General features: G+C 67.3%; 11 protein-coding genes and 1 pseudogene (1 of these 12 running past the window's edge). 1 reads left to right on the top strand and 11 read right to left on the bottom strand.

Translation table 11 applies throughout. The features are described from left to right. The 11 genes and pseudogenes from ACFW0G_RS14330 to eccD all read right to left on the bottom strand — a co-directional run. Window positions 1–43,038: pseudogene (locus tag ACFW0G_RS14330) on the bottom strand (hypothetical protein); its annotated part reaches 6,721 nt to the left of the window's first position; the annotation flags it as partial. 119 nt (window positions 43,039–43,157) lie between these two features. Next, window positions 43,158–43,484 carry a hypothetical protein gene (locus ACFW0G_RS14325; RefSeq protein WP_378325596.1) on the bottom strand — a complete coding sequence of 109 codons (327 nt, stop codon included), beginning with the start codon at window positions 43,482–43,484 and terminating at the stop codon, window positions 43,158–43,160. After that, window positions 43,477–43,950, bottom strand: coding sequence for a YbaB/EbfC family nucleoid-associated protein (locus ACFW0G_RS14320; protein ID WP_378325595.1), 474 nt, complete (start codon window positions 43,948–43,950; stop codon window positions 43,477–43,479). The genes ACFW0G_RS14325 and ACFW0G_RS14320 overlap by 8 nt, the downstream gene beginning before the upstream one ends. A gap of 2 nt (window positions 43,951–43,952) precedes the next feature. Continuing rightward, window positions 43,953–45,854, bottom strand: coding sequence for a hypothetical protein (locus ACFW0G_RS14315; RefSeq protein WP_378325594.1), 1,902 nt, complete (start codon window positions 45,852–45,854; stop codon window positions 43,953–43,955). Window positions 45,855–45,857: 3 nt separating this feature from the next. Continuing rightward, window positions 45,858–48,683: a hypothetical protein gene (locus ACFW0G_RS14310; protein ID WP_378325593.1), complete on the bottom strand. Its 2,826-nt coding sequence runs from the start codon at window positions 48,681–48,683 to the stop codon at window positions 45,858–45,860. 265 nt (window positions 48,684–48,948) lie between these two features. Beyond that, entirely contained in the window at window positions 48,949–49,413 is a 465-nt protein-coding gene (locus ACFW0G_RS14305; protein ID WP_378325591.1) for a hypothetical protein, read from the bottom strand. Between the two features lie 10 nt (window positions 49,414–49,423). Further along, window positions 49,424–49,771 carry a hypothetical protein gene (locus tag ACFW0G_RS14300; RefSeq protein ID WP_378325590.1) on the bottom strand — a complete coding sequence of 116 codons (348 nt, stop codon included), beginning with the start codon at window positions 49,769–49,771 and terminating at the stop codon, window positions 49,424–49,426. Between the two features lie 107 nt (window positions 49,772–49,878). Continuing rightward, window positions 49,879–50,163: a WXG100 family type VII secretion target gene (locus tag ACFW0G_RS14295; protein ID WP_378325589.1), complete on the bottom strand. Its 285-nt coding sequence runs from the start codon at window positions 50,161–50,163 to the stop codon at window positions 49,879–49,881. A gap of 48 nt (window positions 50,164–50,211) precedes the next feature. Then, a complete protein-coding gene (locus ACFW0G_RS14290) occupies window positions 50,212–50,544 on the bottom strand; it encodes a hypothetical protein (protein ID WP_378325588.1) in 333 nt (110 codons plus the stop codon). Between the two features lie 127 nt (window positions 50,545–50,671). Then, window positions 50,672–52,090 (bottom strand): type VII secretion protein EccB, encoded by a 1,419-nt coding sequence (gene eccB, locus ACFW0G_RS14285; RefSeq protein WP_378325587.1) that lies wholly within the window; start codon window positions 52,088–52,090, stop codon window positions 50,672–50,674. After that, the gene (gene eccD / locus ACFW0G_RS14280) at window positions 52,090–53,487 is read right to left on the bottom strand and encodes a type VII secretion integral membrane protein EccD (RefSeq protein ID WP_378325586.1); all 1,398 of its coding nucleotides are present in this window, start codon (window positions 53,485–53,487) and stop codon (window positions 52,090–52,092) included. Before eccD ends, eccB begins: the two co-directional genes overlap by 1 nt. 146 nt (window positions 53,488–53,633) lie before the next feature. Here eccD and eccCa point away from each other — a divergent pair, with 146 nt between their 5' ends. Continuing rightward, on the top strand, window positions 53,634–57,611 hold the full coding sequence (gene eccCa, locus ACFW0G_RS14275; RefSeq protein ID WP_378325728.1) for a type VII secretion protein EccCa: 3,978 nt from the start codon (window positions 53,634–53,636) through the stop codon (window positions 57,609–57,611). Window positions 57,612–57,671 lie beyond the last annotated feature (60 nt).

The raw sequence follows: 57,671 nt of genomic DNA, 5'->3' as shown, positions 1-57,671 counted from the left end.
TACGGCATGGACAAATTCCGCCATGTTGGTCCCACCGCTGGGCTCGGCACGGAACAAGGTTCCCGGATTATTACGCATATTGGCCGACTGAATTGTGACGGGACTACAGTTATAGCCTCGACCCAGGATTTGCAGTGCCGACTCATGCACGCCGGCTTCCGGCTGGTTCACAAACTTCAAGTCGCCATAGTTTTCGGCGAAGAATCGCTTGTTGTCCGCTGGGGCGGCAAAGCTGTTGCCTGTGATCATGCGACCGTGCTGATAGTCGTCCGCGAACCGCGACTCCCCGGCACCGACCGAGACCGGGCTCCACGCATCGGTTCCGCCGTCGAAGTCGACCGGCCGTGATTCCGGATCCCGGTAGTAGGCGTCGACCAGTTCATCGGGGTCGGAGATCCGCTCCCGGTTGGCGAGGTCCACAAGCTCCGCCGGCTGCAGCCCCAGGTCACGCGATGCCTGCAACAACCCCTGCGGGGTCAGGGTATCCGGGCGCAGTCGCTTCGCCGCGCCGATAACGTCGGGGACCGTCTCCAGGCTTTCACTCAGCCCCAGAAGATTCTCGGCGTGTTCGCGGCCCAGCTCGTCCCGCTGGCGATTGTACTTCGCCTGGTCGAACCAGTCCTCCTTCGCCAATTCCCGCTCCCAGGCCCAGCGACGCGCCTCCTCGGTCACTGTGCGCAGGCCGCGCTCGGTCAGCTGTTCGCGCGACGGTCCGAATTCGCCCAAGAACCGGTATACCGCATCATCGTCCGGGGCGTGCATCATGTCGGACAGTTCCCTGACCGTGCGCGAGATTCGGTAGGCCACCCGCTCGACACCTCTGTCCGGATCATCGAGTTCGTGGAGCAGTGGCCGGAATCCGCGAAGCTGCTCGAGGGTGGCGTGCCGGTCGACCGCCAAACCGTACAGCTTCCGCGCGTCACGTACCCCGAACTTCCGCGCGAACTCCGGCGCCTCCGCCAGCTGGTCGATCGGCTGACGGTAGTCACGCAGCTTCGGGTACTCGGTCTTGGGGTCGAGGCCGACCTTGTTCGACACCAGCACTGTCTGGGCCAGGAGGCCGGGCCGGTCCCGCAGGTCGGCACGGACGTCGTCCGGGCTCACGCCCGTCTGGCCGGCCCACCAATCGTTCAGCCACAGGTTCGCTTCGCGCGCGCGTTGTTCGGCCGAAACGACCGATCGGCTGTGCGCCCAGAACAGCCAGTCACGCATCCACGCGTGATCACCGCTGTAGCGCTCGATGTAATCAGGCAAGTGCCCGATGAGTTCGGACGGCGTCGGCCTCTCTTCGCCCTCCCTCTGCGACGAGGCCAGCAGAGCGAACGCATCGGACAACCAGGTCGTGCGGCGCGGATCCACGTTGAAGTCGCGGAACATCTCGAACAACTGGCGCGGTGTGTACAGGTCGGCGATTCCCAGTTGGTGCGCGCGCTGCAGGAGATCGGTCGGCAGCCGGTCGATCTTCTCGCTGAACTCCACCAGCTCCGCAGGCGTCACGTCCAGCCGATCAGCCAGCTTGGTGACCGCGTCCACGTCGAACCACGGGGTCCTGAGCAGCACGGTGGTGAAGTAGTCCGGCCTGACGTCGAACTTCCTGGCCAGTTTGGCGGATTCCTTGCCGTCGTAGTCCCTGCGCGGCATCAGTGCGCGGATCTCGTCGCCGGGCCGTGCCACGAACGTCGGCTGGTCCGAATGCTCACTCTGTCCCGCGTTGGGGTCCCCCTCAGCGTACGTGGGCGGCTGGTCCGATGACGTCCACTGCAGGGCCTCCCGCACCAGTGCCCGGCCATCCCCGACGCGGACAGCACTGGCCAGCGGCACAATCTGGTCATAGGCCGCGGCCAGCCGCTGCGCCGCGGCAAGGCGACGGATCCGATCGAAGGAAGCGATCTCCGCGGCGATTTCGACGTTCTGCGCGAGTCCATCGAGATCCTCGGCGCCCCGGCCCCCGACCTCGTCCGCCAACTGGCGTTCGATGGCGTGGATCTGCTCGAAGCCGACGTCGCCCATGGCACCGAACTCGAGCATGGCGCGCTCGGCGTCATCGGTGGGCAGCCCCTCGGCCAAATCCTCGATCGACACGTGGTCACGGAGGTGAGCGGTCACCCGCTCGTCCACCGGCGACTCGGGGCGCTGTTCGAGGAACTCCGCGACCAACCGGGTGGTGTGCTTGGAATACCACCGGGAATCGGCAGGGAGCAGCGCGAAGAGGTCCAACGCCGGGAAGCCCAGCCTGCTGCTCAACGCGGTGTAACGCGGCGGTGAGATATCGGCACCGTCCAACCGCCGGTTGAACTCCCGCACGATGGTGTCGGCGTCGAGGCCACCGCGGCTGATCTCCCACAGGTCTTCCTTGAAGATCGCCAGGTCCGCCAGCGACCCCAGCCCGAGGCCTTCGGCCACCGCCCGCATCACGGCAGGCTGCGGCGGCAGCCCGACGAGGTCTGCAAGAGCGCGGGCGTCACGGTTCTTCTCGGCATTTACGGCAACCCGTAGCCGGTTCAGCCTGGAAGCGAGGTAGTCCGCAGGCAGCTCGTGCAGCAGCTCGAGAGGTACCATCCCGTCGGCCCTCGACGTCAGGTGCTTCAGGTCGGCCGGTCCCCACTTCAGCCGGTGGGTCAGGCCGAGAAGGTAGCCGATGTCGTCGTTGGTGCGCACACCGTACGGACGCAGCTCGGGCCGCAGCTTCTCGACCAGCGCGGCACCGCTCAGCGATCCGGCCTCCGGGTCGCGAGCCAGCGTGGCCAGGTGCTCACGCAGTACCGGAAGGTGGCTCGCGTCGACGCCCAGCGTTCGCACCAGGCGGTACAGCGGTTTGGCGTTGGGCAGGCCGACCTTCTCGGCGAGTTTCGGCAGTGCGCGCAGCCCGTCCAGCGCCTGGCGCGGGTCGTCCGCGGCCAGCACCAGCCGGACCAGCGGTTTCGCTTTAGGATCGCCGAACTGCTTGGCCAGCTCGTCCAGCTTCCCTGGCGCGGCGGCCAGCCCGGCCTTCTCCAGCTGACGGAACTCATGCTCGCTGATGTCGAGTTTGCGCGAGTGCCGCTTCACCTCCTCCTTGGAGTACGCGGCTTCGTAACGCGGCGCCTGCGCACCGGAGCGGATCGGCAACCGGCTCGGTCGCGACGACTTGCTGCTCGATCCGTGCCGTCCGTCCGACCCGGATCCGGCGTGCGGTTCCTTCGCGAACTGGGCTTCGTGGTAGGAATCCTCACCCCGATTCCACGCCGCGAGCTTGTCCTTCAGCCCACCGAACTTGCTGCGACTGCCCGGCGGCGAATAGGTCTTGCCGGACTCGAACGGCGCGAACCACAGGTCCGCGGCCTGGGCGTTCGACATGTCGACGACGACGGGCTTGGTGGAGGCATTCCCCTCGCTCCTGGCCGAGGCATCGATGTAACGAACCCCGCTGTCGGGGAGCCGCACGGCGAGAAGCGGGTGCCGATACTCGTTACCGGGGAACCGAGCCGACACGAACGCCATCGGCGTTACGGCACTATTGCCCTGCTTGGCCGCGTCCCTGGACAACGCCCGATCGAGGTGCTCGGTGAAATCACCGAAGAAACTCGGGTACGGGCCCCGGAGACGTCGCTGCATCGCCCGCACGACATCGGCACCCGTCACCGGACCACCCGGCTCCGCCCGATGCAAACGGCCCGTCCGGAGCGTGTTCGCCGCCTGGATGTTCACCGCGACGCAGTTCGTCAACCGACCGTCCGGGGCACCCCGCTCACCCGGAACCGGCTCGTTCACCTTCTCGATCGCGGCGAGAATCGGCGCGAGATCCTCTTGCGCGTGCCCGGCGCGACCCAAGTCGCTCACCACAGGAGTGAACTCCCGAGCCGTAATGCGCGGGTCCACCTCCGCGAAGCCGGCCAGCTCCGGGAAGTGCCGAGTACGCGCGGTCTCGGGCATCCTGCGTTCTGTCCGACGTTCCGGAGCCTTCGCGCGTTCCGGCGTCGGCGTGCTTTCGGTTCCTGTCCTCCTGTCGACGGCCGGGCCGGACGACGTGTCCGTGCCGGGCAAAAGGCCACGGAAGTCCGACGGCTGGTGGTGCTTCATGAACGACGACAGCGAACGCGCATTATGCGGTTCGATCGGGAGGAATCGAAGATCGGAGAAGTTCGACAGGTCGACCATGTCCCGGGTGGACAAATCCGCGTAACGAACCACATCGCCGGAAGGCCGTTCACCACGGGCACGCCGGTCGGCGAGGAACACCCGCCACTGCCCGTCATCGGAACGACCGAGCACCAGCACCTCTTCCGGCTGTCCCGCCCCGCGGAAGCCGGCCTCGAGATTCTCGTTGAGGTGAGACGCCCCGAGCCGCATCCTCGCGCTGTGGGCCACCTGCCGCGCCACCCGGTCCCTGGCCTCAGCGCCCATCGGCTCGATCGAGCGCTCGCGGTCCCCGAAATTCTCCTGGTAGTACCGCTTCGATTCCTCCGGAGCACGGAACGCACGCGCCGTCACCGGAGAGCCACGGCGCGGCACATACCCGTCCTTGAACCCGTCGAAGACACGGGCCGAATCACTCGGTCCGGTCCCGGCGTGCATTTCCCGCAGGAACGGGTCATCATCCGCGGCGAACTGATCGGTTCGCCGCGCCCCAGCGGCCTCGGCTTCGCCCGCCCACGGTGGCTCGTACGTCGATCGGCGATCGAACGGCGCGAACCGAAGATCCTCGACCCCGGACAGGTCCCGGATATGGATGCGACCGGTCTCATCCGCGTCCACATAGACCATCGCCCCGCCGGCCAGCTTGACAGCGGTGTAGGTGTGCCGCCACCCAGGCCGCACCCGGCCCGACACCAGAGCCACCCCCTCGGCGGGCAACTCCCGCTCGACGGCCGCGTTGAACTCGTCGAAGCCCCGGAAACGCCGGTGGAGGTGCTCCCCTCCCATGATCTCCACGACCCGGGCACCGCTCACCGGGCCAACCGGCTCCGCCCGATGCAACCTGCCCGACAGACGGGTGTTCGCCATCTGGACAGTCACCGCGACACAGTCCTCCGAGCGCCCGGCGCCGGCCCACTCACCCGGTATCGGCCTGTTCACCCCCTGGAGATCACCGAGGAACCGGCCGACGAACCGCTGCTCGTCCTGCGGAGTACGGAAACTCCCCTGTCCCACCGGCCGGTCCGGACCCGGCTCGTACCCGGACCGGAACCCATCGAACGCGGATGCGGCGCCGTGTCCGGCCGGGCGCGGGGTGCCGGACGGCTCCGGCCAGGCCTCACCTCGCGCGGCGGACAGCACGTCCTGATCGGGCAGCTGGTCCAGATCGGGGAAACTCCGGCCCGCTTTCCGCAGGTTCCTGTCCACGGTCCACAGCTGGAGGCCTTCCTCCGCGGTCCACAGCCGGAAACGCGCCCTCGGCTTCAGCCGCTTCTGCTGGAACGCCTTCCACTGGGGCAGCAGGTCCCGCGCCACGTCGTACAGCTCGGCCTTCCGGTCCGCCAGCCCCCAGGGCCCTCGGTGCGTCCGCGCGTAGTTCTCGACAAAGACGCGGACCTCGCGCGGATCGCTGTTCGTCTCGAGGGCCAGGCGCAGGAGTTCGGCTGTGGGAAGTAGCCGCGACAACCGGGAATCGTGCAGCTGCCGAAGCTTGGGCACCCGTTGTTGTTGCTCGCTCACCCGCAGGATCAGCCCGGCGTGCTCCGAGCCGAGGTGGTCCCGAAGGGTGTGGTAATCGCGCTCGTTGAACCATCCCTCGTTCCACACCTGAGCAAGCAGGCGCAGAGCCTCGGCTTGCGCGGGGCCGACGTTCTCCTCTTCCCAGCGGCGGGCCTCCCTGGTCAGCCATTCGCTGTCGTTCAGTTCTTCGGGTTTGGGCTGGCGCACGGCCAGGAAGTTGTAGACATCCCGTTTGCCGGTGCTCTCCGGCACCCAGTTCAGTTCCTGCCGAATCTCCTCCACGCGGTCGTCGATGTTCCGGCGGACATTGTCGGCGTCCTGCCCGAACCCGAGCGTGTTCACCAAGGGGCGGAACGAAGGCAGCACGAGCGGATGCGCCGGCAGGCTCTCGGCCAGTTCCAGCAGAACCCTCGATTCATCCTCCATGCCGAGCTGCTTCGCCACCTGCTCGACGCCGTCGATCGCCACGCCGGCCTCCAGGCTCGCCCGGTAGATCTCCTGGAACCGGGTGCGGTACTCGTCCGCGTCGTAGTGGTCGCGAACCAGCTTGGCGATCGCCTCGGGGTCGACGTGCGGGAACCCGGCCATGCCCATCGAGAACCCGAGGCCCACCCGGTCGCTCATGCCGAGTTCGTCGGCCCACCAGTGGGCAAGCCACAGATCGCCTTCCCGCGGGTGCCCTGGCGATCGTCCCTGATCGACGCGGCTGAGCGTCCACAACAGCCGCTCCGTGGTCAGGTGCTCTTCGAGCTCGTCGAGACGACGCGAATGAACTTGGCCATTCAGACGGTTGACCAGTACACGGGTGGCCGCGGCCGCGCGGTTGTGGACCGCGGTGGCCAGCTCCGCCGTTCCCAGGGCGTCATCGACCGGCCGCAGGCCCAGCCGGTCGAACACGGGGCGCAGAATCACCAGATCCCGCGGGTCGACACCGGAACGACCGGTCCCGAGAGCCACCTCGACGAGCTCGCGCGCGGGGACACCGAGCCGGTGCGCGATCTGCGGCAGGTCAACGGGAATCCGGCCGATCGCCGCGCTCAGCCCGATCAGCTCGGGCACGGGAACACCGGTCTTCCCGGACAGCCGGACCAACGCATCCGGGTCGAACCACGACTGCTGGTTGTACTTGACGAATTCCGATCGGGAGATACCCAGCCGGGCGGCCGGCTTGTCAGCCTCGCGCGGAGCGTAGTCATTGCGCGGAAGCTCGGCCAGGATTCCCCGGCCGGGACGCGGAGCAAACGGCTTGAGCTCCTCACCGTACGACGGCAGCTTCGGCAGCTCGGCGGAAAAGACGTCCTCAACGGTGTCACCGAAGAAATCGTTGTCCAGCAGATACGGGCCGGTCCGCGGGAAGTTGTCCAGCGCGCTGCGCCGTTCCTGCGCACTGCGCGACGTGAGGTAGTCGCGGAACATCCGGGCATGGGCGCCGCTCGTGGAATTGGCGAGCCCGTCCCCGGTCAACCTCTTCGTGAACTGACCGATCAGCCGGCCGAAGTGCCGCGATTGCAGTGCGGCAAGGTCCTCGAACCGCAGGCCGAGCCGGGTACTCAGCCGCACCAAGGCATCGCTGTCGATGTCCCGATCGGCCAGCCGGGCCCTCAGCTCGTCGACGATCCGCGCCGCCCGCTCCTCGGGACGCGCGGCCACGTCCTGCTCGTGACCAGCCGCGAAGTCATCGTGGATGGCGGCGAAGTCATCGTGCAGAGCGACCAGATCAGGCACGTTCCTGACGTTCAGCTTCGCCGCGACAGCCTCGAGCACCTTGCCGTCGGGCAGACCCGCCAGGCGCGCCAGTTCGTCGCGAACCGCCGCCTTGCCGGCATCGGACCGCCGCTCTTCGAACTCGGCAGCGAGACGCTCGGCGTCACGCAGCCGGGTAAGGCCGTTCTTCACGAATTCGGTAGGCAGGTCGTGCAGCAGGTCCAGCGGAACATCGCGTCTGGTGAGGTACGAGCCGATCCAGGGAATCCCTTCACTGCCCCAGCCCAGCACGTCGGACAGCGCGATCAGCTGGTTCAGCTCGTTTTCACCGTGCAAGCCCAGGTCACGCAGGCGATCACGCAGGCCCTGCTCCAGCTCCGCACCGGTCACCCGATCCGCGGCCGCCGCGTCCGGGACCAGTTCACGAAGGTGGTCCGCCAGGAATTCCAGCCGCTCCGGACTTTCCGCGATCCGATCGGCAAGCCGGAGCACCGGCATTTCGCTGGGCAACCCCATGGCCTCGGCGGATTCCCTGGCCTGTTCGAAGATGGCGCCGGGCGGCCGCTCGAGCAAAGTGGACAGCCGGACGAAAAGACCGGCAGGAACCCCCACCGCCCCGGCAAGCGCGAAGACTTCCTTCGGACTGGTGCCCAAGCCGAGGTCGGTGAACCTCTTGAACTCCTCCTCACGCACGCCCAGTTCGGCGGCGTGCCGGGCGATCTCCTCCTTGGAGTAGGTCTTGGTGGAACCCGACTGCGAGCGATCGCCACTCATGTCCTGCTGGACACGCTCCACCTGGTCGCGACCGCTGTCGCTGTCAGGGCCGCCTCGGGTGCGGCGAACACCGTATATCTCGGCCAGTTCACGCGCCAGCTTGCCGGCCGCGGGTTCGCCCCCGACAGCCAGGCGGTGCAGTACGACGTCGTGAATCTCGCGCAGCAGCGTGTTCAACCTGGCCCCCGGCCCCGAGGCCGAGTGCCGCGGGTTCAGCGGCGGCCGGATTTCGGCACTGAGGATCGCACGCGCGGACCGCATTTGCTCGTCGGTCGCCTTACCGCGGTCGGCCCACCTCGTCGCGGCTTCGACCAGCTGCGCCCAGTGCCGCTCCCAAGCCCGGTCCTGCGGCACGAACAACTCCTCCGAACTCGGCCCGGTTCCGGCGTGCATCTCCCGCGGGAACGGGTCATCCGCGGCGAACTGATCGTCTCGACCCGCCCCGACGGCCGCATCGTCGCCCGCCCGCGGCGGCACATACGTCGATCGGGAATCGAACGGTGCGAACCGCAGATCCCGAACCCCGGAAAAGTCGGCGATGTCCTTGCCATGCACGTCCGCGTAGACCGCCGCGCCACCGTCCGACTTGACGGCGAGGTAGGCGTGCCGCCGCCCATTCGCCAATCGACCCGACACCAGAGCCATCCCCCGAGAGCCCAACTCCCGCTCGACAGCCTCGTTGAACTCGCCGAAGCCAGGGAAACGCTGCCCGAGGTGATCCGCTCCCATCGTCTGCACGACCCGGGCACCACTCACCGGACCACCCGGCTCCGCCCGATGCAGCACACCCGACAAACGGGTATTCGCCGCCTGAACAGTCACATCGACACAGTTCTCCAACCGCCCACCAGAGCCACCCCGCTCACCCAGCACCGGCTCGTTCACCCGCGCCAAGTCACCGAACTGCTCGTCGTAGAACCGCGCCCGATCCTCCGGAGTCACGAAACTCCCGGACACCACCGGCCGCCCCGGACCCGGCTCGTGCCCAGGCCGGAACCCCGTGGACTCGGAGACCGCGCGGACCGGTTGCGGGAATTCGCCGGTCCGCGCGGCGGAGATCGCATCCTGATCGGACAGCTGATCCAGATCGGGGAACCGGCGGCCCGCTTCCCGCAAGCTGTCGTGCACTTCCCACAGCGGGAGCCCGTCGAGCTCCAGCCGTTCCTTCTGGTACGCCAGCCACTGTGGCAACCTCTCCCGCACCGCCTCGTACGCCGAGCGCTTCTGGTCCACCAGGCCCCAGGGCTCTCGGTGCGCCACCGCGTAATCCTCGACGTATACGCGGGCCTCGCGCGGATCACTGTTCGTTTCGGCCGCCACGCGCAGGAGTTCTACTGTGGACAGCAGCCGGGGCTGGTACACCTCGTGGAGTTTCGGCACCCGGCGTTGCTGCTCGCTCACCCGCAGGATCAACGCATCATGCTCCGGGCCGAGGCGCTCCGTAATGGTTTGGTAGTCGTTCTTGTCGAACCACCCCTCGTTCCCGATCCGGGCGTACCGGCGCCGGGCCTCGGTTCGTTCGGGGCCGAACTTCTCCTCTTCCCAGCGGCTGGCCTCCCTGGTCAGCCAGTTGTCGTCGGCAAGCTGTTCGGGCGTGGGCCGGCGGTCGGCGATGAAGTCGTAGACATCCTTCTTACCGGCGGTCGCCGGGACCCAGTTGAGCTTCCGCCGGTAATCCTCCATGCGGCTGTCGATGTCCTGAAGAACATCGAAGGGGTCCCAGTTGAACTTCAGCTTGCTCACCAGATGGCGGAACGAAGGCAGTACCTGCGGATGAGCCGGGAGGTTTTCGGCCAGTTCCAGCAGAACGGTCTGCTTGTCCTCCATGCCGAGCTGCTTCGCCACCTCCTCGACGCCGTCGATCGTCCGGTCGGCCACCATGCTCGCCGACCAGATGTCCTGGAACCGGGTGAGGTACTTGGCCTCGTCGTAGTGGTCGTGGACCAGCTTGGCGATCGCACCCGGGTCGATGTGCGGGACCGCGACCAGGCCCTTCTTGAACGTGGCGGCCCACCGCCTGTCCATTTCGAGTTCTTTGGTCCACCAGTCGGCGAGCCACAGATCGCCCTCTCGCGGGGTCCGGTGCGATCGTCCCTTGTCGACGCGACTGAGCGTCCACAACAGCCGCTCCGCGTTCAGCTGGGTCTCGCGCATCTGGTCGGCGAGCACGTCGAGCGCTTGCAGATCATCAGGATGCAGTCGAGCGCTCAGCCGCTCGATGAGTGGAGTGGTGACCGCCGCTACGCGCAGATTGACCGCCTCGGCCAGCTTTGCCGTGTCCAGCGAGTCATCGTTCGGCCGCAGGCCCAGCCGATCGAACACGGGGCGCAGGACCACCAGATCCCGCGGGTCGACACCGTCGCGACCGATCCGACGGGCCACCTCGGCGACTTCGCGCGGATGGCGTCCGATCCGATGCGCCACCTGCGGCAGGTCGACGGGCACCCGCCCGATCTTCGCGCTCAGCTCGATCAGCCGGCGCCGGGGAACACCGTCCTTCTCCGACAACCGGATCAGCGCGTCCGGATCGAACCACGACTGCCGGGTGTACTCGTCGAACTCCGACCGGGAAATACCCAGCCGGGCGGTCAGCTCATCGACCTCACCCGGAGCGTGGTCATTACGCGGAAGCCCGGCCAGCATCTTCACGCCGGGACGCGGGCGGGGCCGCGAGGCTTCCCCTGCATACGTCGGCGGCTTCTGCAACGCGGAAGAAGAGGTGCGCTCAACGTGGTCTCCGAAGAGACCGTCGTCCGGCAGTTCATGGGCGGACTGCGCGAAGCTGTCCAGCACGCGGCGTCGTTCGCCTTCATCACGCGACGCGAGATGGTCGCGGAACATCCGGGCGTAATCGCCGGTGCCGGACTCGGCGAGCCGATCCCCGGTCAACCCTTGCGTGAACTGACCGACCAACCGTGAGAAGTACCGCGAAGAGTGCAATACGGCAAGGTCCTCGAACCGCAAGCCGAGCCGGGTACTCAGCCGCACCGCGGCACCGGGGTCGATGTCACGGTTGCTCAGCCGGGCCCTCAGCTCGTCGACGATCCGCTGCGACCGATCATCGGCGCCCCCCGCCGCGTGCTGCTCGTGATCAGCCGCGAAGTCCTCTTCGATGGCGGCGAAGTCATCGTGCAGTGCGACCAGCTCAGGCAGCTTGCTGACCCTCAGCTTCGCCGCGACAGCCTCGAGTACCTCACCATCGGGCAGACCGGCTAGGCGCGCCAGTTCGTCGCGGACTGCCGCCTTCTCGGCGTCGGATCGCTGTCCCTCGATCTCGGCACCGAGACGCTCGGCATCGCGCAGCCGGGTGAGGCCCTCCTGAACGAACCCCTCAGGCAGGTCACGCAGCAGATCCAACGGAACACTGCGCTCGCTGAGATACGAGCCAAGCCACTGGATCCCGTCGCTGCCCCAGCCCAGTACGTCGGACAGTGCGATCACGTGGTTGAGATCGTTCTCGCCGTGCAGCCCCAGATCACGCAAACGATCACGCAGGCCCTGCTCCAGCTCCGCACCCGTCAACCGATCCGCGGCCGCCGCATCCGGGACCAGTTCACGAAGATACTCAGCCAGGGATTCCAGCCGCTCCGGACTTTCCGCCACCCGGTCAGCGAGCCGGACCAACGGCTTCTCGCTGGGCAACCCCATGATCTCGGCGGAGTTCCTGGCCTGCTCGAGGATGGCGCCGGGCAACCGGTCAAGCAAAGTGGACAACCGGACGAAAGCGCCGGGATCGGGCTCACCCGCGGACTTGGCCAGCATGACGAGCTCGCTCAGGCTGGTGTCCAGGCCGAGCTTGATGAACCTCCCGAACTCCCACTCACGCACACCCAATTCAGCAGCGTGCTTGGCGACTGCGTCCTTGGAATAGTCCATGGTGTACCCCGGCAACCGCTGGCCACCGAACAGCCCACGATCACGCATCCGCTGGCGGACGGACTTGACCTTGTCCTTCAGCTGACCGGCGTGCATTTCCTCCAGGAACGGGTCATCCGCGGCGAACTGGTCGTTTCGACCCGCCCCAACGGCCGCCTCGTCGCCCGCCCGCGGTGGCACATACGTCGCTCGGGAATCAAACGGCGCGAACCGCAGATCCTCGACCCCGGAAAAGTCGGCGATGGTCTTGCCCGCCACATCCGCGTAGATCACCGCGTCACCGCCCGACTTGACGGCGAGGTAGCCGTGCCGCCGCCCGTCCGCCACCCGGCCCGACACCAGAGCCATCCCCCGAGAGCCCAGCCCCCGCTCAACAGCCGCGTTGAACTCATCGAAATTCGGGAAACGCCGACGCAGGTGATCTGCCCCCATGGTCTGCACAACCCGCGCACCACTCACCGGACCACCCGGTTCCGCCCGATGCGGATTGCCCGACAAGCGGATATTCGCCGCCTGGACAGTCACATCGATGCAGTTCTCCAACCGCCCATCAGAGCCACCCCGCTCACCCGGAACCGGCTCGTTCACCCGCGCCAAGTCACCGAAGTGCACGTCGTAGAACCGCGCCCGATCCTCCGGAGTCACGAAACTCCCGGACACCACCGGCTGTCCCGGGCCCGGCTCGTACCCAGGCCGGAACCCATCGAGCGCGGCCTCGGCGCGGACCGGCTCCGGGAATCCGAGACCCCGAGCAGCACCGATCGCATCCTGATCGGACAGTTTGTCCAGATCGGGGAAACGGCGGCCCGCTTCCTGAAGGCTGTCGCGCACTTCCCATAGCGGCAGCCCGTCGAGCTGCAGCCGTTCTTTCTGGTACGCCAGCCACTGCGGCAGCCTCTCGCGCACCGCCTCATACGCCGAGCGCTTCTGATCCACCAGGCCCCAGGGCTCTCGGTGCGCCAACGCATAGTCCTCGACGTATACGCGGGCCTCGCGCGGATCGCTGTTCGTCTCGAAGGCCAGGCGCAGAAGGTCGGCCGTGGACAGCAATCGGGGCTGGTACACCTCGTGGAGTTTCGGCACCCGGCGTTGTTGCTCACTCAGCCGCAGGATCAACGCATCGTGATCCTGGCCGAGGCGCTCCCGAATGGTTTGGTAATCGTGCCGGTTGAACCACTCCTCATTCCTGTACCGAGCGAACAGTCGCCGGGCCTCGGCTCGTTCGGGGCCGAACTTCTCCTCTTCCCAGCGGTGAGCCTCCCTGGTCAGCCATTCGCTGTCATGCAGTTCTCCTGGTGCGGGCCGGCGGTCGGCAAGGAAGTCGTAGACGTCCTGTTTTCCGACGTTCTCCGGCACCCAGTTCAGTTTCTGCCGGTAACCCTCCACGAGGTCGTCGATGGTCCGGCGAGCGTTGTCGACGTGAAAGCCGAACTTGACCGTGCTCACCAAGGGACGGAACGAAGGCAGCACCCACGGATGAGCCGGTAGCTTCTCGGCCAGTTCCAGCAGAACAGTCGGCTTACCCTCGAAGCCGAGCTGCTTCGCCACCTCCTCGACGCCGTCGATCGTCCGGCCGGCCACCTTGCTCGCCGAGTAGATCTCTTCGAAGCGCTTGGCGTACAGGCCGATGCCGTAGTGGTCGTGGACCAGCTTGGCGATCGCACCCGGGTCGACCTGCGGGACCTCGATCAGGTCCTGCTTGAACCCGGAGGTCCGCCGCTCGTTCATTTCGAGCTCGTCTGCCCACCAGTCGGCGAGCCACAAGTCGCCCTCCCGCGGGGTGCTGGGCGATCGTCCCTTCTCGACACGGCTGAGCGTCCACAACAGCCGCTCCGCACTCAGCTGGGTCTCGCCCAACCGCTCGCTGAGCACCTCGAGCGCTCGCCGACCAGGATCCAGCCGAGCGCGCAGCCGCTCCATGAGTGCGTTGGTGACCGCGGTCGCGCGCTTGTCGACCGCGCCTGCCAGGTCTGCGGTGCCCAGCGAGTCATTGTCCGGCCGCAGGCCCAGCCGATCGAACACGGAGCGCAGGACCACCAGATCCCGCGGATCGACGCCGTAATAGCCGATCCTGCGGGCCACCTCGGCGACTTCGCGCGGATGCCGCCCGATCCGATGCGCTATCTGCGGCAGGTCGGCGGGCACCCGGCCGATCTTCGCGCTCAGCTCGACCAGCTGGCGCACGGGAGTGCCGGTCTTGTCGGACAGCCGGATCAGCGCATCCGGATCAAACCACGACCGCCGGTTGTACTCGTCGAAATCCGACCGGGAAATACCCAGCCGACCGGCCAGCTTATCGGCCTCATGCCCGGCATAGTCATTACGCGGAAGCTCAGCCAGCATCTTCGCGCCGGGACGCGGACGGGGCTGCGGGACCGCCTCGCCATACGTCGGCAGCGTCTGAAGCGCGGCAGAAAACTTGTGCTCGACGTGACGGCCGAAGAGCCCATCGTCCGGCAGTTCCCGAACGGACTGCGCGAAGCTGTCCAGCACGCGGCGCTGTTCGCTTTCATCGCGCGACGTGAGGTAGTCACGGAACATTCGAGCGTAGTCGCCGGTCTCGGATTCGGCGAGCCGCTCCCCGGTCAGGTTCTGGGTGAACTGGCCGACCAGCCGGGCGGAATGCCGCGAAGAGTGCAGCGCGGCAAGGTCCTCGAACCGCAAACCGAGCCGAGTACTCAGCCGCACCAAAGCATCGCTGTCGATGTCCCGGCCGTCCAGCCGAGCCTTCAGCTCGTCGACAATCCGCCGCGCCCGCTCATCAGGACGCGCAGCCGCGTGCTGCTCGTGGATGGCGGCGAAGTCGTCGTGCAGAGCGACCAGATCAGGCAGCTTCGTGACGTTCAGCTTGTCCGCGACGGCTTGGAGCACCTCACCATCGGGCAGGCCCGCCAAGCGAGCCAATTCGTCCCGAACCGCCGCCTTACCGACGTCAGACTGCTGCTGTTCGAGCTTGACACCGAGACGCTCGGCATCGCGCAGCCGGGTAAGGCCCTCCTTCACGAACCCGCTGGGCAGATCGTGCAGCAGCTCCAACGGAACGTTGCGGTTGCCGAGGTACGAGCCGAGCCACTGGAGCCCCTCACTGCCCCAGCCCAGTACCTCGGACAGCGCGATCAGGTGATTGAGGTCGTTCTCGCCGTACAGCCCCAGCTCGCGCAGCCGATCGCGCAGGCCCTGCTCCAGCTCCGCGCCGGTCAGCCGATCCGCGGCCGCCACGTCCGGAACCAGTTCACGAAGGTACCCGCCCAGTACTTCGAGTCGTTCCGGGCTTTCCGCCACCCGATCGGCGAGCCGGATCACCGGTTTCTCGTTGGGCAAGCCCATGATCTCGGCAGAATTCCTGGCCTGATCGAGAATGCCGGTGGGCAACCCATCGAGCAAGGTGGACAGCCGGACGAGGACACCGGCGGGCACACCCGCGGTCCCGGCCAGCGCGAGGATTTCCTTCGGGCTGGTGTCCAGACCGAGTTCGGTGAACCGTTCGAACTCCCGCTCGCTCACGCCCAGCTCGGCAGCGTGCTTGACGACCTCGGCCTTGGTGTAGGTCGAGGTGTAACCCGGCAGCCGAGGCGTGCCACCCAACCTCTGCTGGACGCGCTCTATCCGGCTCCGGCTGCTCTCACCGACACGTTCGCTGATGCGCTTCACCGTCTTGCCCAGCGGACCGCCGGCAGGTCCGCCCCGGGTCCGGCGAATGCCGTACCGCTCGGCCAGTTCTTGAGCCAGCTCACGAGCCGCGGCTTCGTTCTCGACAACCAGACGGTGCAACACCACGTCGTGAATCCCGGCAAGCAGCTCGTCCAACCGAGCTTCCGGACCCGAAGTCGGCCGCTGGAGCCTCTGCGGAAGCTGGATCGCGACACTGACGATCGTGCCCGCGGTCTGCTTGTGCGAGAAGGTCGCCTTACCGCGCTCGATCCACTTCCGCGCGGCGTCGACCTGCTGCGCCCAGTGCTCCTCCCACGCCTGGTCCTGACGCGCGAACAACTCGCGGCCGATGCGGTATCGCTCCGCCAGTTCACGGGCCAGCTCGCGAGCCGCGGATTCGTTCTCGGCGACAAAGCGCTGCAACACCACGTCGTGAATCCCGGCGAGCCGCCTGTCCAGCTCCACTTGCTGCCCCGGGGCCGGTCGCCGCAGCTCCAGCGGTAGCTGGATTTCCTCACTGACGATCGCGCCCGCGAACTTCCTGTGCCGGTCACTCGCCTTGCTGGTGTCGATCCAATCCCGGGCGGCGGCGACCTGCTGCTCCCATTGCTCTTCCCAAGCCCGATCCTGCGGCCGGAACAGCTCCTCGGCGGCCTCGCTCCGCGACGGGCTGTCGGTGCCCTTGTCACTGTGCGAGCTGTGGGACGCCGAGTCGGACGCGGCCGACCGGCCCACCGAGGGTGCCGGAGAGTGCTCTGCGGGCTTTCCCTTGAAGTCGCTGAGATTCATCGACGACTTCGGCGACGGGGCAGGCTTGGGCCCCGAGGACAGCGGCGGTTTCTGGATCTCCAGCGTCGTGGGCAGCTTGATCGACGGTACCGCGCCTCGCTCGATCTCCGGACTCGACTCCGGCGTCGAATTCGGCGACGACTCCCCTTCCCGCACCGCGGCGGGGTCATCGTTCTCCGGTGCCCGATCCCGGGAGGTCTCGTCCGCGCCCCCGTGCTCCGGCTCGCGCAGGCCGAGTTCCGTCAGGCCCTGACGATCCACCTCGAGCATGATCGGTTCGTCCCTGCCGATGCGGAACGTCCTGTTCCAGCCGAGCCACTGGGCTTTCTTGGCCCGGTAGGTCGGGGTGATCGACCACCGCGGGGTGACCCTGACCAGGTAACGGTCCTCGGACGAACTGCCGCCGGGCCTGCCCAGCTCGCGTTCGGTCGACACGACGTTCTGGTGCTGGCCGCTGTAGTCCAGCATCGGCCGCACGTACTCGATGAGCGAGGCGCCGGGGCGGCTGGCCGCCCCGTTGATCGGCTCGCCCCGGATGTCGCTGGCCTCCACAGCCTCCAGCACGGCCCGGCGCGCCACCCCGGACGCCACCGTCTCCTTCTCCACACCGGTCCGGGTCAACGAGCCGTCGAGCCTGTCGACCAGCTCGGCGTTGGTGAACTTGCCCTCGATCTTCAGCTGCTTCAGGGGACCTTCGTGGAAGGTGGTCACGTCACCCTGCTGGGACAGCGCCCGGTGCAGATGAACCTGACGCAGGTTGAGCCCGGTCGTGGTGAAGATCTTGGCCGCGGTCCGCGCGGGCAGCAGTGGCCGGTTGGGGATTTCCGGCACCGTGCCGTTCGCGTCCGGTGCCCGGCCCTTGACCAGGTTTCGCAGCGCCTCGTCGCGTTGGGGCGCGTTGAACGGCCGGATGTGGACGTCGGCGATGGTGCGGCCGTTGTCGTCGCGCTGGAAACCGTACCCGGTGCGTTCACCGTCCTTCCCGTGCTGCCACAGGCCGGAGATCCGCTCGATCGGCTGCTTCGGCTCGGCGCCTTCCCGGATGACCAGCTCTTTGTCCACACTGGACTTGACGCCCAGCGGAAGGGAGAAATGATCCTCCCAAGCCGTGTCGAACTGGTGCGGTTCGACCGAGGACCATGCCTTCCCCAGCACCTTGGTGTACCGGCCTGCGGTCGACCACGGGTACACCTCCATGGTCACGTCGAGGTCGTGCAGGAAACGCATGTTCTCCCGCACGCCGGTACCCGCGGTGGTCGTGTCGGTGATCTCGCGTGCCTTGCCCCGTTCGTACGACGCGTGGAACTCGCTGTTCAGCAGCGCCTGGGTCAGGTCGGCCGCACCGTGCAGGGCGTAGTTGGCGAAGCCGACACCCGCCTCCAGCGTCCAGGTGCTGGTTTTCGTCTCGGACTCCCCCGCCGTCGCCTGCAGGCTCCGGGTGGAACTGTGGTTCTGGATGGTGTCGTGGTACTGACCCTCGCCGAGGCCGGCACGCAGCACCACCAGCTGCGCCGTCTCGCCGAACGGTGTGCGGGCGACGCGCAGGACGGGCACGCCACCGTTCAATGCCTTGCGCAGCAACATGTCGGCCGCGGGCGTGGCCAGATCCGGATCCAGCACGTCCAGGAAGATCCGGTCGTTGATCTGGTCGAACCACTTGAGCGACAAGGGTTCGTGGCTGTCCTCGGACGGGACGTAGAGCACCTGGTTGACGCGGTCGGCCACCCGGGTGACCCGGTTTCCCTCGTTCTCCGCCTGAACGCGCGCGCCTTCCCGCCTGGACCACTCGATAAGCCTGCGGAAGACCTCCTTGCCCATTTCGCGCGAGACCGCCGCGTCGGCGAACGCCACCGAGCCCTCGCCCCGGCCGACGTTGTCCGGAGGACGCACCCGCACGCCATCGGGCAGCGCCGGAGGATCCGTCGCCACCGGCTCCGGCCGGTCCTCGACCGGGGCATCGGCGTCCTGGTCACCGTCGCGTGCGGGCGGATGCTCCTGGCGATACCGGGCGGCATCGGCCGGGTCCAGCACCGTCAAGTCCTCCGGCCGCAGCCCTTCCACCTGGTGGATGGTGCTGGCCTTCACCAGGAACACCGCGGAATCCGGGAGGTGGATCCACTGCTTTCCTTCGCGCACCGTGCCGTCGTGCGCGTTCCCGAACGGGTCGGTCCAGCTGCGGAACGCTGCCGTCGTCAGATCCTCGGTCCGGCTGTAGGAGACCAGGTAGCCGTCCTCGATATCGACGTTCACGTCGGTGCCGCGGCCGGCGACGGTGTTCTTGCTTTCGTGCGTCCGCATGAACTTGCCGACGAGCGAACCCATGGGACCGCCCAGGTCGGCCCCGTTGAACCTGCGGAAGTTCAGCGCGTTGAGCTTCACGCTCAGGCCCCACCCCTTGGTGGGTCCGCTGGTCAAGGCATCGGTGCCATGCGGTGCTTCGACGAACTTGTGGTTCTCGACCTTTCCGACGATGCGGGGGTTGCCCAGCTGCGCGGACCGGGCCACCCGCGTAATCAGCTCGCGGTTCCCGGCGATACCACCGACGTTGCGCGTCCTCGATTCGTCGATGTCCCCCGCCGGTTTCAACTCGACGGAATCCTCGGCCAGCGCGGTCCGGAGACCCGCTATCTGGCGGTCCCTGCCGAAGAAGAACTCCATCCTGTCCAGGGCACCGTCGTGCGCGCCAGGAGTGCTCAGGCCGAATTCCTGGGTGCCCGCGAAAAGGCTGGGGTCGTGCTGGTCGACCGGTTTGGCCGCGCTCCCGACGAACGGGAACTTCAACCATTCCTTCCACCACGCCGAGCGCGGGACATCGATCATCTTCGCCGCGGTGCTCAACCCCTTCGGCGTCGGGGTGAACGCCACCAGCTCGGCATCCAGCGGCGGCGGCCCGGTCGGCCGCATCCCGGGCTTGGGCGCACCGTTCGGCTGCCAGCCCGCGGCGGGCTCCTCGGCAGCGGCGCGATCGGCCGCGTTCCCGGCCACGGACGTGTGATCGGTCGTCGACGAGGACTGGCCGGGCAGCGCCGCCACGGCGACCTCGATCGCACCGGGGATTCCGCTGTCCATCGCACCGGAGGAATCCCGCCACTGGTGCGGCGGCTTCTGGTCCGCCCACCGGCCGTCGCCGCTGAACTCCAGCCGGATCGGATAGCGGAGGTGGTGGACGTCCTGCTCGCTGTCGAACGGCAGCTCGTAGCCGACCTCGTGGCTGATCACGTCACCGTCGCCGGACCGCCATTTCCCGACGATCTGCCCACCCGGCCACACGGACGCCTTGTCGCCGTAACCGCCGCCCGCCAGACCGGCGTTGAGGAACCGGGAGTCGTCGACGCCCGAGGTCGTGGTCCGGGTGGGGACGATCCGGCCACTGATCCGCTCGGCCTTGGTGCTGCCGAGGTAGTCCGCGTGCTGCCGGTCCTCCGTGCCGCGCAGGAACTGATCCGGCAGGCCCCAGTGCCAGGAACTGAGCGGTATCCGGATGCCGTCACCGCCGTTGAACACCGCCGCCGCGTTGTCGTTGTCCTTGAGGAAATCGGTGATCTCCTGCTTGAGTGTGCGCAGGAGTGCGGCGTCCGGGCGGCGCAGCAGCCGTCGCCACCACGTCGGCCTGCCGATCACGCCCTCGGCGTTGAGCCGGTGCAGCAGCATGCCGACGGCGTGCTCGATGGTCTCGTCCGAGAGCTTCTTCTGCGCGCCAAGCTGGTCGAACGCCGTGTGCGGGTTGACCCCCGACGGATAGTCCGCTGCCGGAGTGCCGCGGTGTCCGGTATGGACGTCCGAAGTGGACGGATCCGCGATGTCGTCCGGTGCCGGTTCCGGGAACAGGTCCCGCATTTCCCGGCCGAAGTCCGCCGCGTGCCGACCGATCTCGGGCAGCAGCCGGGGGGCCGCCAGGACCGGCCGCTGCCGGGGGGCGAACCGGACGACCTGCGACGGCTCCCCGGGTCGCTGCGCCTCGGGCTCCCAGGAACGCAGCGCACCGGGCCGGCTGCCCAGCTCGCTCTCGCCCACGATGGCCAGCATCCGGTCGTGGTCGGCTTGGGGCAGCGGGCGGTCGTCCGCGGCGGAACGGATGGCGAAGGCAGGGTGATCGGTGAGCGGCCGGTATTCGCCGTCCGACGCCCGCTCTTCGACCACACCGTCCTCGGTCACGCGGTAGTCGCCATCCTCGGGCAGCCCCCGCCAGAACTCCTCGAAGCGCTCCTCGAACCGGCTTCGCAGGGCATCGAACCCACCGGGCAGGACGGCCAGCCGGGGATCGTCGATCTCCGGCATCCGGGCCGCGAAGTGGCCGACCAGGCCGATCTTGTCCGCCGGAGCGCCCAGCAGCACGTCGACGTCGTTGATGAGCTTGTTGGGAAGTCCGGCCGGGCGAGGCATGGTCTCCCCACCGGCGATCCAGCGCACCGCGTCCGGGTGCGGCGACTGCATGTCGACGATGAGGCCGTGCCGGTCCACCAGGTTCTGCAGTTCGTGCTGCGCGGACTCGGTGAACCCGTGCTCGTCCTCCAGCACGCGCGGGCTCGGATCGTCCGACCGGCCGCGCATGAACAGCGTGGCCTTGCCCTGCAAGCGGATCAGCCGATCCGGCAGGGACCGCGTCGCCGGGACCGGGGAAGCCGCAGGCTGCTCGTCGTCGCGGCCCATACCCTCCATCGGGTTACCGGCCGCCGCCGCGCCCTCGCTCGCGTGTTCCGCGTCGCCGACCCGGATCACCAGCGTCAGGTCGGATTCGTGTTCCTGCAACGGACCCGAATAGAGCTCTTCCACCTGCTTGCTGACCGCGTCGGTGACCCCGTCCTCCAGCTGGGTGCCGCGGTGGATGCGCGCCTGCGGGCCGACGGCGAACCCTTCGTCCTTACCGCTGTAGTCACCGATGGCCAGTGACAAGCCCGCACCACGGCGCCTGCCCGTGGTCCTGGTGGTGGTGACCTGCCCGCCCGTCAGTTCCATTCGCTGCAGCGTGCCCTCGCCGTCCCGCACCGGCCGCGACGTCAGCGGTTCACCATCCCGGCGCCCGCGGAGCGCGATGTAGATCTGCTGCCTGTCCTTCCCCGCGAAGGCGAACGTCTCGCTGACCACCTTGCCCGCCAGCAGGTCCTTCGTGACCGCCTTGCTCTCCAGCCAGTGCTCGAACGCCGCCCGCGGCCGCACGTCGTTCGGAGCGAAACCACCGAGTTCCCTCGACACCTCGTCATAGATCGACCCAGGGTCGGAGAAGACGACGTGCTCGACGTCCCGCGGGTTGACCGGACGCTCGTCCGAGGCGGCCGGCTTGGCCTTCGGCCAGGCCAGGGTGACCTCGCCCGGTACCCGGCTGACCGACGGCGGCGCGGTCGCCTGCCACGGCCACTGGCGAGGCTGGGTGAACTCGAGCCGGAAAACGGCCGAATGATCCATCGTGTCGTGCTCGACGCCCCGCTGGACCACTCGCGTCTCGCTGATCCGGGACTGAGTCGCGCTCAGATCGGACCGACGCGAATTGAAGAAACCGAAGAGCCACGCCCGGACCGTGACCTTCGGCGTCGGAATGAAGACCGTGGCCGCCTCGGTGATGACCGGCTGGTTCTCGATCGAGGATCCGCGTTCGTGCGCCACCGTGGTCGCACTGTCCCGGTCCAAGGACTCGGGCCGTGAGTTTTCCCCTTCACCCAGCCCTTCCAGCCGGATCGCGATCTCCGGACCACCGCTGTGCGCCCGATCGCCGAGGCTGATCCGGAACCACCCACCACTGACCTTGCCCCACGCCTTGGTCAGGTTCTCGTCCGAAGCCGCCACCTCGACGAAGGGCCGATACGGCGAATCCTCGCCGAGCTTGGCCAGGATCTCGGCCCGGATCGCCGAACCGTCCAGCTTGCCCCGCAACTTCGGCTGCCGAGCACGAACCTGGCCCGCCCTGGACCGCTGCGAGGCCACCGGCCCGGACGCCCGGGTCCGCACGTCCGCCGCCCGCGCCCACAACTCGCGCGCCTGCTCCTCGAGGCCTCGAGCCCTCGCCTCCAGATCTTCCACACGCGCCGACTCGGCGTTCTCGTCCTCGGTGCGCGCCTCGCGTCCCTCGGTGGCCGCCGAACGGTCCCGTGCCTCCTCGGCCTCAGCACGCAGAGCCGCGGCTTCGCGCCACAGCTCGCCGCCCTGCTCCTCCAGCTCCTCAGCCTGCTGCCGCCAGGCCTCCGGTTCCTGACGCTGGCGGCGGAGTTTCCGGTGTGTCAGTTCATCCTGAACCCGCTGCCCGGCCCGGTCCGCGCGCTTCTCGGCCCGGTCGGCCTTCCTGTCCAGCACCTGCGCACGCGCATCCGCACCCTGCCCGACATACGGTGACTCCGCCCGCGCCTGCGCAGCGTCCTCGTCGAGCTCCCGTGCCTGCTCCTCGAGTTCCCCGGCCCGCGCCTCCAGATCCTCCGCGCGCATCGGCTCGCTGTAGACCGACTCGGCGTCCTCGTCCCCGGAGCGCACGGAGTCGTTGTCCCGGCCATCCGTGTCCTCCGGCTGCTCCCGCATCTCCGCGGCCTCGGCACGCAAGTCCGCGGCTTCCTGCCGCAGTTCCTGAGCCTCTTCCTCGAACTCCAGAGCCCGCTCCTCGGGCTGCCGCAACTCCCAGGCCTTCTCCCGGAGCCGGTACGCCTCCTTGCCGTACTTGGCTCCCTGCCAAGCCGCCGCCTTTTCCCGCAGTATCGAAGCGAAATCCGAGTTCGACACCCGCGATTGCACCCTGCCGGCCTCGCGCCGCGCCGTCGTCTCGGTGTGCACCCAGCGCTCACGCCACTTGGCGGCCTCCACCCGCGTTGCGGCCCGCACCGCGGTTTCGACGTGTGACATGTACTCCTGCCACCTGGCCGACTCCAGCCGATCCGCAGCCTGGATCCTCGACCACCGCTCACGCCACTTGGCAGCCTCCACCCGCGCCGCATCCCGCGCCGCGGTCTCGACGTGCGACAAGTACTCCTGCCACCGGATCGTCTCCGGCCGAGCCGCGGCCTCCGCCTTCGACCAGCGTTCGCGCCACTTGGCTGCCTCCGCCCGCGCCGCATTCCGCACCGCGGTCTCGGCGTGCGACAGGGCCTCCTGCCACTTGTCGGGCTCCATCCGCGCCAGCCACGACTTCGGTACCTCTGCCGCCCGCCGCCGCCACGTCGTGTAGCTGGACGGGAACAGGCGAAGCCCACGCGAAACGCCGGACGCCGACGAGTCCGCCGGAACCGCAGGGCGAGCAGGGCTCTCCGAAGACACAGGATGCGGGAGCGGCGACTCGGGTTCCGTTGCCGGCTCGGGGTGAGCGGGCTCGGACGCCTGGTGGATCTCGGCGTTGCCGAACAACCGGGACACGTCCTGGGCAGCCCGTGATTCCGGCTGCCCGGTCTCCAGCACGATCTTGCGGTCCTGGTCGAAACGGGGGTGCAGGCGCACGTAGTTGACGAAGGCACGCGGGGTGTGGTTCTTCCCGTCCCACAGGGCGATCTGCTCGCCGTCCTCGCTGGGCGTGAACCGGATGACCTGCTCATCGGGGTTCCGCGTGACATCGCGCGCCTGCCGGACCAGCGCGGGCACATCTTCGGACCGATGCGGATAGTGCAGTCCGGCCTGGGTGGGCACGGCCAAGGTCTGGAAATCGTCGGTGACGCCGCTGCGCACCCATGGCCGGGTGGCCGCGAACAGCTGCACGATCTGTTTCTCCGCCGCCTTGCTCAACGGCAGGACTTCCAGCAGATCCAGCAGGTCGCCCAGCCGCTCCTCTTCGGTGCGGGGCCGGGTCTCGTCGCCGAGCAACCGCGGATCGGCGAAGAGTTCCCTGATCCGATCACGTTTCGCCGGATCGTGCGCGGCGGCCCCCATCAGGCCGGCGAACTCCACATTGGCCTGGACAACGCCCTTGTGCAAGCTGGCGGCGGGCACCCGGAGTTCCCAGCGGTCGTCCGGGCCGCCCTTGATGTGCTCGTAGTTGAGCATCTCGTTGCGGCTGGAGCTGAGTTTGGTACGAACGTCTTCCGGAGTCAGCACCGCGGCGCCACGTGGCGGGACCGGTAGCGGGCCCACTTTACCGAGCGCGCGCTGCCCACCATCCATGGCGGCATTCGCCATGTGGTAGACGGACTGCTCGCGTGCCTTGAAAAGCTCGGCAAGTGCCACGTTGGCCCCGGCGTCGAAGGGCCGGCCTTCGAAGCTGAAGTTGACGTGTCCACCGCACTCTTCCACCGAGCCGCCGTACTTCCGCACGACCGACTCGATGATGTCGGCGCCGGCCGCGAACCGCTGCCAGGAATCCGGGTGGCCGCTCAGCTTCTCCGTCGGCACCTCCATTCCGTTCAGATGGGCGTCTTCGTCCACCACGTGCCAGCGATCGGACGACAGCTTGGCAAGACCGGAACGCACACCTTGCCCATCGCGCCAGTCGGCCAGTTCCGCGTCTCGAAGACCCGCCCCGATTTCCTGGGCCGCGGCGTCGTAATGCTCCTCGGGAACGGTGAACTCGAACTCGACGCCGAACCTGAAGTTCTCCTGGCGGCTCACACCGCCGGGAACCCCACCTGGGTGGTACTCGACGGGATTGATCCCATCGGCGACCTCGGACCGCGCAGCCCGGTACGTCTCCAGTGCCTCGGCGAAGCGCTGCTCCCGGGACATGTCGGCAGCCGGCCCGGCGGCGGACGCCAATGCCTGCGCGGGACCGTCCGAACCGCCGTGGTCCAGGGCAGCCTGGTCGGAGAACTCCTCCCGCGGTGCCCGCGCGGAAGCACGGCGGCCGTCGATCTCGTCCAGCTTCGCCCACGCCTGCCGCTCAAGCTCATCGGCCTGCCGCTCCAGCTCGTCAGCCGTGGCCGACGATTCCGGATCCAGAGCCCGCTCCTGAGCCGCGCTCTCCAGCCTGTCCGTCTCCGCACGCAGCTCCGCCGCCTCGGCGGCCCGCCGCTGCTGCTCCTCGTCCAGCTGCCGCACCTGATCATCGAGGCTCTTCAGCTGGTTCAGCTGCTGTTCCGACAGGTGCTCAACCCCATGAGCCCCGTCGGCTTCCGAAAGCTCTTCTGTCCACCGGTCCACCAGCTCACGACGTTCGAACCGCTTCTTCGAAGCCTCAATCTGCTTCGCACCGGCGACCTTGTCCTGCTCATCAGCCGCGCGATAAAGCCGGTCCCGCTCGGCCCGCTCCGACTCGGTCAAGCCCTCCCGCAACTCCTCGGCCTGCTCACGCAGCTTTGCCACCCGCTTGTCGAGCTTGCCCACCTCATGCGACGCCCGAACATCACGCAACCACGACACAAACCGGCTATCCGACACCCGCCCAGCAAACCGGCGCCCCGCCTCACCCGCCCGCAGCCGCCACGACTCCGCCACCTCCATAGGACGCCCACCCGGGCCCCGGCCGAAACCAACACCCAACCCAGTCCCAGCACCGCCGGACACACCACGCTCGACAACTTCGCCAGGCCGGTGGTCGTCGACGACGATCTCCGTGGCATCCGCGGCCCGCGGACGTGAGTGCAGGAACGATTTCAGCTTCGCCGAGAACGGTTCGGACCGAGCGCCCGGCCCCCGCGAGACCATGTCCGCCCGCTGCCTTTCGGGCGCCTTGAGATGTTCCAGATCACGGCGTTTCAGCTCAGCCTGGACACGCGCGAGTTCGTTCCACTTCCTGACAGACAGCTCAGCCACCTGCTGCTCGAGCTTCTGCAGCCGCTGCGCCAAGCCGGCATCCGGTGACTTCGCCCGCAGCCTCACGATCTCGCTTCGCAGATCGCGTTCTTCCCAGACTATTTCCCGGAGCGGGTGGGTGACAGCCATATACTCGTCGATCTTATCCTTGAGGACGCGACCGAGTCGTTTAGCACGCTTTTTTGCGGGCTCGATCTCACTGCTTTCGTACCGGCCAGTGACCTTGATGTTGCGACCCGGGTCGCCGGGGTCACTGGTCGCGATACCCGCGTTGTTGTCAACAGCTTTGAACGTGCCACCCGTGTTAGGAAGGCGCAAACCCAGCTGCTCACGAGGCGAATGAACCTCGTTCGGGAAACCAAAATACCCCTGGAGGACTATTTCGAACTCGTGTGCGTAGAATTCGGTGCCAAGGAAGCACATCGACGCCACCGTCGAAGCATCCGGCCGAGCTTGCCGGTTGAGCTGGTAGTACTTGTCGAACCACAGGGCCTTCGCGAAGTTCAGGCGATCCAGCAGAACGAGGCGACCGTCCATGTCGTACACGTGGCTCTGCAGACGCGCGTGCCCATCAGCGAAGATAGGCCCGTCGGCTGCGACGGCCGGGGTGCCGGACGCGGTCGAATCCTCACCAACCGCGGACTCTCGCGATGTCGGGTTCGAGTCCTCACTCGTCCGGTAGTCCTTGCTCCAAATCGCGGTGGTCTTGTCGGCATCCTCCGGTTCGATAATTGAATGTTCAATAGCATCGAAGGCCCCTTGACCCGGCAGGACGCGAATCAGCTTGTCGTGCCGATCAGTACTCGCGTAATGCTCGAAGATCTTCTCCCGGCCCGGGAGATCGAAAGTGACGCCGATGATCTCGCCACTCTTGTTCTTGATCGGGGCGGACCAGATCTCCCCTAGCCCGAGTTCCGCTCGCTTACCCGTATCGCCATCGCCGTACTGACCCACGATAACCGAATCGGGATAGCCCTTCCCGTCTTGACGCAAGAACGATTTCAGGCCCTTGAAGAACTTCGACTGGGGCCGGACCCGCCGCAGGTACTCCTCGGCAGAACGAGCAGGTCCCTCCGAATCGCCGTGCGCCAGCCCCTCGCCGGCCGCCTTCTTCTCCGCCGCGACCCGACGGTTGTAGGCATCCGCCGAGCGCCACGCCGCCGACGCGAGTTCTCCATCGCCGTACCGGCCGCTGACCCGCCTCCGGCTGAACCTGCCGGGCACACTCGTCGCGATACCTTTGTTCCGGCGGACCGATGCGAAGTAGACCTCGGGGTTCTTCAGCAGATCGAAATCCAGCAATCCGCGCGGCATGTGAATCTTGTTCGGGAAACCGAACAGGTCGCGCAACACCCGGTCGAATTTGCGCCCGCCCGGACTTTCGCCGACGTCGCACACGGCCAGCACGAGCGACGCACCCGGCCGAGCCTGGAGGTTCCGCTGGAAGATCTCGCCGAATCCCACGGCTTTGCCGAAGTTCGGGCCGTCGAGGTCGACTATCCCGTCGGACTTCGTCCCCACCGGGAACAAGTCGCCCTCGTCGCTGTGGCCTTCGGCGAAAACAGGACCGTCAGTCGCCACCTCACCCGGCTTCACCGCCGCGGAATCGACGGTCGCCCGGTAGTCCTCATGCCACGGCGCATCGACCAGCGCACCGGTCGGTTCCACCTGCTGGTTCTTGGCCGCCCACCCCGCGGGCTCTCCCGGCAGCGTCCGGAGCAGCTTGTCGTGCCGATCCGTGCTGGCGAAGAAACGCTGTGATTTCTCACGATCCCGCTCCGAAGTCAGGTAGGTGGCGCCGATTTCCTGGCCACTCCTGTTCCTGATCGGGTAGCTGAGGATCTCCTGTGGATCCAGCTTGACCAGCTTGCCGTCGGACTGCCGACGGCCTTCGACCACCGGGTTCGACTCGTCCTCTGAACGCAAGAACGACTTCAGGCTCCGCAGCGCTTTCGATCCCCGCGAGATATGTACCCGGTCAGACCGGGGAGCGCCGTCATCATGCGTCAGCCGGTCATTCCCCTGCCGTGCCGAACCGTCCTGTTCGCTTTCGGGCCGATACGCACCGCCGAAGTCGGTCAGGTCAGCAGTCGCGGCATCGTGACCGGCCTGCTCGTCGCGTACGGGCATCTCGTACCACGCTGTCGGCTGAGGCGGCACGAAAGCATCGTGCCGCTGCAGCTCCTGCCCACGCAGGTACGGACCGATTCCGTTCAGGTCGTTGACACGATAGTTGAGAATGGTTTCGAAGTCCGGGTCGTCGCTGGGACGAAGCCGTACCTGCACTCGTTCGTCGGGCCGGCCGTCTTCAGCCTGCTGGAGGTGCCGGACGGTGACGGTGAGCGTGTCGGCCGACCCCGGCCGCGTGACCGTTGCCGTGTACTCCCGCCCGTCCTCCGACCAGGACGGTGTCACCACCGCGTCACGCAGATCTTCGGGATACGCCCGCTGCAGCCGACCGTCCGCGTAGAACGTCGTGAAGTGCTCGAACGCCTCCCGAAGATTCATCTCCGAGGACTGATCCCGGATCAGCTCGACCGCGTCCTCGAACGACAGCTCGTGCGCATCGACCGAAACGATCTCGGCGCCGTCCTCGGTTCGCCGACCGGTCTCGTGCAATACGGTCGGCGCCAGCACCACCTCGTGCTGAGCACGATTGACTTCCGGCGGATCACCTGCCCGCAACTCGTGCCCTGGCGGGAAGGCCAACGACATCATCCGGTGCCCCTGCGGAACGCTGATCTCCATGATCCGGTAGTTCCGCAGGCCACCGCTGTGTCCCTCGGCCCAGCTACGCACGAATTCCAGGGAGTGCGAAGCAGACGACGGAAGCCGTTCGACGAACCCGGATCCGTTCCCTGTTTCCGGCCCCGTCATCACCGCCCGATAGAGCTTCACCGCGCCACGCGGGGGCTCACGGTCGCGCAAATCGGTGGTGATGTCATAGAACTTCTTGACATCCGAAACCAGGGTCTCCAAACGCTCCCGGCCCACCGTGACCCGGCCACCATCACCGCGCTTCCCCGTGAAGGTATCCGTCACGATGTCGCTGGCGAACTGCCACTTCCGAGGGTCTCCATGCAGGGCCGCCAAATGCGCTCGCGCCGCCTGCACCGCATCCGAACCGTCCGACGAGCGCGAGGGCTCGATGGCCGCGGAGTTCGACGGCATACCGTCCTGCTCCGCACGCTCGCCTCGTACTTGGTGGTCACCGGCCACAGGAGCGACATTCGCCGCCCTCGGTGCGCCCTTGCGCGCCAAGACGTCGTGGATACGCTGCTGCTGCTCAGCGCGAACTTCGGCACGGACTTCCTGGATTCGGCTCAGGATGTACCGGAAGTGATCCTGCAGTTCCGCACGGCTGCTCTGCGCTGCGATGTCCCGCAACTCCAGCCTGCGCAGGCTCGGGTCAGGATCGATCATGTGCTCGATATTCACGGCCCGATAATGAGCGGGACGGCTGTTGACGGTCTCCCTGATGGGATCCTTGCCATCGAGGTTCTCGATCGCGGGGTTCTTCAACTTCGCGTTGAACTCGTTGAGCCTGCCGGTCGCATCCGGTGTGTCGACGCTGCCGTCGCGTGCGTCCTTGATCAATTCATCGATTCTCGCAGTGAACTGATTCAGCGCGCCGCCACCGCCCTGATCGTCCGGCAGGACCAGGTCGCTCAGCCACGGTGAGTTCGTCGAGTCTTTTTCACCTTCCCGGCTCCTCAGCCTGCCCGTCCACTCGTCGTTATTTTCCTGGAGGCTCCTGAGCGTAGCCAGGAACAGTTCCGTACTGCCACCGAACGCCGTCTCCGAATCGACCGAAATATGACCGTCACCACCGGAGATCGACTTGTCGACCTTGAGTCCTACCTCATTGGCGTACTTGAAGATGTGGTTGTCGACAATCGTGCCGGCGATCCAGCCATGCTCGAAAGTGGCTGCGGTGGACGGCTTCGTCTGCGTCTCGAGGCAGCCGTCGTCGACACCCAGGCGCCACCACCAGGACTCGCCGCCCTTCGTGTACGTGAACTCCTTCGTGACAAAGCTATTGGGGCTACCGACATCCGTCACCTTGAGCTCGATGCCCTGATCCCGGAGTTCGCGGGCATCTTGTTGCACACGCGCGGCCCAGCCGTTGATCAACCGCGCCGCCTCCTGCGCGATACCTTGCTGAGCCTTGTTCTCTTCCTTGTTCTTTACCTGACGACTGACATTCAGACCTTCGATCTTCTTGTTCTTGAAAGTGAACTCCGTACCGAACAAGACCGTGCTCTTGAGCGTTTTCCACGCGTCTTCAGAGGCGTTTCCAGTCGCGTTCCAAGTGACCTTCTCCTGCTCCATCCCCTTGAGAATGTGCTTCGCCAGCGCCACCTGCCCAGCGTCCGCCGGATGGGTCTCCCCACCGTGCGCGCGAACGAGCAACCGAGCCGCACCCTTTTCGAGGTCGTCCATATCCGCAGGCTTCCTGTTCAGCCATTTCGCCAACAGATTGCCTACCGCCGACTTCTTGCCGGTCACATCCTCGACCAGCTTCAGGTAGTCATCGATCACCCTCTTCGCGTTGGCGGTCACATAGCCCATGTCAGCGTCGCTGTCGGGAAGGTTCTCACCGACCCCATCCGCGGCACCGAACTCACGCAGTTCAGCATGACTGGTGTCGATGGTCCCCAGGGTGTTCACCGGCCGTTCGGTGAGATCCGGGAAGGCCTTGTCCAAGAACTCGAGTGCGGTACGCGCCCGCGCAAGGGACCCGACGTCTCCCTGCCCCGGGTCCAGCAGCACCGGAGCGTCCCAGCCATCACCCAGCTTCGCATGCCATCCAGTGAGGAAATGCCCCGCCCCGGAATCGAACTTCTCGAACACCTTGCCGTACTTGCCGGCCGCCAGAGCCCGGACCTTCTCGGCGAACTCGGCACGCCCACCAGGAACGTCACGCCATTCCCCGCCACCCAGCGAGTTCGCGAGGTCGTTTTTGTGCACCGGATCACTCGGCAGCGCCCGAAACAGTTCGGGATGCTTCGCCGCGAGCGCCGGGTTGTCCAAGGCACGCGCGAGCTGGAAGGTGGCATCCGCGCAGTTCGTGTCATGCCCGGGATCGCCGCGTTCGTAAGCATCGCGGTTGATGGCAGGCAGTATCGGAACGAATTTCTCGGTAAATGCTTCCCGAGCTTCCTTGTCGGCGAAGACATCGAAATCGATGAGGTCGCCCTTTTTGTACGAATCCTTGAACCAAGCCGGATCAACTGACGGGACTTCGGCACTCGGCCCGGCATCCTGGTTCAGGTGCTCTTCGGTCCGCACCAACCTCGGCGCGCGCGTGGCCGACGGCCGATAACGCGGCGCCGGAGCATCGGGCGACCTCCACTCACTCGCCGGTGCGTCATAGCCCGGCGGGGGCGGCGACGCGTCCGGCTGATCACCCAGATTCTCCAACGCGGCCTGCTGCGACGAGGCACGCCAGGTCCGTCCCAGGCCACGCTCCTGCTCGTGGACCCACCAGTTCCTCGTCCACTCGTCCCGCCGCGCGTCGCGCAGTTCGCCACGGGACCGCTCCAGTTCAGCCAGCCTCTGCCGGTAGTCGGCGTCGTTCAGCCGCCCGGACTCCCGATCCTGCTGGACCTGCCGGTTCCGCGCCTGCCACTCCGCTTCCTCCTGCCGTTCCCACCTCGCCAGGTCCGCCTCGAACCGCGCCCCCGACTCATCCGATTCGGCACGAGGCTCGGCTGTCCTCCGCCGAGGCATACCACCGAAATCGGCATACGGATTGCGTTGGCCACCATTTGGATTCTCGATCGCTTCTATGACGCTATTACGAAATGCAGCGCCGTCCCAGCTCCTGTCGATCCGGCGCATGGTGTTCAGCAGATCGCTGTGGCTATCCAGCGAGTTCAGCAGGAAGTCCGGCGAGACATTGTCATCCAAGGCACGAGCGCGATCCTGCTCCGACAGAAGATCGTCGAGATGTTCCAGCAGGAAGTACTGAATGGACAGGTGGTCGCCCAGCAGTCCCCTGCCATCCAGCCACCTCAAGGCATTGACGAACTCGGGATCGTCGCGCAGCTCGCTCAGGAAGCCTTCCGCGGTAACCGTGCTGTTCGAGCGTTCCTGCTCCCGGGGCCCGACACGGTCGAAATCACGCAAGGCGTCTCGAACAATGGAGTGCCCGTCCAGTCCGCCATGGTGGTCCATCCATCGCAGGCCGTTCACCACGTCGGCATTTCGCTCCAACGCTCCCCAAACCCACCTGCGTGCCCCCGCGGTCGTCAAGGCATCAATGAAGTCCGGGTCCGTTCGGGCTTCCGGATTCTGCCACTGTGGACCGTCGAGCCACTCGTCCTCCGGCAACTGAGCGCCGGGTAGCGGCGATTCCACTTCATCGTGAATCGCGTCGTCTTCCCGAACTTCCGTAAAAGTCCCGCGGTCGCCTTGGCCCGCGGCTTCTTCCGGCAGACCTCCCGCGTCCGTTGCGTCCGTGTCTTCGTTCCGTCGCTCGACGACCGGCGGACGTGGCCGCTGACGGAGCGGTCGCAGAAGAACGGGACCGTCGCGCCCCGCGGACGACAGTTCAGCACCCGCGGAGGTGCGCTCATCGGGACCACGAGCGCTCGACGGCAGCCCGCTTTCCGCACTCTTCCTCGTATACGTCACATACTTGCCACCATCCAGCACCGCGTGCACCGGCAAAAATGTGTCCGGTTCACGGGGGTGCTGAATCGCACGAAGCGCCACCATCTGGGTCGGGGCATGCACCCGGCCGGTGAACTCCGGACTCTCCATCAGCGCGGCGGCGGCCCGCATGCTCCGCGTCGCCACATCGGCGTTTCGTCCGTCGCCGTCGAGTTCGCCGGAGTCGGGGGTTTGGCAGGACACCAGACTCACATCACCGTCGCGATAGGCAGCGATCATGTTTCGCGTCCTCGAGTTCTCTCTGAGGACCCGAATATAGCTCTCAGGAACAACACTGAGTTCGGTGCCACCCCGCAACACGGTTTCGTACCCGGTCGGCGTGCCATGCGTCACGGAGAAAAGCGTACCTATGCCACCCTTTTCGTAACTCTTACTCCAAGATGGCCGGAAAGCCTTGTACAACCGGTTGAAAAGGGCGTCGGCCAGGTCGACAAAGCCGGTATACGGGTCTGGGCGGCTGTGCTCCTTGGCCACCTGAATGTAGTAGTCGTGCTTATCGGTGCTCTTCGCCCATTCCCTGGCATCGTTCAGGTCTTCCCCGTCCGCCATGAAGGCGAACCCCATCACCTTGTTTTTCGAGTCGTGGAGTTCGTGGACGACAACGTCGTCGGGCCGGAAGAAGTAGGTCCTGCCACGATAGTCAACACCGCTGAGGAGGTTTGTCCGGTCCCCTTGTGACGCCAGCAGCCGGTATTGTTCCGACCTTGCCCAGTCCTCGTCCTCCGGCCGCTGCGTACCGGGAACCTCGTCAGCGCTCTCGGGCCACTGCGTGGTGTTGGGAATATCATCGTCCACGGGCCACTGCGTGGTCACCGGCGAGTCGTCCTCACTCAGCCGCAGACGTTTCGATGGCCGATCCCCGAGCAGGCGGAACATCGCCGCCCCACGCCCGAGCGGGGTGTTCGCCAAGGCCGCCAGGGGATGTTTGTTCGTACCATCGCCGGACGCTCGCAGGTCCGCGCGTGGTTCGGTGACACCGGCAGGCGGAGCGTTGGGTTGCGCGGTGGTAAGCCGTTCACCCCCGTTCACCTCGTCCCGCGGAGCAGGCACTGCCTCGCGCGAGACCGGCTCGGACTGGTTCCCCACATCGTGGGTATCGGGCGTCGACTCCGACACCACCCGATAGCCGTCACCACCCGGCGTCAGCCTCGTACCCGGCGGCAACACGTACTGCACACCGCCCTCGCCGACTCGCGCCACCAGCGGTGTCCCCGCCTCGGCCACCACGCGCACGGCGCCCCCGGAAGAGCGAGCCGCTCCCGGGCCGGTGGGAGTGACGAGCAGACCGTCGCCGACGACGCCCGTCGCCCGGTCCAGCGCTCCAGCGCGGATCGCCGCGGTGAACACCATCGGGACCGGGCTGGGCCGCGCCGCTTCGACCAGCTGCTCACGCTGCTGGTCGGTCAGCGGTTGCCGCCCACCGGACAGCACCGCGTCGAACGCGACTTCCGCAGCGCTGCCGAGTTCGCGCTGCTTCCCCGCCCAAGTCGCCAAGGAATCCGTGCCGCGCTGGGTCGACACGGCACGTGAGATATCGAGACGGTCACCCGAGGCGGAACGCGACGTCCCGGCGAACTCCGGTTCCGTGGCAGGAGATTCGGTCGGCCGTCCGTGTCCGACCGGCTCCGGTAGCCGCTTTCCCTTCGACAGCCCGATCGTGGCCACGTCGACGGCGAACGGACGAGCCTGGGCGGGAACCGGGCGATTCGCGGGCCGATAGCGCAGATATTCGGCGTATACCTCGTCGGCCCGTTCCCGGGACGGCCGCTGATGATTCCTGCGCAGTTCGGAGACGATCTCCGCACGCTCGAACTCGTTGAGGGTCTTGGGCGGCGCCTCGCGGTATCGGCGCGGCCCCTGCCTGGTCTGCTGCGCGAACCGCTGCGCGAGGGCGTCCACCACCCCCTTCCGATCGCCAGGGCGTCCGCCCGCACGGTCCAGATCCTGCAGCGCCCGCAGCACCTGCCCATTGTCCGGCAGCCGATCCTCGCGCAGCTGCCCGCCAACGCCCGGCTGCTGCTCCACGGCGGCCCACACGTACGGCCGCAGTACCGCCGCGTCCAACGCTTCGTCGCTGAGCGTGTGGCCACGCCCGGCCATGCCCGGTCGAGCCAAAGCCACCGGCTCGACCCAGACACGCACCTGGCGGCGGTCCTCCGCGCTCGTGGGCGCCCATCGCGGCGAACGGCCCGGTCCCTCACCACGCGAGGACGGCACCACCCGCACCGGCGCCGATCGCCCCAGCCGCCGATCGAGAAGGTCCGCGACAACCTGGGCGCGCTCGCGCCCGGACGCCTCCGCGCCCCTGCTGCGCAGGCCACCATTGCCACCGCCTTCGACGTGGACGACCAGGCCGTCGCCACCCGCCTTCACGACGGCCGCCGCCTGGTCCAGGACCTCCTCGGCGAAGTTCGCGAGCTTGCCCGGATCGGCCACTTCGAACTTGTTGTTCTTGTTGTTCTTGAATGTCACGGAAAGGGGATCGGGCCGCGGCTCGTCGGCGAGCCAGGCCGGATCTGTGTCCCGCAGCGCCGATGGCACGCTCAGCACCGGATCCGGACCGTTCTCGCTGGCCCGCGACGACGCCGCCGCCTTCCACGCCTCGTCGTCGATCCGGCGGCTGTTTTCCGTCCACTGCTGGAAGTGCTTGTACGCCGAGGCGAATCCCTTGGCGCCGAGCTTGTTGCGCGGGTATCGCAGTTCGTAGGCGCCGAGGGGCAGCTGCGCCCGGTCGCCGTGCGCGTCCAGCTCCTTGAGCTCGGTCTTCATCGTGCCGACCGCGTCCGACTGCGGCACGAGCCTCTCACCCGGCCGCAGAGGCTGCCAGGCCTGACGCAGGTAGTCACGTGTGGAGAACGGGCTCCTCCCCCCGCGCAGCTTCTGGTCGAGGGCGTGCTCAGGGAGCTTGTCTTCGCGGACAAGGTCCTGGTTCCTGTCCCGGAGCGTGCGTTCGAAGGCGGCGGTGAGCTCCTCGGCGTTGTTCTTCAGGTAGTGCTGGACGCGTCGGGGCAACCCGCCTCGCACGACGGACATCGGCATGCGCGACAGCGCCATCGTGAAGTTCTTCCTCAGGGCGCCGTCGAACTTTCCCCAGGTCGGTGCGGCGGCCGCGGCCTGTGTGTAGACCAGTGCCGCGTACCCCGCCATCGCCGTCGTATCGGCCGCCAGCCCCTCGTCCCACACGGCGTGCGATCCGACAGGACCGTCGGAGCCGACATGCTCGCGGAACTCGCCGGCGATCCTTTCACCGAACGACAGTGCCTGATTGAGGAATCGGGCCTCCAGCGCGTCCGCCGGCACCCCTTCCGCCCGCGCGTCGGCGGCAACTTCCTTCAGGAAGCTCTGCAGACCGAAGTGCGACACCCCGACGGTCAGCTGCGTCGCGAGCTGTTCCAGCCCCAGATCCTGCAGCTTCACCCGGGTGAGTTCGCCCTTGCCGACGGTGAACCCGTCCTTGTTCCCGAACAGGCCCGCGATGGTCTGGTCGGGGCGGGCATCGCGCAGCGAACGCAGGGTGCGGTCGAGCTCGCCCCAGACCTTGGCAGCGTCCGGCCGGCCCTGCTCCCCACGCAGCACGCCCACCGGCTCGCTGACCATCTCGGGAATCAGCTGGCCCCCCGTGAGCTCGTCGGTGATGAGCTTCACGTGCCGGCCGTTGACGAGCACGGGGCCGGTCACCTGAGCTTCGCCGACCTCCGACTCGACCCCGATCGCGCCACCGGGCGCCGTTACGATGCGGCCCTCGGGATGCACGCCCACCTGGGCGACCTCGTTGGCGAGATGCATCGTGTCACGCGGCCACGAACGTTCGAGCGCCTGCCAATCGTCGAACGCCTTCAGCACTTCGGCGCGTTGCACAGGGGTCTTCTTGAGCCTCTCCATTTCCGCGCGCGCGAACTCGACACCGTGCTCGAGGAAGTCACGCTTCCGGTCCTCGTCCCAGGCGCGCGAATCCGTCTCGTGGGACGCCGGTGCCGGGGTGTCCGGGGTCAGGAGGCCGTTCGTCATGGCGTGGTAGGCCGCGTCGAAGGCGGGGTCGCCGGTGTTCACGCGGTTCGGCCCGTCCGCGTTCAGCCAGTGCTCGTAGGCCGCGTGAGCCAGCTCGTCCAGGGCGGCCCCCTTCGGCGCCACCTGCCCGGGGTGTTCGAGCTCCATGAGCTCGGTGATCTCGCGGCGGACCTGCGCCAGGTGCTCCGGGTCGGCGGCCTTCGCTTTGCCGGAGGTGTTGTCGTGTGGTGCGGAGGCCGGGGACGACTTGGTCGCGTCCTCGCCGGCCGGTGCCGGGGTGTGCGGGGGCAGAAGGCCGTTCCGCACGGCGTGATAGGCCGCGTTGAAGGCGGGGTCGCCGGTGTAGCCCTTGTGCCCGTCGGCGTTCAGCCAGTGCTCGTAGGCCGCGCGGGCCTGCTCGATCGAGGCGGGCGGCCTCGACGCCGAATTCCAGGGTTCGTCGTACTCCAGGACCTCGTCGATCCCGCTTTGGATCCGCCGCAGGTGCTCCGGGTCGGCCACCCGCGGCCAGCTCGTCCTGTCCTCATCGGACTCATGCCGCCGCGGCTCGTCCGACCGGTGCCCGGGGGCCTGCTCGTCACGGGAGGTGTCCTCGCCGGGCTGGTTGTCGTTCGACGGGGTCCGCTCATCGCGGCCTCGCGTGTCGTGGTCAGACCCGGAATCACCGTGATCGCGTCGAGGAGCGTCGTCCTTCCGGTCGAGGGTGTCGTTGTCCAGACCGCGGGTGTCGCCGCTGCGGTCGTGGTCGTCGTCGCCAGGGGTGGCTTCGTTGTCGCCGTGGACGCGTGAGGGGTCACCCAGCCTGCTCAGATCGAAGCGAGCGGCGGTCGCCTTTTCGATCCTGTCGAACAGATCACGCAGTCCGTTTCCCGAATCGGCGTACTTGATAATGCTGACCTGCGGGTCGGGAATGCCCGAGTTCTTGACCGCCTCACTCTCCGGCGTCATGTAGATCTCGACGCGACCGCGCTCCGCACCATTGCGCAGCGTCCGGCGAGCCCTTTGCTCGGTGACATTGGGGTGCACATCGGACGGATCAACCATGATCATGGTCAGATCTTTCCCGCCAGGGTTGAGGCCACGCCCGGTTATGTCGTTCCCGACGAGAACACGGAAATTCTTCCCGAACTGCTTCTCGCCGGTTGTCTCAAGATTCTCGTAACGCCTTTTTCCCTGATCGTCCAGCCAACGCGCGTCGGCGACCGGGTGCTCGACGGTCTTACCGCCGATGGGATTGTTCTTGATGAACTCGGAGATCTTCGCGCCATGCGCGTTGTTGTTCACAACGATCTGCACGTCTCGGCCGTCTTCGAGATTTCTGTGGATGCTCTCGTTGATCAGCTTGAATTGACTTTCCCGGTCGGCACTGCTGAACACGTGCGTGTTCTCCCGCAGCCGGTCCTCGTAATAAGGCGGGATGAACTCTACATGATCGGAAAGGCCGACGGCCTTGAGGTGCGGCCCCATTCCCCGCATGGTGCCGGACGCGAGGGTGACCTTCCCATAGCGAGCGAGGACCTGCTCGAGTGTGATCGTCCTACTGTTCTCGTTAGTCGAGTCGGCCCGGATCCGCAGGCCGTACTCCGCCTCGACCGCCTGCGCGAGCCCGTTGTTCCAACGACTTTCGTTACCCTTTTTCGGATCGATCAAAATGTCGCCGGAACTCCGGTTGATGATGACGATCTTTCCCCTTCGCCAGCTGACCAGGAAGTGTTCGTTTTCCTTGATATCACCCAGCTTCACAGCCGCGGCCAGGTTGATCCGGCGCACCTCTTCGCCACTCAGTGTCCTGCCGGCCAGCTTGTTGGCCTTGGCCAGCCCTTCCGGCGTGAGCGCGGACCGCACGGGAGTCTTGTCGTCCCGGTGGCCGAAGTCCCGCTTGGTGAGCCGGTCATCGGAGTGTTCCGCGGTGGACAGGTGGTCGTCGAGGAACTTCTTGGCCTGCTCGACCATCCCCTTGACCTCAGGAGTGGCTTCCTTGGCCCCCAGCATGTTCAGGATCCACTGGGGAGGCGACAGGAACAAGCTGTCACCCTCGTCCATGAACAGCCTGGGCACCGTCGACTGATCGTGCGCCTGCCCCGGCAGCCTGCCGTCCCTGGGACCGCCCGTCTTGTTGAGGTGGTGGGAGACCTCGTCCAGGGAACCGACGTAGATCGTCGGCTCGCCCTTGTTCGCCTCCGGCGGCAGCCTGTCCGAACTGATCCAGTGTTGCTTGATGTCCAGATTGCCGAGGAGCTTCCGATGGCCTCTGTGCTCCCGCTTCGCGAGAAAATTGTTGCTGGTGGCGAGATGGACCCCGGCCCAGTCCGGGTTGAACGCCTCCCTGATGGCGGCGAACGCGAACATCAACGTCTTACCCTCACCGGCCAGCATATTGACGTTGTGTTCGATGAGCACCCTGGCCGCTTCCACCTGGGTCCACCGCATCCACTTTTTGCTGCTCTTGCGAATCGCCTCGTACGTCCCCGCGAAGGCCTCGTCCGGGTTGTCCGACCGGACCATTTCCCGCACCTGCTTCCAGGTCGTGTTGTCCAGCCGTTGACGTGGGTCGGGATGGTTGTACCGGTCGGCGAGGTCGTGCATCTTCCCGGCCGTTTCATGCCGCATGTTCGCGGCCGCCAGCCAGGCGTCGATGGAGACCCGCGAAGCGGGGTCCACCGGACGCACCCACTTCCCATCGGAGTCGAGCGTGTAAATGCGGGAACCATCCGAGTTCCGGTACAGGACCGCTTTTCCGCCTTGCTCGGCCTGCACATCCCGGACCTCCTCGGTCCCTGGAAGCAGCCAGGCGTGTGTCTCGTCGGCAAGCTTGATCCGCTTGGGCAGGAACAGCTTCCTGACGACCAGCTCGTTGTCCCGGTGCTCGCGCAGGCGCGACCAGTTCCCGTCCGGCCCGCGGTCGTAACTCCTCCCGTCGGGCAGCTCGAGGATCTTGGGCTCGCCCTTACCATCGATCTTGATCTTCGTGCCCGCGGGCAGGTCGGCGGTGAACCGCTTGCCCGCGCCGTCCGTCCCGTGGCTGAACGAACCGCCCCGCTCGGTGACGTGCCAGCCGCTGTCCTCGCGCTTCCACGGCACCCCGCCGATGGTCCCCGAGTGCGAGCCACCGCCAAGGCCGCCCGGATCGTTCGAGAAGCCCGGCCGGTCCGGCACCCGTGCGTGGTCGGGATCGGCCATCACCGGCACCAGGCCGCCCGGCTGGTCCTGCTTGTGGTGCGGACCGTGCTCCTCGTTCCGGCCGCGGTGCTTCGCCTCCCCCGCACCGTCGGCGCGTGAACCCGGGGTGTGCGGGCCGGGGCTGCTCGTCCCCGGCCGCGAGGGCGCCTCCGGCCCACCAGGCGACCGCTGCCCGTTCTTGCCCGCTTCCCCGCTCTCCGTGGACGGACGCGCGGTGCCGGAATCGTGCTTGGCGCTGCCCGCGTCGGAAGCCGGACCGCCGTCCCGAGTCCTCGGCGGTTCTCCCTTGGCACCCGGCTTGTCCGACGCGGCGAGGTCGCCCGGCTTGTCCGCCAACGGCTTGTCCGCCGGAGCCTTCTCCACCACCGACTTGTCCGCCGGAGCCTTCTCCGCCAACGGCTTGTCCGCCGGAGCCTTCTCCGCCAACGGCTTGTCCGCCGGAGCCTTCTCCGCCAACGGCTTGTCCGCCGGAGCCTTGTCCGCCAACGGCTTGTCGGACAGCGACTTGTCCGACCGAGGTCCCTGATCGTGCGTACGGACGTCGCGAGCGGGCTCCGAGCCATCGTGGCGAACATCGGCCGCGGACTTGTCGGTACGCGGCGCCGGACCGGATTCGTCCCGCACCGGACTCACCGGTTTGCGAGCCTCCGGCCGCGACTCCTCCACCGGCTTCGGACCGGCCACCTCGTCCTTCGGCCGCCGGACATCCGCGTCGGCGGGCGGGTCCAGCCGATCCGCGCGCGGCTGCCGAGAAGGATCAGGCGGCGTGGGGGAGTTGGGCCGCGCCTCGCCGGGGCCGGCACCGGCGGCAGCGGTCTGCCGCGTCTCGGGCTGGGAATGCGTGTTGGTCTGCGGGCCACGCCCGACCGTGTCCGGCTGCTTGGCAGCGGGCGGCGGCGCCTCCGAGCGCGGTCCCTCCGAGCGCGGTCCCTCCGAGCTGGTGTTCAGCTTCGACGTGCCGGGCTGCGGCGCGCCGGACCGGGACTGGGTGTTCGGCCCCGCCTGTGACGGCTCCCGCTGAGCCGGGTTCGGACCATTCGGATCCTGGATGTTCGACCGCTGATTCGACTGCGGATCGCGCGACGGGGTGTTCGGCTCGCCCTGCGGCGCCACCCGGTGCTCGCCGCCCTGGGGCGAAACCTGCACGTTCGCCGGGTGCTCGACCTTGCCGTCCGAGGTTCCCTTGATGAAGTCGGTGGTCGCCTTGGACGCCGCGGGCGACTCCGGCGAGACCGACGTCTTGACCTGATCAGCCGACCTGCCCGCGGGCCCCTCGGAACTACCGCGCTGCCCCTCGGAGCCGCCACGGTGCCCATCGGAACTGGTGACGACGGACGGCTGCTTGTCCTGGGTGAAGATGGCACCCAGCGGCGATTTCCCGGTGTTGACGTCCTGCTTGTGCACCGAGCCGTTGTCGGACGAACCCTCGCTGATGGAAGTACGGCGGCTCGACTCACTGTTGGGTGAGTCCTCACTGAAAATGCTGGACCGACGCGACGAATCGCCGTCGGAAGAATGCTCACTGGTGGAATCGCGTCGACCCGAGGAATCCTTGCCAGCAGAGCCCTCATCGGAAGAATTGCGGCCACTCGGCGAATCCTTCTCGGAAATACCCTTGCCGGAAGAATTGCGATCACCCGACGAACCCTCGCCAGAAGAACCCTTACCGGAAGAGTTGTGGCTGTCCGGCGAACCGCTGTCCTTGGCGACGTCGCCCAGCGATCCGCCTGCGTCCGAACGCCGATCACCGGCATCACCGAATCCGAGCCGCTTGAACGGCGAGCCCAACCCGGTGCCGAGCTTGTCGAGGAGCTTTTCGCCGCTGGCGTCCAGCTTCGCCGACCATCCCCTGGTCGTGTGGTACGGCCCGGCGGCGCCGAGCATCCCGGCCCAGAGCGGCTCGTGGCTGCCGTTCAGCTGGTTCATCACCCAGTTGACCCCCACGGCCATGCCGAGCTGAGCACCGACGTACCCGCCTTGCCACAGAAGTGACGACTCAGGCCCCTTCTCGTTGGACCCGCCCTTTTCGCCGGACCCGCCCTTTTCGTTGGTCGAGCCCTTCTCGCCGGACCCGCCCTCTTCCTTGGCCGAGCCCTTTCCGCCAGAACCGCCCTCCTCCTTGGCCGAACCCTTTCCACCGGGCCCGCCCTCCTCTTTCGCCGAGCCCTTCCCGCCGGACCCGCCCTCCTCCTTGGCCGAGCCCTTCCCGCCCGAACCACCCTCTCCGGAGCCACCCTTCTCGCTGATCAGAGGTTTCTCCTCGATCGTCTTCCCGCCGGGACCGCCCTTCTCGCCCAGCGTGCCCTTCCCACCCCCGGCTGCGCCCTTCCCACCACCCCCGAAAAGGCCCTTCGCGAGACCCTTGGCCCCACCACGAACGGCGCCGAAACCGGCACCACCTATCGCACCGGCGATAGCGGAGTTCTTCAGCGAGTCCGTGTCCCAATCGTCGCGGCCACCGAAATCACTGTGCTCACCCTGCAGCTTCTGAATGCCCTGAATGCTGACATCGAGAAACTCCATGAACGCGGCGTTGCCCACCGCGTACTTGGCTGCCGAAATTATGACGTTCTTCAGGATCGCCAGCAGGATTTGCCCCAGGGTCGCCCTCGCTCCCGCGATGGCGGCGGGCGCGAGAAAGGCGGTGAAAATGGTCCAGAGGAGCGCCATGATCATGGCGAAGAACATGAGGGCCATGATGATCAGCATCACCTTGCCCTTCTCGATGTCCGCACCGGCGTTCCGGCAGGCGCTCGAGTACTTGCGGGCCCTTTCCTCGGTCTCCTCAAGAGATTGGATCTGGCCTTTGAGCCACTCCCTGTTCGAATCGGCTGTCTTGCCGCGCATCGCATCAGGCATCCGGGACAGCAGGCCTTTGAGCTCGGCGATTCGCTCCGCCAGGTCGTCGGCGAACTTCTTCCAGGCGGCCGCCATCGCCCACAAGCCCTGATCGTTACCCTCTGGCCAGGTCAAGCCGCAGGTGACCTTGAAGAACTTCTGCAACTCCGGCGGCAACTGGGTGGACCCACCACCACCGGAGTTCTGGCCACTACCATAGCCACCCAAACGCCCACCAGCACCGGAAACAACCACTATCTTTTACCTCCTTTCCATGGCTACGCAGCGATTCCCGGTGCGCCTACTCAACTGAACACTGCCGACCGCCCGACACCAGGCGGCCGGATCGGCTTGATCACATCACTGTTCGGACATCACTGAAGATCCATCTTCTTGGCGGTATCCCGGTCGACCGAGGCGAAGTTCCTCGCGTTCTTCTTCCCGACGTCACCAGACTTGTCCAGGTTGTCCTCGACACCTCCGAGCGCCACGACGTCCGCACGCGCGCCGTCGTTCGGCCCCTCCCCGAGATACTTCTTCTCGAACGCCTTCCCGATGTCGTCGCTGCCCCACGCCCCGTCGAATTCCAGGAGCACATCGGCAAGGCCCTTGTAGCTGGTACCGATTCTGTGCCCGATGTTCTGGAGGTCGGTCATGATCCCGTCGTAGGCCGCCTCGTCGAGGTAGAACTCGTCAGCCATTCTCGCGAGCCTCCCGCCGCTGGTTCTCCGGCTTCGGCGGTTCGATGTCGATACCGAACCCGTTCAGGGTTTCGAGCATCGGGCCCATCAGCGAGTTGATCATCTCGTCCGGCCGGACCTTCCCACTGACCAGCCCGTCCAGGTCCAGCCCGGGAATGCCCGGTCCCCCCATCAGCTCCGAAATCTTCTGCTGGGACTCCGCACGGCCCTTCCGCAGCGTTTCGACAATGACACTGGCCAGTTCGGCAGGCGCCATCGACCGGTACTTCGAGGTGTTGAAGGTCAGGTCGGTCAACTCACCGCGCCCGTCGAACTTCATTTCGAGCGATTGGTCCTTGGCGCGTACGGTCGTGGTCTCCTCGTCCCAATGCTTGCCGAGTTCGGCGAGCTTCTGCTTCTCCTCTTCCAGCTTCGCCCACGCTTCGTCGACGGCCTGGGTGGGATCCGTGGAGTTCCAGTCGATCATGTTCATTTCCCTCGTTCCAGTAGCCGGTCCAGTTCGGCGAACTTCTCAGTGAGCTTGGCCTGTGCCTCACCGTCGGCCAGCTCGCGCGGCTCGTTCTGCTCCGGCTCGCGGCGGCCCAGCGTGCCGGACGAACCGCCCCCCAACGGCCAGGCGTCGGGCCTCGGTTCGGCGGGCATCGCCGCCATGCGGCTGTTCTGCTGCCCACCCTGGCCACCCATCCCGGCCATACCGCCCATCATCATCGGCGACATCGGCATGCCGCCGGACTGCGACGTCATCGGGTCGGCAGGACCATGGCCAGGTTTCGGCGCCGGGGCGTGCGGCGGCGGAACGGCGGACGGGTCCAGCCCCTGGAACGAACCCGTCTCCCCGCTGCCCGGGGTGAACATCCCGCGGTCCTCCGGCTTGAACGTCCCGGACGCGGAACCGGCGGCGGCGCCACCACCGCCCACCCCGAAGGAGGCGTGCTGGGTGGTGGGCGGCGGGACCTGACCGTCCATTCCGGTCACCTGGACCGCCTTGGTGTGCACCGGCGGCGTCTGGCCGGTGACCGGCGCGAGCGGGACGCCGACCGGCGCCTGCTGTGCGGTGACCGGTGCGGGCTGAGTGGTGACCGGCGCGGGCTGGCTGGCGACCGGCGCGGGCGGATTGGTGACGGACACGGGATCCCCGGTCGAGGTGACGACCTTGGGCACCTCGACCGGCACGGTCTTGACGGGGATCGGCGCGCCCTTCGGCGAATCGATCGACGTCGGCACGACCTTGCCCGGCTTGTCGGTCTCCGGGCCGGTGCCGACCGGCTCGCTCTCGGGCGAAACGAAGTCGGGCTTCGAGACCACCGGGTGGGTGACGTGCTCGGTGGTCTCCACTTTGGACCTGTCCGTGCGCTTCTTCTTGTCCGGACGGTGTTCCTTGTCCGGTGGGCAGTGCTTCTGCCCCCGCTCCGGTTTGCCCAGTACCGGGGGCAGGAACTCGCGCCCCTCGTCGTCCCGCTCACGGTCCGGCCCTTGGGGGGCGGGCCTGCCTGTTACCGGGCCGCCGACGGGGAACGTGTGCCACGGGCCCGGGACGGGCTGGGTGATGACCGGATTCGTCCCCCGCAACGGCCTCGTGTCCACCGGCTGCTGCTCCGGCCCCGCCGTCCGCCACGGCGTGTCGGGCCGCACCACGGAATCGTTGTCGTGCCGCTCCGGCCGGGACGACTTCACATGCACCGGATTGCCGCGGCCGTCGTGGGGGTGACCGCCGCCGACGCCGCCGGGCGTGATCAGGCCGATGTCGGTGACCAGCGGCCGGTCGTGGTTTCCCTGCCCATTGCCATTCCCGTTCCCGTTGCCGCGCCCGTTGCCGTTCGCGTCAGTGCCGATCCGGGTGTCCTTATAGGACAGTACGGGCAGCTGGTTGCCGACGTCCCAGTAGGCGGTCCGCAGGTCGAGCAGGACCTGCCTGGCGGAGTCGTTGTGCACGCGCGCGGTCTCCTCGGGCGGCGGAGCGCCAGGGGCAGGCGGCTTGCTCTCCTGCTCGGTCTTCTGCCCCTGCAGGTCCCGCATCCGCCGCTGGTGGGCGGCGAGCGTGTCACCCGCGGCGCGGAGCACCACGCCGTACCCGGGGCTGCGCATGACCTGCACGACGCCGCTGACCCGGCCGGTCACCTCCTTGGCGAGCGCGTCGAAGTCGTCCGCGCCGCCACCGGTCCACGCCTCCCGCACGATGTTCAGCTGACGCCGGATCTGCTCGACGGCGTCCTGCAGCCGAGCCGCGGCCCGGTCGAAGGCCTCGGCACGCTGGTAGAAGACGTCGGGACTGACCTCGTTCACCAGCTGCGCGATCTGGTCGAAGTTCAGCTGCTTCAGTACCGGGTCGTCCGGGTTCGGTGGCGGGTTGCCGGGAGCGCCGTCGGGCATGACCTACTTCTTCCTGCCCAGGACGGTCTCGTCCTGGGCTTCCGGGTCGTCGGTCCAGGCGTTCTTGTCGGCCTGCAGCCAGATCTGCGGTTCGCGCTGGTTGTTCTGACCACCGCCGCCCATGCCGCCCATGCCGCCGCCCATGGGCATGCCGCCCATCGGCATCCCCTGCTGTTGCTGCGGGTTGACGACCTGACCACCCGAGCCGCCAGAGACCGCGCTCATGGTGTTCGGCATCTTGGCCGCGGTGTTGCCCGGCTGGGTGTAGCCGCGCTGCCCGGCGACATCGGTGTCGAACTGGGCGCGCTGCCCGCCGCCGCCCGGTCCTTCCGAACTGGTCGAGAAGTTCCCGCCGCCACCACCGAGGCCGTGGCTGCCACCGCCACCGCCGCCCGTGCCGCCGCTGCCGCCGCCGGACAGGAAATCCTTCGACGGAGCGTCGAGCTTCGGCACGTTGTGAGTGGCACCGTCGAGCGGGGAAGTGTGGACGCCGTCGATCGACCTGCCGACCGCGTTCCTCGCTTCCTCCAGCGCCTTCCTGGTCGCCGGGTCCGCGTCCTTCATCGCGTCGTCGAACGCCTTGTTCGCCGCGCTCTTCGAATCGTCGAGCAGCTGCTTGTCGTGCGAATCGCCGGGCGTCCTCAGGTCGTTGACATGCTCGCCGGCCTTCAGCGGGTCGGGCAGGACGTCGTCGATCGCCTTCTTCGCGTCTTCCAGCGCGCGCTTGGCATCCGGGTCCGTGGTGTTCTTGATCAGATCGTCGAGGGCCTTGTCCGCCGCCGGCTGCGCGTCGTTCGTGGACCAGCCCTTGACGTTCCCCGGGTCGACCGCCTTGCCGACGGCCTCCTTCGCCTTCTCCAGCGCGTCGTGGACCGCGGGCTTGTCCTTGTGCTGGTCTTCGATCTTGTCGATCGCGTCCATCGACTTGTGCTTGAGATCGCCGAACGGTCCGTCGTGTTTGGCCTGGGCGTCGTCGAACGACTTGTCGACAGCCTTCTTCGCGTCTTCCAGCGCCGCCTTGGCCTTCGGGTCGGCGTCCTTCATCGCGTCGTCGAGTGCCTTGTCGGCCGCTTCGCGCGCGTGCTTCAGGCCGTCCTCGCCCGGCTTGACGTCGTTGATGGCGTCCCCGACGGCCTTCTTGGCCTTGTCCAGCGCGTCCTTGACGGCGGGATCCTTCTGGTGATCCTTGACGTCGTCGATCGACTTGAGCGCCTTGTCCTTGGCGTCGCCGAGTTCCTTGCCGTTCTTGGGATCGAGGTCGCCGATGGCCTTGTCGACGGCCTTCTCGGCCTTGTCGAGGGCTTCCTGCGCCTTGGGGTCGTCCTTGTACTTGTCCTTGACCCCGTCGATCGCGTCCTTCGCGGCCTTCTTGGCGTCTTCGAGCGCCTTGTTCTTCCCGTTCTCGCCCGGACCGCCGGTGTTGCTGCCCGGACCGCCCGAGGTCGGGATGTTGCCCTTGCCGCTCTTGTCGCCTTCGCCGCCAATACCGCCGATGGCGTCCTGCGCGGCCTTCTTCGCCTTGTCCAACGCGTCCTTGGTGGCCTGGCTGTCGTTCGGGTTCTTGACGCCGTCGATCGCCTTGCCCGCGGCGTCCTTCGCCTTGTCCTTCAGCGCCTGATCGTCACCGCCACCAGCGCCCTTGCCAGAGCCGCCGCCGGTGTCCCCACCGGTGCCGCCGCCGAGACCGCCGATCGCGTCTTGCGCGGCCTTCTTCGCCTTGTCCAGCGCGGCCTTCGTCTCCGGGCTGTCGTTCGGGCTCTTCACGCCGTCGATCGCCTTGCCCGCGGCGTCCTTCGCCTTGTCCAGCATGCCCTGGGCAGTACCACCGCCCTTGCCGCCGTCCTTGCCCGAGCCGCCGGTGTCCCCGCCGCCTCCGCCGACGGGAGAGGTCTCCCCGCCGATGTTGGGGATATCCGACTTCGCGCCCTTGAAGGTCTCCCCGGGAGAAAGATTCTTCTTGTCCTTGTTGTCCTTGCCATCGCCTGAGCCGCCGCCCGAGCCGCCGGTGTCTTTGTCTTTGTCCTTGTCTTCGTCCTTGTCCTTGTCTTTATCTTTGTCTTTATCCTTGTCTTTATCCTTGTCTTTATCCTTGTCTTTATCCTTGTCTTTATCCTTATCCTTGTCGTTCCCGCTGTTGTCCTTGTCTTTCCTGTTCGCGAGGGCGGCCGCCGCGTCGAACTCGTACCCTCCAGCGATGTCCAGCGGCGCCATGTCCTTGCCACGGCTCACATACTGCGAGATCAGACTCGTGAGATAGCCTTGAAGTTCCTTGACGAGGGAGTCGTCGCTGTTCTTCTTGAGAAGATCCAACGCGTTCTGCGCGGTCTTGGTGATCGCGTCGACATCGTCTACCGTGTCCGCCTGCTCAGCGGCCGCATAAGCGGCGTTGCGAATATCCCGGCTACCCTGCTTGATCTTGTCGTCCCGGGCTTCGACCGCGTGCCACCAGTTGTCGTAGAACGCCCGGATGGCATGGCCGGTGTTCCCGATGGAATCGTGGTACCGCTGGTTGTTCAGCTGGTTGTAGAGTGCGTCGCTCTTGGTCCACAGGTCGTGGCCCCATTTGTAGAAGGCGTCCCCCGCCTCCCCCTTGAGCATCTCGTTCGCCTTGTTGAGCTGCGTCGCGAACGCGTCGTTCACCTCACCCAGCTTCTTCGTTGCCGCCTGGACCAGACCGTCCATGATGTACCACTCACGGTCGTGGTCGATCCGGTCGAGCAGACCGCCGGTGTAGTTGAGGAGCTTCGGAAGCGTGTCGTACTGCGACACGTTGAACGCCGGTGCATCCGGAGCGTACCGGCCGATATCCGGCCCGTTGCTGTCGGCCATTTCCCCATCCTTGTCGATAACTTGACCCGAAACCGGTTTTCGGCAGCTTCACGGATTACACACTGAGCAGAAAGAGTCGGTAGCGGCGTGGTCGATCGGGCGACCACCTAGATCAGATTCTGGTGCCCACCTCCCTTGCTGTAGTCAGGCTCTCCGTTCTTGCCCTTCTTGTCTCCGCTGTTGCCGTTGTTGTCGCCAGTAGGCTTGTCACCAGGCGGCTTGTCGTCCTTGTGGTCTCCGCTTCCGTGGTCTCCACCGTTATCCGTCACGCTTTTTTTCCGTCACCACCTGCCTTGATCGGGTTGTTGACGTTGCCGCTGTAGCCGTCGCCGACCTTGCCGCCGTCGCCGACACGGTTCCCCTGGTCCCGTTCGGCCTGGGTGTTGAAGTCCTTCATCTCCTTCTTGGCGAAGTTCTCGGCCTCGTCGAGAATCGCCTTGATCTTCTTGGCGTTCTCGCCATCCACGTTGTCGAAATCCTTCGCGACAGTGTGGAGATGCTTCGCCATTTGCTCGAACGCCTTGTTCATATGATTGGCGTGCGCGACGATGGCGTTGCGCCGATCATCCATGATCTGCTCGAGCCACACCGCGACGGCGAACTTCCCCGCGTTCGGCCAATGCGGTTTGAGATCCTCGAAGACGGTCAAGCCATTGCCGGTAAGGATGTCCCGAATCTCGTTGGCGATTTTGTCCAGCGCGTCTTTGTCGAACTTCGTCTGCTGAGCCACGATGACCCCCTCACACCTGCTTCAGCGCGCCGAGGTCGTCGTGCACCCTGGTGCGCAGGTCGGCGACGACGGCCTTGATCTTCGCCGCGGCCCCGTCGTCGATGGACTGGATCTCGGTCGCGATCTTCGTCAGCGCCTTGTCCATGTCGTCGAGCGCGGTCTTCAACTGGTCCGCGTGCGCGAGAACGCCGCGTCGACGGTCGTCGACGATCGTCTCGAGCTGCGTGGCGAGGTCGAAGTTCCCCAGCTTGGGCCAGTCCGCCCGCAACGCGGTGAAGGCGGACATGTCGTCCATGATCCGCCCGAGGGCGGCGGCCGACGCCTTGACGGTGTCGGTTTCGAGTTTCGTGCTGCTCATGTCATCACTCCACAATGGTTGGCGGGACGGAACAGGAGGACAGGGCACCGGACGGAGAGCGTCCGGTGCCCGTGCCCTTCCGGGACAACGTCATCGGCAGGGCGGCGTCAGTGGTAGACGTGCTTCGCGCCGTTCTTGTCCGCGACCTGCATCTCGTCCACACCGCTGTGCATCTTGGCCCGCATCTGCTCCAGGATGTCGGCGTTCGCCCGGAGGTCGCTCTCCAGGTCGTTGCACAGGCTGTTGTAGGCCTCCGCGGTGCTCCCCTGCCAATCCCCCATGATTTCGTTGACGTGTTTCCGCTGCTGCTCTGTCTCTTCGATGATGCGCTGAGCCTGGGCCTTCATCGCGTCGATCATGGCGTCGAGCACCGCGTAGTCGTACTTGATCATGAACTATCTCCTTGTACTGAAAGATCAGGTGATCCCGAAGGGACCGGGTTACTTCCCGCCGAGGAAGGTGTTGGTCTCGATCTGGACGCTGTTGATCTGCTTGACCAGGGCCTCGTCCGTACCGGTCTGGTTGTTCGCCTCGTTGCGGATGTTCGTCGCCATGGTGTTCACGTGTTCGAGAACGGTCTTCTTGACGTTCCCGATCCAGTTCTCGGCCGTATAGTGGAGGGCCTTCGTCGCCTCGCTCGGGCTGGACGACGTCGTCTGCTGGATGTGGGCCAGAAGCTTGTCGAGTTCCGTCGCCATTTGCTGGGCGAACTCCTCGTGCTTGGTTGCCTGCTCGAAGATCTTGCCCTTGTCAACTGTTGTCGTGTGCGACATCAGGTCTCCTTGCTGTTCCGTACGGGCTACACGCCTACAGGTCTCAAGTTAGATTTCGCCGGGGCGAAGCGAGGCGCTTATGGGCCGAGAGCGGCGAAGGGGCGTAACTCCCCCCATGAACCGCCGGTCAGGACTGGACACGGAGCGCTCCCTCCATGCTGAGCAGCGGTCCGGACGGCAACAGAGACAACAACTCCGCGGGAATCCGCACCGCGGACTGCGCCGAGTAGCCGAGCGCGCCCGCCACGTCACCGTTCGCCAGCGGATACTTCGTGCCCGTTTCGGTGATGAGATAGACAGCGCCCGGCGGCGCTCCCGGCGCCGGTTGCTCGGCGGCCAGCACACCACTGCCCGCGGGAATCACCACGCGGTCCGCCGTCATCCCCGCCGCGTGCGCACCCACCGGCATGCCCTTCGTGGCACTGACCGAAGTGGACAGCAGGCCGGCGGTGACCTGCCGCTCGCCGGTGCCGAGCGGCGAGAAGTTCGCGCAGGCCATGGCATCCGGTGGCGGGGACACGATCTGCGGGGGTTCGGGCGGCAGGGCGCCGACGAGGTCGGGCCCGCTGGTCGAAGCGGGCGCGCCGGACAACGCTCCCGGCCCGGCCGGAATCGGTTCCACGGCCGAGCCCTGGTACGCGGCCCTGATCGACGGCGAGGCCATCAGCAGGGCCGCGTTGGTGCGGCTCAACGCCGCTACCCCGTCCGAACGGATGAGGTAGAGCTGCGTGGTGCCGATCGCCGGGTTCCGCACCTGGTAGATCTGCCCGACCACGCTGGCGTGCCCGTCGATCGACGGGCCCGGCGAACCGACATCCGCGGGCACGGCCGCCGAGACGTCCTGCCCCGCGGGCACGGCGTTCACCCACGCCGCGGTGGCCTGCACCGGCGCGATTTCGTTGTACCCCAGCGCCTCGGCCTCGGTCCGGCTCGGAATCCGATGCCGTTTTCCGCGCCAGATCAGGAAGTTCGTGCCGTCCGGGGTACGCGCCAGCAGCGCCTGCTTGTCGTTCAGCGTCTGTTGGAGCGGGTGGCCGAGCACGAGGCTGATCGTGGGGCCCTGCCCCTGCGGACCGGGGGCGGGCGGCTGCGCGCACACCGTCCACGGGCCGTCATCGAGCGCCGTGGGCAGCGCGTCCGGCGCGCCGACGATGCCGATCGGCTGCCCGACCGGCGTACCGGACAAGGACTTCTGGGCAACCGAGACGACCTGGCCGCTGCCGGACTTCCCGGCCGCCAGCCGTGCCGAGGAGTAGTTCAGCACCGGACGCAGCTGGTCTTCGAGGTAGATGTAGCGCGCGCCGGTCGTCTCGTTCATCACGATCGCGCCCGGCTGGCGCCACGACGTGTTGCCGCCGGGCACGAAAACCCCGTAAATGCCGAAAATCCCCATCACGATCGCGCCGACGACGATCCCGAGGAAGACACCGGTGTTGAGCCGCTTGTTCGGCGGCTGCAGCACGTCGGGCTTGCCGTGCACGACGGCGGCCACGAGCCTGCCCACCACGTAGAAGTAGGCCTGTACCTGATCTCGCCGGGACTGCATCAGCCCGCCAATCCGCGCATCCAGGCGTAGACGCCCAGTACCTGCAACAGAATCGGGACGACGGCGACGGCGGTGATCGACTCGAAGATCTCCACCGCGCGGCCCCAGTACGGCCGCAATCGCTTGCCCGGCAGCATCCTGCTGGCCAGCAGCATGAGCACGCCGATCGCGAACACCGGCACACAGACCGCGAGCAGTCTCGCCAGGTCGGTCCGCTCACCGGCGAAGTGCCAGATGTTCACCACCACGGCGACCGCGGCGGGCACGATGATCGCCCACCGCTGCACCACGCCGGCCGGATGCCGGCTCCGCAGGAACAGCAGGAGCGCGATCACCAGTGACAGCACCATTTCCCAGCCGCTGGCACCCCAGATGAGAACGGGCAGCAGCACGGTGAACGCGGCACCGAGCCCGGCGTGCAGGGCGGTCGAATAGCCCACGGTCACCGCGCCGCGCTCCACGATCATCTTGGCGGGCACCGGATCGATGTCCTCGCTCAGCTCGTCCTTGTCCGACGGCAGCATCGGCAGGGTCAGCCCGGACAGCCGGAAGGCCGTGGCGGGCAGGAACACGCCGATGATCAGGCCCGCCGTGAGACCGAGTCCCGCCACCTGCGGGAGGCTCACGTCCGCCAGCGAGGCGATGAGCCCGGTCAGCGCCAGCACCAGGACGAACATGATGGCGCCGGCGAACAACAACGCCGAGTCGGCGACGAGGAACGCCCCGATGCTCAGCAACAGCAACGCCACGGCAAGGGCGACGGTCGCCTCGACCGACACCGGGGCAAGCGGGGCGAGTACCTGGACGAGCAGCACCCCGCCGAGCGCGCCGTAGCAGGCCGCGGCGCCCGCGACGATCGTGGCCGCGTACGTGTCCGCGACCCCGCGCGCGATCAGCGCGCTCGCGGGGAGCAGCAACACCGCGAGCGTCAGCGCGACCGCGGCCTGTGCGCCCGGCGAGCCCACACCGGGCAGCACCACCAGCCCGAGCAGGAACGCGCACACGGCGCCGATCCGGAACATCCAGCGGGTGTGCCGCGGGTCCCACGTGCCGCTGTGGTCCCGCACCTGCTCGCCGACACCGGCGACGAGGTCGTCGAAGTCGATCGGCGCCAGCTGGTCGGCACGCGGCCGCAGGTAGATCGTTTCGCCGTCGAGCAGGTTGAGCTCGGCGAGCGTGCGGTCCTCGTCCAGCGGTTCCTCGCCGACCCGCTGCACCACCCAGCCCTCGTGGTCGGCGCCCTGCTCGATCCATTCGCCGCCGAACTGCGGCAGCACCGCGGGCAGCAGATCGGTCAGCGTCGCCTCGGTGGGCAGGGCCACCTCGGTGACTTGCTTCCCGAGAACGAACCGTAGCCTCGCCGACGTTGTTGTGCGATGCTGTGTCTGCTCTTCCATCTGGTGTCAGGTCCTTCCTGCCAGGGATCTCAGACCGTGAACCAGCCCGGAACCTACCGCCGCGCGGCCGTCGTCTCGGCGCTCGAAGCCCGGTCGGCGCGGAAAAGGGGAAGTCCACTCACGAGGGAGAGCGTCCTTTGAGCACGGTGCTGTTCGCACGCCGGGCACGGCGGCCGAAACCGGCCGTGTCCAGCGACGAGATCGAGATCCAGCCGCCACCCGCGGTACCGGAGGACACCGGCGGCGGCATCAGCTCGGTGCTGATGTACGCGCCGATGGGGCTGGGTTCACTGGCCATGGTGATGATGTTCGTCCGGCCCGGTTCGGGCCTGATGTCCTACATCGGCGGCGGCATGATGCTGCTCTCGGTCGTGGGGATGCTCATCGTGCAGCTCCTCCGCTCCTCGGTGACGCACAAGCAGAAGCTGCACGGGCACCGCCGCGACTACATCCGCTACCTGACCCAGCTGCGCGAGCGCGTCCGCAACGCGCTGACCGCGCAGCAGCGCGCGGCGCGCTGGATCCACCCCGACCCGCGCGCGCTGTGGTCGCTGGCGCTGGGCTACCGGCTGTGGGAACGCCGCGCCGCGCAGGACGACTTCGGCGAGATCCGGATCGGCGTCGGCACGCAGCGTTCGGCGCTCAAGCTGCTCCCCCCGGACACCAAGCCGATCGAGGACCTCGAACCGCTGGCCGCGCACGCGCTGCGCCGCTTCCTGCGTGCCTACTCCAGCCTGCCGAACGCGCCGATCGCGGTGTACCTGCGCGGGTTCGGGCAGATCCAGTTCAGCGGGGACGACAGCGCCGTGCTGGGTCTCGTCCGCGCGATGCTCGGCCAGCTCGCCACCGCGCACGCCCCCGGCGAAGTCCGCATCGCGCTGTGCGCCGACGCCGACCGGGTCGAGCGCTGGAACTGGCTGAAATGGCTGCCCCACAACCAGGATCCGGAGAGCAGGGACGCCGCGGGCGCGCGGCGGCTGGTCGCCGAGACCGTCACCGAAGCCGAACTCCTGCTCGGCGGCCCGGCCTTCACCGGGCGGCCCCGGTTCGAGGCGGACACCCCGGTCACCGCGTCGGAGCCGTTCGTCGTGCTCCTCCTCGACGGGGTGTCCGTCCCCGCCGATCACCGTGTCGCGGAAGAGGGTTACCGCAACGCGGTGGTGCTCGACGTCTCCGGCTGCCTGCCGTGGCACCAGCGGCCGGGCGTGCTGTTCCTCGACGTCGAGCCCGACCAGGTGAGCACGGTTTCCTTCGACCGGCTCGGCAGGCAGCACACCAAGCGGCTCTGCACCCCGGACTCGCTGAGCGAGCTGGGGGCCGCCGCATTGGCGCGCACGATGGCGAAGTACCGCGTCGGCGAGGTTTCCGAGGACGAGGAGCCGATGGCAGGCGACTACGAACTCGCCGGACTGCTCGGCGTCGGCGACGTCGCGCACTTCGAGCCGACGCGCTATCGCAGGGAACGGATGACCGCCAAGCGGCGGCTGCGGGTGCCGATCGGCATCGCCGCCAACGGGACGCCGCTGGAACTGGACATCAAGGAGGCCGCCGAGGACGGGATGGGCCCGCACGGGCTGTGCATCGGCGCCACCGGGTCCGGGAAGAGCGAGCTGCTCCGCACCCTGGTCCTCGCACTGGCCACGACCCACTCCTCGGAAGATCTCAACTTCGTCCTCGTCGACTTCAAGGGTGGTGCGGCGTTCCTCGGTTTCGACCAGCTGCCGCACACCTCGGCGGTCATCACCAACCTCGCCGAGGAACTCGAACTGGTCGACCGCATGCAGGACGCGCTGGAGGGTGAACTGAACCGGCGCCAGGAGTACCTGCGCGCCGCGGGCAACTACGCGTCCCGCCGGGACTACGAGGCGGCCCGTGCCCAGGGCGTCCCGCTGGAACCGATGCCCGCGCTGTTCATCGTGGTCGACGAATTCTCCGAAATGCTTTCCAGCAAGCCGGAATTCATCGACACGTTCGCCATGATCGGCCGCCTCGGCCGCAGTCTCGGCGTGCACCTGCTGCTGGCCTCGCAGCGGCTCGACGAGGGCCGCATCCACAAGGTCGAGACGCACCTGTCGTACCGGATCGGCCTGCGCACGTTCTCCGCGATGGAAAGCCGCAGCGTGATCGGCGTCCCGGACGCCTACGAACTGCCGAACAGCCCTGGCAACGGGTATCTCCGCCCGGACACGCAGACGCTCATCCGGTTCAAGGGCGCCTACTCGTCCTCGCCGTATCGGGCGAAGAGCCGGACCACCGCGACCAATTCGGTCGAACAGCACGTCGTCCCGTTCGGGATGGGCTACATCGAGCCGACCACGGCACCGGAACCGGAGCCCGAGCCGGAACCCGCCGACGAGCAGGAGGGCACGGAGACGGTGCTCGACGTGCTCCTCACCCGGCTGCGCGACGTCGGCCCGCGCGCCCACCAGGTGTGGCTGCCACCGCTCAAGCGATCGGCCACTTTGGACCAGTTGCTACCGCCGCTGGTGGATCACCCGGAGCTCGGCCCGCGCCCGGTCGGCGACCTGCAGACCGCGGCGCTGACCGTCCCTGTCGGCCTGATCGACCTGCCCGCGCAGCAGAAACGCGAGCTGCTGGTCGCCGATCTGTCCGGCAGCAAGGGAAACGTGGCGGTCGTCGGTGGTCCGCAGAGCGGGAAGAGCACCCTGCTGCGCACGCTGATCGCGGGCCTCGCGCTGACCCACACCGCGGCCGAGGTCCAGTTCTACTGCCTCGACTTCGGCGGCACGCTCACCTCACTGGCGAGGCTCCCGCACGTCGGCAGCGTCGCCAACCGGCTGGACCGGGACCGCGTCACGCGGACGGTGCTCGAGGTGACGAACCTGATGGCGCGTCGCGAGGCGTTGTTCGCCGAGCACAACATCGACTCGATGGCCACCTACCGGCGGGCGCGGCGCGCCGGCAAGTACACCGACCTGGATCCCTACGGTGACGTGTTCCTGGTGGTCGACGGCTGGTACACGATCCGCCAGGACTTCGACGACATCGAGGACAACTTCACCGAAATCGCCGCCAGGGGCCTGAGTTTCGGCATCCACCTGGTGGTCGCGACCAACCGGTGGTCGGAGATGCGGCCGTGGCTGCGGGACGTGGTCGGCTCCCGGTTCGAGCTCAAGCTCGGCGACCCGGTCGACTCGGAGATCAACAGCCGGTTCGCCGCGACCGTGCCGTCGATCCCCGGCCGGGGCATCACCCCGGACCGGCTGCACTTTCTGGCCGCGCTTCCGCGCATCGACGGTTCGCCGACCACCGACGACCTGGCCGACGCGACCGTCGAACTCGCCGAGGCGCTGGCCCTGCCCGGCGCGCCGGTGGCACCGCAGGTCCGGCTGCTGCCGCACCAGATCACCGTGCAGGAGCTGCCCGGCCCGAAGTCGCCAGGCCCGGCGGCGGAGATGCGGGTCCCGCTCGGGATCGACGACGTCGAACTGGCCCCGCTGTGGCACGACTTCGACACCAGCCCGCACCTGCTGATCTACGGCGACGCCGAGAGCGGGAAGACGAACCTGTTGCGGCACATCGCCCGCGCCGTCGTCGCGCACCACAGCAACGAAGAGGCCAGGATCATGTTCGGCGACTTCCGCCGCGAACTGCACGACTCGATCCCCGCCGAATACCAGCTCGAATACGCCGTCGGCGCGGACGCGCTGGCGAAGTCCATCGCGGGCGCGGCCTCGGTGATCAAGGACCGGCTGCCGGGCCCGGACATCCCGCCGAGCAGGCTGCCGCTGCGGGACTGGTGGACCGGCGGGCGGCTCTACATCATCATCGACGACTTCGAGCTGGCCGAGGGCGCCAGCCCGCTCGACCCGCTGGTGCCGTTGCTGACGCAGGCCGCGGACATCGGCGTGCACATCATCGTCGCCCGCAGCACCTCGGGCGGGAGCCGGTCGATGATGAGCCAGGCGATCCGGCGGATGTGGGAACTGGGCACGCCCGCGCTGATGTTGTCCTGCCCCCGGTCCGAGGGTTCGTTCCTCGGCAACCTCAAACCCCGCACCCTGCCGCCGGGCCGCGCCCAGTTCGTCAACCGCCGCCGCGCGGTCCGGCTGGTGCAGACCCCGCTGGTGGAGGGCTTCGTCAAACCGGAGCAGCCGGACTGAGGTTCCGTTGTCCGGTCGGTCCGTGGGGGCCTCCTTGAGGGACTCTGGGTCCCTCAAGGA

Source organism: Amycolatopsis sp. NPDC058986, from assembly GCF_042741125.1.
Taxonomy (GTDB): Bacteria; Actinomycetota; Actinomycetes; order Mycobacteriales; family Pseudonocardiaceae; genus Amycolatopsis.
This window is presented reverse-complemented; position numbering and strand designations above follow the sequence as displayed.

What these genes read in the sequence shown, in the direction of transcription:
- ACFW0G_RS14325 (WP_378325596.1), bottom strand. Translation starts at nt 43,484, where the DNA reads ATGGCTGACGAGTTCTACCTCGACGAGGCGGCCTACGACGGGATCATG.
- ACFW0G_RS14320 (WP_378325595.1), bottom strand. Translation starts at nt 43,950, where the DNA reads ATGATCGACTGGAACTCCACGGATCCCACCCAGGCCGTCGACGAAGCG.
- ACFW0G_RS14315 (WP_378325594.1), bottom strand. Translation starts at nt 45,854, where the DNA reads ATGCCCGACGGCGCTCCCGGCAACCCGCCACCGAACCCGGACGACCCG.
- ACFW0G_RS14310 (WP_378325593.1), bottom strand. Translation starts at nt 48,683, where the DNA reads ATGGCCGACAGCAACGGGCCGGATATCGGCCGGTACGCTCCGGATGCA.
- ACFW0G_RS14300 (WP_378325590.1), bottom strand. Translation starts at nt 49,771, where the DNA reads ATGAGCAGCACGAAACTCGAAACCGACACCGTCAAGGCGTCGGCCGCC.
- ACFW0G_RS14295 (WP_378325589.1), bottom strand. Translation starts at nt 50,163, where the DNA reads ATGATCAAGTACGACTACGCGGTGCTCGACGCCATGATCGACGCGATG.
- ACFW0G_RS14290 (WP_378325588.1), bottom strand. Translation starts at nt 50,544, where the DNA reads ATGTCGCACACGACAACAGTTGACAAGGGCAAGATCTTCGAGCAGGCA.
- eccB (WP_378325587.1), bottom strand. Translation starts at nt 52,090, where the DNA reads ATGCAGTCCCGGCGAGATCAGGTACAGGCCTACTTCTACGTGGTGGGC.
- eccD (WP_378325586.1), bottom strand. Translation starts at nt 53,487, where the DNA reads ATGGAAGAGCAGACACAGCATCGCACAACAACGTCGGCGAGGCTACGG.